This window comes from Hymenobacter sp. R533113 (assembly GCF_056835965.1).
The window spans coordinates 922,747-980,417 of record NZ_JAKWBD010000001.1; the positions used below are offsets into that span (position 1 = coordinate 922,747).

47 protein-coding genes and 4 pseudogenes (1 of these 51 running past the window's edge) are annotated in these 57,671 nt (G+C 55.7%); 22 read left to right on the forward strand and 29 right to left on the reverse strand.

Annotated features, from left to right (window positions below; translation table 11 throughout):
* Positions 1-186: 186 nt before the first annotated feature.
* The 5 genes from murG (at position 187) to ftsZ (ending at position 6,611) form a co-directional block, all read left to right on the forward strand.
* Positions 187-1,227: an undecaprenyldiphospho-muramoylpentapeptide beta-N-acetylglucosaminyltransferase gene (gene murG, locus MKZ35_RS04325; RefSeq protein WP_482511976.1), complete on the forward strand. Its 1,041-nt coding sequence runs from the start codon at positions 187-189 to the stop codon at positions 1,225-1,227.
* Positions 1,224-2,753: a UDP-N-acetylmuramate--L-alanine ligase gene (locus tag MKZ35_RS04330; protein WP_482511977.1), complete on the forward strand. Its 1,530-nt coding sequence runs from the start codon at positions 1,224-1,226 to the stop codon at positions 2,751-2,753. Before murG ends, MKZ35_RS04330 begins: the two co-directional genes overlap by 4 nt.
* Entirely contained in the window at positions 2,737-3,501 is a 765-nt protein-coding gene (locus MKZ35_RS04335) for a cell division protein FtsQ/DivIB (RefSeq protein WP_482511978.1), read from the forward strand. The genes MKZ35_RS04330 and MKZ35_RS04335 overlap by 17 nt, the downstream gene beginning before the upstream one ends.
* Positions 3,502-3,605: 104 nt before the next feature.
* Positions 3,606-4,979: a cell division protein FtsA gene (gene ftsA / locus MKZ35_RS04340; RefSeq protein ID WP_482511979.1), complete on the forward strand. Its 1,374-nt coding sequence runs from the start codon at positions 3,606-3,608 to the stop codon at positions 4,977-4,979.
* Positions 4,980-5,105: 126 nt separating this feature from the next.
* Entirely contained in the window at positions 5,106-6,611 is a 1,506-nt protein-coding gene (gene ftsZ, locus MKZ35_RS04345; RefSeq protein ID WP_482511980.1) for a cell division protein FtsZ, read from the forward strand.
* A gap of 229 nt (positions 6,612-6,840) precedes the next feature.
* Here the strand turns inward: ftsZ and MKZ35_RS04350 are convergent, their stop codons facing one another.
* Together MKZ35_RS04350 and MKZ35_RS04355 are read right to left on the reverse strand one after the other, a co-directional pair.
* Positions 6,841-7,005 (reverse strand): hypothetical protein, encoded by a 165-nt coding sequence (locus MKZ35_RS04350; protein WP_482511981.1) that lies wholly within the window; start codon positions 7,003-7,005, stop codon positions 6,841-6,843.
* 120 nt (positions 7,006-7,125) lie between these two features.
* Positions 7,126-9,684, reverse strand: a complete 2,559-nt coding sequence (locus tag MKZ35_RS04355) for a TonB-dependent receptor (RefSeq protein ID WP_482511982.1) — start codon at positions 9,682-9,684, stop codon at positions 7,126-7,128.
* 384 nt (positions 9,685-10,068) lie between these two features.
* Between MKZ35_RS04355 and MKZ35_RS04360 the strand changes: the two genes are divergently transcribed.
* Positions 10,069-11,343 (forward strand): voltage-gated chloride channel family protein, encoded by a 1,275-nt coding sequence (locus tag MKZ35_RS04360; RefSeq protein ID WP_482511983.1) that lies wholly within the window; start codon positions 10,069-10,071, stop codon positions 11,341-11,343.
* 15 nt (positions 11,344-11,358) lie between these two features.
* Here the strand turns inward: MKZ35_RS04360 and MKZ35_RS04365 are convergent, their stop codons facing one another.
* The 4 genes from MKZ35_RS04365 to MKZ35_RS04380 all read right to left on the reverse strand — a co-directional run bounded on the left by MKZ35_RS04365 (position 11,359) and on the right by MKZ35_RS04380 (position 15,496).
* A complete protein-coding gene (locus tag MKZ35_RS04365; protein ID WP_482511984.1) occupies positions 11,359-11,886 on the reverse strand; it encodes an NADPH-dependent FMN reductase in 528 nt (175 codons plus the stop codon).
* A gap of 91 nt (positions 11,887-11,977) precedes the next feature.
* Complete coding sequence (locus MKZ35_RS04370; RefSeq protein ID WP_482511985.1) at positions 11,978-12,733, reverse strand: succinate dehydrogenase/fumarate reductase iron-sulfur subunit; 756 nt, start codon at positions 12,731-12,733, stop codon at positions 11,978-11,980.
* 138 nt (positions 12,734-12,871) lie between these two features.
* The gene (locus MKZ35_RS04375) at positions 12,872-14,806 is read right to left on the reverse strand and encodes a fumarate reductase/succinate dehydrogenase flavoprotein subunit (RefSeq protein ID WP_482511986.1); all 1,935 of its coding nucleotides are present in this window, start codon (positions 14,804-14,806) and stop codon (positions 12,872-12,874) included.
* 18 nt (positions 14,807-14,824) lie between these two features.
* Entirely contained in the window at positions 14,825-15,496 is a 672-nt protein-coding gene (locus MKZ35_RS04380; RefSeq protein WP_482511987.1) for a succinate dehydrogenase cytochrome b subunit, read from the reverse strand.
* A 233-nt stretch (positions 15,497-15,729) separates the two neighbouring features.
* Here MKZ35_RS04380 and MKZ35_RS04385 point away from each other — a divergent pair, with 233 nt between their 5' ends.
* Positions 15,730-18,600 (forward strand): T9SS type B sorting domain-containing protein, encoded by a 2,871-nt coding sequence (locus MKZ35_RS04385; protein WP_482511988.1) that lies wholly within the window; start codon positions 15,730-15,732, stop codon positions 18,598-18,600.
* Positions 18,601-18,815: 215 nt separating this feature from the next.
* Entirely contained in the window at positions 18,816-19,700 is an 885-nt protein-coding gene (fabD, locus tag MKZ35_RS04390) for an ACP S-malonyltransferase (protein WP_482511989.1), read from the forward strand.
* Between the two features lie 271 nt (positions 19,701-19,971).
* On the opposite strand, the gene folK is transcribed toward fabD, so the two are convergent.
* Both folK and MKZ35_RS04400 read right to left on the reverse strand, forming a co-directional pair.
* Entirely contained in the window at positions 19,972-20,475 is a 504-nt protein-coding gene (gene folK / locus MKZ35_RS04395) for a 2-amino-4-hydroxy-6-hydroxymethyldihydropteridine diphosphokinase (RefSeq protein WP_482511990.1), read from the reverse strand.
* A 13-nt stretch (positions 20,476-20,488) separates the two neighbouring features.
* A complete protein-coding gene (locus MKZ35_RS04400) occupies positions 20,489-21,364 on the reverse strand; it encodes an alpha/beta hydrolase family protein (protein ID WP_482511991.1) in 876 nt (291 codons plus the stop codon).
* 182 nt (positions 21,365-21,546) lie between these two features.
* Between MKZ35_RS04400 and MKZ35_RS04405 the strand changes: the two genes are divergently transcribed.
* The gene (locus MKZ35_RS04405) at positions 21,547-22,527 is read left to right on the forward strand and encodes a polyprenyl synthetase family protein (RefSeq protein ID WP_482511992.1); all 981 of its coding nucleotides are present in this window, start codon (positions 21,547-21,549) and stop codon (positions 22,525-22,527) included.
* Between the two features lie 19 nt (positions 22,528-22,546).
* Here the strand turns inward: MKZ35_RS04405 and MKZ35_RS04410 are convergent.
* Positions 22,547-23,119: pseudogene (locus tag MKZ35_RS04410) on the reverse strand (HAD family hydrolase); the annotation flags it as partial.
* A gap of 46 nt (positions 23,120-23,165) precedes the next feature.
* Between MKZ35_RS04410 and MKZ35_RS04415 the strand changes: the two are divergent.
* Entirely contained in the window at positions 23,166-24,179 is a 1,014-nt protein-coding gene (locus MKZ35_RS04415) for an IS701 family transposase (RefSeq protein WP_482511450.1), read from the forward strand.
* 300 nt (positions 24,180-24,479) lie between these two features.
* On the opposite strand, the gene MKZ35_RS04420 is transcribed toward MKZ35_RS04415, so the two are convergent.
* Positions 24,480-24,791 carry a hypothetical protein gene (locus MKZ35_RS04420; RefSeq protein WP_482511993.1) on the reverse strand — a complete coding sequence of 104 codons (312 nt, stop codon included), beginning with the start codon at positions 24,789-24,791 and terminating at the stop codon, positions 24,480-24,482.
* A gap of 232 nt (positions 24,792-25,023) precedes the next feature.
* Between MKZ35_RS04420 and MKZ35_RS04425 the strand changes: the two genes are divergently transcribed.
* Positions 25,024-26,412, forward strand: a complete 1,389-nt coding sequence (locus MKZ35_RS04425; protein WP_482511994.1) for a cytochrome P450 — start codon at positions 25,024-25,026, stop codon at positions 26,410-26,412.
* A gap of 64 nt (positions 26,413-26,476) precedes the next feature.
* The gene (locus tag MKZ35_RS04430; protein ID WP_482511995.1) at positions 26,477-27,025 is read left to right on the forward strand and encodes a GNAT family N-acetyltransferase; all 549 of its coding nucleotides are present in this window, start codon (positions 26,477-26,479) and stop codon (positions 27,023-27,025) included.
* Between the two features lie 119 nt (positions 27,026-27,144).
* Here MKZ35_RS04430 and MKZ35_RS04435 read toward each other — a convergent pair whose 3' ends face one another.
* A complete protein-coding gene (locus tag MKZ35_RS04435) occupies positions 27,145-28,437 on the reverse strand; it encodes a peroxiredoxin family protein (RefSeq protein ID WP_482511996.1) in 1,293 nt (430 codons plus the stop codon).
* 168 nt (positions 28,438-28,605) lie between these two features.
* Between MKZ35_RS04435 and MKZ35_RS04440 the strand changes: the two genes are divergently transcribed.
* Positions 28,606-30,900 carry an aconitate hydratase gene (locus MKZ35_RS04440; RefSeq protein WP_482511997.1) on the forward strand — a complete coding sequence of 765 codons (2,295 nt, stop codon included), beginning with the start codon at positions 28,606-28,608 and terminating at the stop codon, positions 30,898-30,900.
* An 86-nt stretch (positions 30,901-30,986) separates the two neighbouring features.
* On the opposite strand, the gene MKZ35_RS04445 is transcribed toward MKZ35_RS04440, so the two are convergent.
* The 3 genes and pseudogenes from MKZ35_RS04445 to MKZ35_RS04455 form a co-directional block, all read right to left on the reverse strand.
* Positions 30,987-31,466: a RidA family protein gene (locus MKZ35_RS04445; protein ID WP_482511998.1), complete on the reverse strand. Its 480-nt coding sequence runs from the start codon at positions 31,464-31,466 to the stop codon at positions 30,987-30,989.
* 1 nt (position 31,467) lies between these two features.
* Entirely contained in the window at positions 31,468-31,827 is a 360-nt protein-coding gene (locus MKZ35_RS04450; RefSeq protein WP_482511999.1) for a cupin domain-containing protein, read from the reverse strand.
* Positions 31,828-31,953: 126 nt separating this feature from the next.
* Positions 31,954-32,966, reverse strand: a pseudogene (locus MKZ35_RS04455) (IS701 family transposase).
* Between the two features lie 129 nt (positions 32,967-33,095).
* Here MKZ35_RS04455 and xrtK point away from each other — a divergent pair.
* The 3 genes and pseudogenes from xrtK to MKZ35_RS04470 all read left to right on the forward strand — a co-directional run bounded on the left by xrtK (position 33,096) and on the right by MKZ35_RS04470 (position 36,441).
* A complete protein-coding gene (xrtK, locus tag MKZ35_RS04460) occupies positions 33,096-33,626 on the forward strand; it encodes an exosortase K (RefSeq protein WP_482512000.1) in 531 nt (176 codons plus the stop codon).
* Entirely contained in the window at positions 33,610-34,101 is a 492-nt protein-coding gene (locus MKZ35_RS04465) for a hypothetical protein (protein WP_482512001.1), read from the forward strand. The genes xrtK and MKZ35_RS04465 overlap by 17 nt, the downstream gene beginning before the upstream one ends.
* Before the next feature lie 49 nt (positions 34,102-34,150).
* A pseudogene (locus tag MKZ35_RS04470) lies at positions 34,151-36,441 on the forward strand (MSEP-CTERM sorting domain-containing protein).
* Between the two features lie 57 nt (positions 36,442-36,498).
* Here MKZ35_RS04470 and MKZ35_RS04475 read toward each other — a convergent pair.
* Positions 36,499-36,909: a hypothetical protein gene (locus MKZ35_RS04475; protein WP_482512002.1), complete on the reverse strand. Its 411-nt coding sequence runs from the start codon at positions 36,907-36,909 to the stop codon at positions 36,499-36,501.
* A gap of 263 nt (positions 36,910-37,172) precedes the next feature.
* Entirely contained in the window at positions 37,173-37,421 is a 249-nt protein-coding gene (locus MKZ35_RS04480) for a hypothetical protein (protein ID WP_482512003.1), read from the reverse strand.
* A gap of 235 nt (positions 37,422-37,656) precedes the next feature.
* Between MKZ35_RS04480 and MKZ35_RS04485 the strand changes: the two genes are divergently transcribed.
* Together MKZ35_RS04485 and MKZ35_RS04490 are read left to right on the forward strand one after the other, a co-directional pair.
* Positions 37,657-38,130, forward strand: coding sequence for a LexA family protein (locus MKZ35_RS04485; protein WP_482512004.1), 474 nt, complete (start codon positions 37,657-37,659; stop codon positions 38,128-38,130).
* Positions 38,131-38,284: 154 nt separating this feature from the next.
* Complete coding sequence (locus MKZ35_RS04490) at positions 38,285-38,557, forward strand: hypothetical protein (protein ID WP_482512005.1); 273 nt, start codon at positions 38,285-38,287, stop codon at positions 38,555-38,557.
* Positions 38,558-38,842: 285 nt separating this feature from the next.
* On the opposite strand, the gene MKZ35_RS04495 is transcribed toward MKZ35_RS04490, so the two are convergent.
* On the reverse strand, positions 38,843-41,692 hold the full coding sequence (locus MKZ35_RS04495) for a S8 family serine peptidase (protein ID WP_482512006.1): 2,850 nt from the start codon (positions 41,690-41,692) through the stop codon (positions 38,843-38,845).
* A 150-nt stretch (positions 41,693-41,842) separates the two neighbouring features.
* Here MKZ35_RS04495 and paaN point away from each other — a divergent pair, with 150 nt between their 5' ends.
* Positions 41,843-43,519 (forward strand): phenylacetic acid degradation protein PaaN, encoded by a 1,677-nt coding sequence (paaN, locus tag MKZ35_RS04500; protein WP_482512007.1) that lies wholly within the window; start codon positions 41,843-41,845, stop codon positions 43,517-43,519.
* A 257-nt stretch (positions 43,520-43,776) separates the two neighbouring features.
* On the opposite strand, the pseudogene MKZ35_RS04505 reads toward paaN, so the two are convergent.
* The 9 genes and pseudogenes from MKZ35_RS04505 to MKZ35_RS04545 all read right to left on the reverse strand — a co-directional run bounded on the left by MKZ35_RS04505 (position 43,777) and on the right by MKZ35_RS04545 (position 50,234).
* Positions 43,777-44,504 (reverse strand): annotated as a pseudogene (locus tag MKZ35_RS04505) (LytR/AlgR family response regulator transcription factor).
* Complete coding sequence (locus tag MKZ35_RS04510) at positions 44,501-45,577, reverse strand: sensor histidine kinase (protein ID WP_482512008.1); 1,077 nt, start codon at positions 45,575-45,577, stop codon at positions 44,501-44,503. The pseudogene MKZ35_RS04505 and the gene MKZ35_RS04510 overlap by 4 nt, the downstream one beginning before the upstream one ends.
* 314 nt (positions 45,578-45,891) lie before the next feature.
* Entirely contained in the window at positions 45,892-46,563 is a 672-nt protein-coding gene (locus tag MKZ35_RS04515) for a DUF7010 family protein (RefSeq protein ID WP_482512009.1), read from the reverse strand.
* Between the two features lie 30 nt (positions 46,564-46,593).
* Positions 46,594-47,517, reverse strand: a complete 924-nt coding sequence (locus MKZ35_RS04520) for an alpha/beta fold hydrolase (protein ID WP_482512010.1) — start codon at positions 47,515-47,517, stop codon at positions 46,594-46,596.
* Positions 47,518-47,725: 208 nt separating this feature from the next.
* Positions 47,726-47,971: a T9SS type A sorting domain-containing protein gene (locus tag MKZ35_RS04525; RefSeq protein WP_482512011.1), complete on the reverse strand. Its 246-nt coding sequence runs from the start codon at positions 47,969-47,971 to the stop codon at positions 47,726-47,728.
* Between the two features lie 108 nt (positions 47,972-48,079).
* The gene (locus MKZ35_RS04530; RefSeq protein ID WP_482512012.1) at positions 48,080-48,904 is read right to left on the reverse strand and encodes a matrixin family metalloprotease; all 825 of its coding nucleotides are present in this window, start codon (positions 48,902-48,904) and stop codon (positions 48,080-48,082) included.
* 6 nt (positions 48,905-48,910) lie between these two features.
* The gene (locus MKZ35_RS04535; RefSeq protein WP_482512013.1) at positions 48,911-49,294 is read right to left on the reverse strand and encodes a hypothetical protein; all 384 of its coding nucleotides are present in this window, start codon (positions 49,292-49,294) and stop codon (positions 48,911-48,913) included.
* A 205-nt stretch (positions 49,295-49,499) separates the two neighbouring features.
* Complete coding sequence (locus tag MKZ35_RS04540; protein ID WP_482512014.1) at positions 49,500-49,817, reverse strand: outer membrane protein assembly factor BamE; 318 nt, start codon at positions 49,815-49,817, stop codon at positions 49,500-49,502.
* A 114-nt stretch (positions 49,818-49,931) separates the two neighbouring features.
* Complete coding sequence (locus tag MKZ35_RS04545) at positions 49,932-50,234, reverse strand: sll1863 family stress response protein (RefSeq protein WP_482512015.1); 303 nt, start codon at positions 50,232-50,234, stop codon at positions 49,932-49,934.
* 306 nt (positions 50,235-50,540) lie between these two features.
* On the opposite strand from MKZ35_RS04545, the gene MKZ35_RS04550 reads away from it, so the two are divergent.
* Entirely contained in the window at positions 50,541-50,990 is a 450-nt protein-coding gene (locus MKZ35_RS04550; protein WP_482512016.1) for an energy transducer TonB, read from the forward strand.
* Positions 50,991-51,002: 12 nt separating this feature from the next.
* Here MKZ35_RS04550 and MKZ35_RS04555 read toward each other — a convergent pair whose 3' ends face one another.
* Positions 51,003-51,560: a hypothetical protein gene (locus MKZ35_RS04555; RefSeq protein WP_482512017.1), complete on the reverse strand. Its 558-nt coding sequence runs from the start codon at positions 51,558-51,560 to the stop codon at positions 51,003-51,005.
* Between the two features lie 111 nt (positions 51,561-51,671).
* Here MKZ35_RS04555 and MKZ35_RS04560 point away from each other — a divergent pair, with 111 nt between their 5' ends.
* Positions 51,672-52,481, forward strand: a complete 810-nt coding sequence (locus MKZ35_RS04560) for a hypothetical protein (protein ID WP_482512018.1) — start codon at positions 51,672-51,674, stop codon at positions 52,479-52,481.
* A gap of 231 nt (positions 52,482-52,712) precedes the next feature.
* Here MKZ35_RS04560 and MKZ35_RS04565 read toward each other — a convergent pair whose 3' ends face one another.
* Positions 52,713-53,948, reverse strand: coding sequence for a PQQ-dependent sugar dehydrogenase (locus MKZ35_RS04565; RefSeq protein ID WP_482512019.1), 1,236 nt, complete (start codon positions 53,946-53,948; stop codon positions 52,713-52,715).
* Between the two features lie 922 nt (positions 53,949-54,870).
* Here MKZ35_RS04565 and MKZ35_RS04570 point away from each other — a divergent pair.
* Complete coding sequence (locus MKZ35_RS04570) at positions 54,871-56,988, forward strand: TonB-dependent receptor family protein (RefSeq protein WP_482512020.1); 2,118 nt, start codon at positions 54,871-54,873, stop codon at positions 56,986-56,988.
* A 283-nt stretch (positions 56,989-57,271) separates the two neighbouring features.
* Here the strand turns inward: MKZ35_RS04570 and MKZ35_RS04575 are convergent, their stop codons facing one another.
* Positions 57,272-57,671: the end of a universal stress protein gene (locus MKZ35_RS04575; protein WP_482512021.1), read on the reverse strand. It continues 419 nt past the right edge of the window; only the last 400 of its 819 coding nucleotides appear in the window; the start codon falls outside the window, past its right edge; the stop codon is at positions 57,272-57,274.

Sequence of the window (57,671 nt, forward strand, 5' to 3'; positions counted from 1 at the left end):
ATTTTTTAGAGCTAGTTCCCCTTCTCCCCTAGGACTTCGCGCATGAAGCGAACCGGGGCTAGGGGATGAGGCAACCGTTGAACACTAATCAATGCCCAAGTCGAATCTTCAGTTTATTTCTTCGCATCCCGAGCCCTACCGCATTATTATTAGCGGTGGGGGCACGGGGGGCATATTTTTCCGGCGGTGGCAATTGCCAATGAGCTGCGCCGGCGCCAGCCCGAAGCCGAAATCCTGTTTGTCGGCGCCAACGGTCGCATGGAAATGACCCGTGTGCCCGAGGCCGGCTACGAAATTGTAGGTCTCGATATTAGCGGCTTGCAGCGCCGCCTGACTCCGCAGAATTTGCTATTTCCGCTGAAGGTGATTCGGAGTGTAAAGAAGGCAGGTAAAATCATCGAGAATTTCCGTCCCGAAGCCGTTGTAGGCGTCGGTGGCTACGCTTCGGCTCCTATTTTATTGGCCGCTACTTCGCGAGGAATTCCAGCGCTTATTCAGGAGCAAAATTCCTATGCTGGGTTGGTCAATAAGCTACTGGGTCGGCGCGTGAGCCGCATTTGTGTGGCTTATGACGGCATGGATAAGTTTTTCCCCCAGAATAAAGTTGTACTCACCGGCAACCCCGTCCGCACCGAAATTGCTTCCGGGGACCGCGCCGAAGCATTAAAGTTTTTTGGTCTTTCGCCCAATAAGAAAACCCTGCTCGTAATTGGGGGCAGCCTTGGCGCCCGCACCCTGAACGAAGCTACGGCCGCTGCGCTTCCACGCCTCAAAGCGGCTGGAATTCAGTTGTTGTGGCAAACGGGCAAGCTCTACTATCCGAAAGCGCAGGAGCAAGCTGCGCCATTCATTACCGACGGCATTCAGGCCTTAGAGTTCGTGCAGCGCATGGATCTTGCCTATGCTGCCGCCGATGTTGTTGTTTCGCGTGCTGGTGCTTTGTCGGTTTCGGAGTTGTGCCTCACTGGCAAGCCTAGTTTGCTGGTGCCTTCGCCCAATGTGGCCGAAGACCATCAGACCAAAAATGCCTCGGCTCTGGTTCGCCATCAGGCTGCTATACTCGTCACGGATGCGGAGGCGCCCGCCCGCCTCTACGATGAGACCCTTAACTTACTAGCCGACGAGCCGCGGCAGCGGCAGCTGAGCGCTAATGTGCGCCAGCTTGCTCGCCCCGACGCTACGGCCGCCATTGTAGATGAACTGCTGACTATTATGGACCGCCGATGAATCCTGTAGCCGCATTTCCTTACGTCTATTTTCTGGGCATCGGTGGCATCGGCATGTCGGCGCTGGCGCGCTGGTTCCAGGCTAATGGCCACCAGGTGAGCGGCTACGACCGCACGCCTACGCCCCTGACCGAAGCCTTAGCCGATGAAGGCATTGCCGTGCATTACGCCGATGCAGTGGAGAATATTCCGGTCGAAGTGCGCGAAAATGCCCCCCAGACGCTGGTTGTTCTCACGCCGGCTATTCCCGCTGGCCATCAGGAGTGGGCCTGGCTGCGCGAACAAGGCTATGATATTCGCAAGCGCAGCCAAGTGCTGGGCTTGCTTACTCAAGGTCAGCGCACGGTTGCTGTAGCTGGCACTCACGGCAAAACTACCACCTCGTCTATGGTGGCGCACTTGCTCCATCACGCGGGCGTCGATTGCTCGGCCTTTCTGGGGGGCATTTCCGTGAATCTTGGGTCAAATCTGCTGCTAAATCGTCTGAGTGGTACTACGGCTCAAAGCCTTAGTACCACTATCGTTGAACATTCCGCCACTACATCTTTAGCAGGTATCAGCAACAATAGTGGTACTACGACGGAAAAAGTCGTAGTACCACAGCCACCAGTAGTAGTAGAGGCCGACGAGTACGACCGCAGCTTTCTGACGTTGCACCCCGACGTGGCCATCGTGACCAGTACCGATGCCGACCACCTGGATATTTATGGTACGCAGGACGCATTGATTGAGTCCTTCCGGCAGTTTGCAGGACAAATAAAGCCCGGCGGTACTTTACTGCTCAACCATACTGCCGACGCCAGTGTGGCTGCTGCGGTGCCCGTTGGCGTACAGGTCATTCATTATGGTCTAAAAGCAGGGCAGGGGGCAAATCTGTACGCTGCGAATGTGACGGCCCACGGCCACGAGTTTCGCTTTGATGTACATAGCCCGCTCGGTAACCTAAGTGATTTGCAGCTGACGGTGCCCGGCTTCCACAACGTGGAAAACATGCTGGGGGCTATTTTTGCGGCACAATTAGAAGGCGTAGCGGCCGAAAAGCTGGTGGCGGCTGTGGCGGCTTATCGGGGCGTGAAGCGCCGCTTTGAGTTTGTCGTCACCACAAAAAATAAGGTGTATGTAGACGATTATGCCCACCATCCACGCGAAATCGAGGCTTTTCTTCGTTCCCTACGTGCGTTGTACCCGCAGAAACGTTTGCGCGTCATCTTCCAGCCCCACCTTTTCACCCGTACCCGCGACTTCGCCCCAGGCTTCGCCGAGAGCCTGAGCCTGGCCGACGAGGTGGTGTTGCTTGACATTTATCCTGCTCGTGAGCTACCAATCAGTGGGGTTACATCCGAGCTGATTCTGTCTCAAATAACTGCCCCCCAAAAGTCTTTGCAAACCAAGGAGCAAGTCGTAGCCGCCGCTGCTACCGATGATGACTTTGATGTGTTGGCTACTGTCGGTGCCGGTGATATTGACCAGCTGGTGCCGCAACTACGAACCATTTTAACCAGCCGCTGGCATGAAACTCAAGCCTGACGCCAAGAATTATCTGTTTGCAGCGACATGCCTGCTGCTCCTCATCGGCTTGGCCGTGTTTGCTGGCGTGCGCCAGGCAAATCGGCCTGTGGGCGAAGTTATCGTGACCATCAGCAACGAATTCAATAACTATTTCATCAGCGAACAGGAGGTAACCGCCTTGCTCACGCGCAATGGCTACCAACGCCTGGAAGGTGCCCGGTCTGAAGACCTGAACCTTAAGGCCCTTGAAGCGCGGCTCAAGGCTCACAGCTTTGTGCGCGAAGCCGAGGTGTACCGCGACTTGGCCGGCAATCTGCACGCCGACGTGCGGCAGAATCGCCCCATTGCCCGCCTGATACACGCCGATACCCGCCGCGATAGCTACCTCGACGCCGAGGGCCATGAGTTGCCGCTCTCTCCTCTGTTCACTGCGCGGGTGGTACCGGTCGCTCGCCAGGGCGGTGTTCCGATTCCTGCCGCGTTTTTTCGTGACTCTACGGGTCGTCGCTACCTTGAAGTATTGCGTTACATCGATGAGCACCCCTTTTGGCGGGCCCAGGTGGCGGAAGTATTTATCGGGCCAAATGGCAAGCTTGCTTTCACCCAGCAAATAGGAGATCAACGAGTAGAATTTGGGTTTCCAGAGAATATTTCAGAAAAATTCGCGAAACTAATGGTATTTTACCGGCAAATTCCGCCGGTTTTAGGGTGGGATACCTACCACCGCGTCAACGTCGAGTTTAAAGACCAGATCATTTGCGAATAACTATACACTCTCTGTAACGTCTATAAAGGGCCTTAAATCGTCCGAAATAGCGTTTTTTTAGATACACACTGCAACTTCCCGCAAACCCTGCCAGTACCTACCCCATGCAAAACGATAAAATTGTAGTCGGCCTCGACATCGGCACCACCAAAATCTGCGTCCTGGTAGGGCGCAAAAATGAGTTTGGCAAACTTGAGATCCTTGGCATGGGCAAAGCCGTGTCGGAGGGTGTAGTGCGCGGTATTGTATCCAATATTGACAAAACTGTCGACGCTATTAAGAAGGCTATTCGGCAGGCTGAAGAGCAATCTGGCATCAATATCGGCGTGGTGAACGTCGGGATTGCCGGCCAGCATATTAAGAGCCTGCAGCACAACGGTAGCATCACGCGCGCCTCACAGGATAGCGAGATTACCGTCGATGACGTGAACCGCCTGACTAATGATATGTACCGCCTGGTAACTCCGCCCGGCTCTGAGATCATCCACGTAATGCCCCAAGACTACAAGGTGGATTACGAGGAGGGCATCATGGACCCCGTAGGCATGTCGGGTGTGCGGCTGGAAGGTAATTTCCATATTATCACTGCCCAGAGCACGGCCATCAACAACATCAATAAGTGCGTTACCAAGGCTGGGCTTGAAATCGATAATCTGATTCTGGAGCCGCTGGCATCGAGCATGTCGGTGCTGAGCGACGAGGAAAAGGAGGCTGGTGTAGCCCTGATTGATATCGGCGGCGGCACTACCGACTTAGCGATTTTCAAGGATGGCATTATCCGCCACGCGGCGGTGCTGCCTTTCGGTGGCAACATCGTGACTTCTGATATTAAGCAAGGCTGCCTGGTAATGCAGAACCAAGCTGAGCAGCTGAAAGTGAAGTTCGGGAAGGCCATTGCGGAGGAGGCTTCTGATTATGAAATCGTAAGCATTCCAGGCCTGCGCGACCGTGCTCCCAAGGAGATTTCTCTGAAGAACCTCGCTCACATCATCGAGGCTCGGATGGAGGAAATCGTGGAGCTGGTGTATGCGGAGATTCAGCGTACTGGCCACGCTGATAAGCTTGCCGCTGGTATTGTACTGACTGGTGGAGGCTCACAGCTCCAGAACCTGGTGCAGCTCACCGAATATGTAACTGGGCTGGATACCCGCATCGGTTACCCCAATGAGCACCTGGGCAAGAGCCGCATTGAGGCTGTAAAGTCGCCGATGTACGCCACTACCGTAGGGTTAGTCTTGGCTGGCTATCGTTCTATCGATGAGCGTGTGAGCCGCGGCTACGAGCCCGAAGAGCAAACCTACCGCCCCGCTGCTGCTGAGCCGCGCATGGAAGCGCCTGTTGTTGCTGCCGTTCCACAAAAAGCCCCCCAGGCGCCTGCACCACCCAAAAAGCCTTCCGGTGCCGGCAAGTTCTTTCAGGATATCATCAGCCGCACCAAAGGCCTGTTGATTGACGATTTTGACGATAAGCAGTACTAAGCCATTTAACAACTAGCATTTATCATTTAACACCATGTAGGCGCTGACGAGGCGTGCAGTGGAGGCCCGATGAAGTGTTAGAAAACAGCTGTTAAACGTTAATTGGTAAATGTTAAATGAAATCACATGAATTATAAATTCGATATTCCTTCCACCTCAAAGTCCATCATCAAGGTAATTGGTGTGGGAGGCGGTGGTTCCAATGCTGTGAACCACATGTTCAGCCAGGGCATAAAGGACGTGGAGTTCGTTATCTGCAACACGGATAAGCAAGCGCTCCATAGCAGCACCGTGCCTACCAAACTGCAGATCGGTGTTGACCTTACGGAAGGCCTTGGCGCTGGCGCTAACCCCGAGCGCGGCAAGCAAGCCGCCATCGAGAGCCGCGAGCAAATCCGGGAGCTGCTTAGTAACGGCACGCGCATGGTGTTTATCACGGCCGGTATGGGCGGTGGTACGGGCACTGGAGCGGCGCCCGTTATTGCCAAAGTGGCCAAGGAGCTAGGCATCCTGACGGTAGGCATCGTGACAGCGCCTTTCCTGTTCGAGGGTAAAAAGAAGCGTCAACAAGCCGAGCACGGAATTAAAGAGTTGAGTGAGAACTACGACACCGTGCTCGTGATTCTCAACGATAAGCTGCGCGAGATTTTTGGTAATCTGCCTATCCGGGCGGCGTTCGCGAAAGCGGATAACGTACTGAGCACCGCGGCGAAGAGTATCGCCGAAATCATTACGGTGACCAGCGAAGTAAACGTGGACTTTGAAGACGTGAAAACCGTCATGAAGGACTCGGGTGCGGCCGTGATGGGTAGCAGCATCACCGATGGCGAAAACCGCGCTCAGCGCGCTGCTGAGGAAGCTTTGGCTTCGCCGCTGCTCAACAACACCGACATTCATGGCGCGCAGAAAATTCTGCTCAGCATCATGTCGGGTGACCAGGCTGAGCTGGAAATGGATGAGCTGACCGAAATTACGGAGTACATTCAAAACAAAGCCGGTCAGGACGCCGAAGTTATTTTCGGTCACGGCATCGATTCTACCTTGGGACAGAGCATCCGCGTGACGGTAATTGCAACTGGGTTTGCCCGTGATGCACACACCATTAACACGGGTTTTGTTAATAATAAAGCTGCTGCCGAATCTGAGCCTGATCCGCAGATCAATCTGTTCGATAAGGATCGTCAGGAAACCCCGGCCGCGCCCGTAGTGCCTACGTTTGGTACGCCGACTCCCGCACCTACACCCGCACCTGCGCCAGTAGAGCCGCCTAAGGTGACATTTGATCTGGAAACGTCGGTCTCGAACTATGTGCCTCCCGTGGCAGCACCTTCCTCGCCGGCGCCGGAGTTGGTAGCCGTGCAGCAGCCCGCACCGCAGCCACAACAGCATGCCGCGCCGCGCCCTACGCTGGATGCCCGCGCCGAGGAGCGCCGCCGCCGCCTTCAGGACCTAAGCAACGGGTTGACCAATGACGCCATAAAAGATCAGCTGGAAACACCCGCTTATCTGCGTCGCCATGTAAAGCTGGAAAATGTGACACCATCGAATGAGCGCGACATTTCCCGGTTTAACCTATCGGATGATAATGAGCTGCTGGGCGACAATCGGTTTTTGCATGATAATGTAGACTAGCTTTTTGCTTTGCTAATGTAAAAAGGCAGAAGCCGCTGGAGATTTTCCAGCGGCTTCTGCCTTTTTACATTCAACCCGACGATATCTGAAAGCTTTGAAATTAGTACAGCCTTGAAGGCCAGGCAGACAAGAATATGCTTGAGTGGCTGCTGATGCCGCTTGCCGCTAAGAACCTAAGAAGGTAAGCCTGCTTACCTCTAAGCGGAGGCAAAGTTAGCCAAGACGGGCCTTAATCAGGCTGACTAAGCGTATCGACGACTACGGAGTTTTGCCGAATCGGGTCTGCCTGCTCCCTATCGGGGCTGAGTGTACGCGAGCCAGAGGAAGTGGTAGTGCTGCACGCCCCGAATATGGCTACAGGTAGCAGCGTTACAAGTAAAAGTAGCTTTTTCATAGCTGGGGGGCTTTTTGGAGCGGCAGGCGGTTGCGCTAAGACAAGGCACAATTTCCTTATGCGAAAACAATAACATAAACCAAAAAGAAGCCGGTTGCTTGCAACCGGCTTCTTTTTAATCTATTGCTGCCCTTGGCCCTGCCCGTCGCCGCCCGACTTCTGGTCGTCGTTGCGGATGCTCTTTTTGGGGCGACTACCACGGTTATCCATTTTACCAAACTGATAGTTGAAGCTCACGCGCACCCCGCGGTTGTACACATAATTGGTGCTGCGGGAGCTGAAGCGTGCGGCATCCAGCTCATTGCGGAAGCGGATGGTCCGGTTGAAGGGGTTATCCAAGCCCAGGCTCAAGCTGCCTTTCTTCTTGAATAGCTCCTTTTTGGCGGCAATACTGTAGTACTGATAAGCGGACGTACGACCCTGTAGCTGCACGCGGGGCGAGTTGAGGAAGCCCGAAAACTGAGCGCTAAATCCTTTATCGAACTGATAAGATGACGAGATGTTGGCGTTATACATGAAGCCGTCATTCGTCGTGTTTAAGCTGGAGCTTTTGAGCGTCACATAATATGCATTCACATTACCGTTCACGGTCCACTTGTCCGTCAGCTTCGTGGAGCCGAACACGCTCATGCCGTAGGTGGCGTTGCGGGCTACGTTTTGAAAGGTTGTATAGATAACTTCGGCCTCGGTATCGTCGGTTTCAATCAAGGTATTGAGTGGTACCAAGCGCGAAACGCTTTCAATCGCATTGTTGGTGCGGCGGGAGTAAAGCGAGAAGTTCAGGTTGCTCTTTTTGATATAGGTACTATATCCCAGCTCGTAGGAATCGGTCAGCTCGGCGTCCAGGGTGGGGTTACCGGAGGAGAAGATGCGGGGGTCGCTGGTGTTTAGGTAAGGATTCAGGAAGTAAATGTTGGGGCGCTGCACGCGGCGGGTGTAGCTCACCTTCAGCTTCTGACTCTTGTCTTTGCCAAAGTCGCGGGAGGCCACGACGCTAGGAATAAAGTTGGTGTACTGCTGGCTGATTTCGGTGTCGTTAGAGAAGAAGTCACCGCCAATGCGCGTATGCTCCAGGCGCGTGCCCAGTTTAAACGAATACACTTTGCGCAGGCTAAAAGCGTAGGTGGCGTAGCCCGAATACACGTCCTGGTCGTAGCGGAACTGGTTGGTGCGGTCGGGGAGAGGCACGAAGTCAGCTAGGCTGTTGCGGTCACCGTCAAAATCGGCTTCGATCTGATAATCGGTGTTTACCTGGCGCAAGATGGATTTGGCGCCTAGCTCCAGCGTGCTGGTGCTGTCGATGGGCTGTACGAGGTCGGCTTGGAAAGTAGCCTCGCGGTTGCGGCTGTCGTTGAAGCTTTGCTCGCGGTAATCGGGTCCAATCAGCTCGGGGCGGAACTGGTCGAGGTCATATTCATTCAGACCCTTATTTATGCTGTAAAGAGCCAAAACGCTGAATTCCTGCCGGGGCTTGGCCAGGGTTTTAGTGTAGCCGAAGTTCAGGTCGAGGTTGCGGTTCTGGTTGTCGTACTCAATATCGCGGGAGTAGGCGTCGAGGCCGGCGGCATCGGTGATGTACTCCGAGCGGAGTGTGCGGGGGCCAGTGTAGCGAAACAAATTGCCGCGGGCGCTCAGGTTGAAGGCGTCCTTGGGCGTCAGGTCGTAGTCGCCGCCGATTTGCCCATAAAAGCCACCTCCCAGGTTACGGTTGGTGCTAAACTGGCTGAGCGTAGCCGTGGTCGTGGAGCCCTCAAAGTCGCGCCGGAAAGTTTCGCCCCGGCCTCGGTTGTAGAACCCGAAGGAGCCCAGGTTGGTATTCACGCCCACTTTTCCTTTTCGCGCGTTCAGGCTGGTATTCAGGTTGCTGGAGCGCGTGCCGGCTGATACGTTCACGGAGCCATTCACGCCGGCCATGTCATTCTTCTTCAAAATGATGTTAATAATGCCCCCCGTGCCCTCAGCGTCATACTTGGCCGAAGGAGAGGTAATTACTTCCACCGTTTTGATCTGGTCGGCCGGAATCTGGCGTAGCGCATCCGCCACCGATGAGGCCACAATGGTGCTGGGCTTGTTATTGATAAGCACGCGCACGTTGGACGAACCGCGCAGCTCCACGTTGCCATCTAGGTCAACGGCCAGCAACGGCACCTTCTTTAATACATCAGCCGCCGTGCCGCCGTTGTTCGTGATGTCCTTATCAGCATTATAAACGATGCGGTCGACCTTGTTTTCTACCAGTTCCCGCTCGCCCGTCACCTTTACTTCGCCGAGCTGCTGTGTGGTAGCGGTAAGCGAAATGCCCCCCAGATTCACATCGGCGTCGGTGAGGCGGACATTGTCCAGCACCTTAGTCTGGTAACCCACGAAGCTAATGCTGACTTTGTAGGTGCCGGGGGGCAATTTGCTGAAGGCAAACTTTCCTTTTTCGTCGCAGATTCCACCATCTACGGCCCTATCAGTGGTTTGGTCGAGCAGGGCGACAGTGGCGTACTCTACTGGTTTGCCAGTTTTGCTATCGGTCACGGTGCCGCTGAGGCCGGCAGCGCCCCGCGGTGTGGCCGGTGACGTGACCAGCGCAGGCCGCGACGTAGGAACAGAAGGCGAAGCCGGAGCCGTCTGGGCAAGCGCGTGAAAGGACAGGCCGAGTCCGGCCAGCAACAATGGTAGTGCGTGTTTCATGAAGTAAAAGTAGAAGCGACAAAGGGCGCGTGTCCTGTTGTTTCGACTAATGGAGGCCAGATGGGGCCAAAACCCGGAATTTCCAGGTGGTTAGCATAAGGTACTTTCAGGGTATAAGGTAAAAAGCGGTACAGCGCAGCTTGGAAGGAGTCAGTGGGAAAAGCGCTCAGCTACGGTGTGTAACTATCGAATTCGCCTTACAGACAAATACTCAAGCCTGGAGTTGCTTGTCAGCTTTCAGTTGGGCTGGATTTTATAGAATAAGCGCTTGAAGCCCATAAAAAGCTTCCACCGTTAAGTTCAGGACCCGGTAATGCGTACACGCCTTGCCTTAATGCCGGATATGTATCTTCGCCTGACTTCCTGCTCAGCCATCGCCTATTCATGTATCGCTACTTTTCTGCTCTTCGCGCCGAGTACACGCCCTTGCTGCTATTCGCGGGCCGTTGGCTACTGATTTGTGCAGTGGTTGGCGGATTGGCTGGTACTGCATCAGCCGGCTTTCTGGTGGCACTGGACTATGTCACGAGCTGGCGCGAAGCTCACCGCTGGATTATTGCTCTGTTACCGCTGGGGGGCTTTTTGGTCGGGCTGCTGTATTACTATTTTGGCCGTAGCGTGGAGAGCGGCAACAACCTGCTGCTCGACGAAATCCATTCGCCTCAAGCCACACTGCCGTTGCGGATGGTACCGCTGGTGCTGATTGGTACGCTGCTCACGCATCTGTTTGGCGGCTCGGCCGGCCGCGAGGGCACCGCCGTACAAATGGGCGGCTCCCTGGCCGACCAACTCCGCGGCCCCCTACGCCTGCGCCCCCGCGACCGCACATTATTGCTGATTACAGGCGTCAGCGCTGGCTTTGCCTCCGTGTTCGGAACCCCATTGGCAGGCGCTATTTTTGGGCTGGAAGTATTTCTGATCGGTCGCCTGCGCTACGATGCCATTCTGCCCAGCTTTCTGGGGGCCATTTTCGCCGATTATATCACGCGCTTGTGGGGAGTGGGGCACACCGCTTACCCGCTGCTGGCAGTTCCGGCGCTGTCGCCGCTCGGACTGCTCAGTGCCGCCGCCGCTGGTATCGTCTTTGGGCTGGCTGCCCGAAGCTTTAGCGGCCTTACGCACTTACTGGGGGGCTTTTTTAAAAAGCTGATTGCCTGGCCGCCCCTCCGCCCGGTGGCCGGGGGCGCGCTGGTAGCACTAGCCGTGTGGGCTTTGGGAACCACGCGCTACATCGGCCTGGGCGTTCCTGTCATTGAGGAAGCCCTAAGAGCCCCCGTGCCGGCCTACGATTTTTTGCTGAAACTGGTATTTACAGCCCTCACTTTGAGCGCCAGTTTTAAGGGCGGCGAAGTGACACCTTTATTTTTTGTCGGAGCTACATTGGGTAATGCGTTAGCATCTAGCTTAGCCTTGCCCATGCCCTTGCTGGCTGGCATGGGTTTCGTGGCCGTATTTGCCGGCGCGGCCAACACACCACTAGCCTGTACCCTGATGGCTATGGAGTTATTTGGCCACGAGTGCGGGTTGTACGCGGGTTTGGCGTGCGTAGTCAGCTACCTGTTTTCAGGCCATCGGGGTATTTATGGGGGGCAAATTATCGGGCAATCCAAACACGGCTTGTGGGCTCGCCAGCAAGGCAAGCGCCTGCGCGATTTGTAGCCGTTGCCCGATTACTTAAAACGCCAGCAACTGCGTCACCTGCTCCTCCAGCAACTGCTGATACAGCGGATTATTTAGCTTTCCATCCTCGCTCAGGTACTTATCAATAGCCGGCAAGCGAACCCGCGTTGGCAGCACTGCCGTACCCAGATACATCAAAATATCCGTCAGATGACTAAGAGCCAGAATGCCACCTTGCACTCCAGTTGAAAGGCCGATCAAGGCTGCTTTTTTGCCCCGAATACCACCAGGGTAGGGCAGACCATCAATAAAAGCCTTTAGTACTCCTGGGAAGGAGCCATTGTACTCCGGTACTACGAATACCAGCTTGTCAGCATTATTAGTCAGTTCAAAAAGCTCGTTGAAACCATCATGCTGACCCGTATTCGCATACAAGGCCGAGGTAATAAAGTCGGAAGGCAAATCGGTGAGGTCCAGAAGCTGGCAATCGGCACCCTGGCTTTTGAGCAATTCAGCGTATACAACGGCGACCTTACGGGCCCGGGAGTTCGGACGGTTTGTTCCGATAATGATAGTAATCATGGTGCGTGAGAGCAGAACCGGCTTAAAGTAGGGACAAAAAAGAGGGCGAAACGGAAGCCGTTTCGCCCTCTTTCACTATAACAGCACAACCCTATGCTAGGTTGTTGGAAGTAGCTTTTGCATTGATAAACTCACGGTTCATCAGGGCAATGTTTTCGAGCGAAATACCCACTGGGCACTCTGCTGCGCACTGACCAATATTGGTGCACGCCCCAAAACCTTCCTTATCCATCTGCGCTACCATGTTCTCCACACGAGTTTTGCGCTCCACCTGGCCCTGGGGCAACAAGGCCAGCTGCGAAATCTTAGCCGATACGAACAGCATAGCCGACGCATTTTTGCAAGCTGCCACGCAGGCACCGCACGAAATGCAGGTAGCAGCCTCAAACGCCTGATCCGCAATATTCTTTGGAATCGGAATCTCGTTGCCGTCGGGTACGCCGCCGGTGTTTACGCTTACGTAGCCGCCCGCCTGAATAATCCGGTCGAAGGCTGAGCGGTCTACGCTTAGGTCGCGGTTTACGGGGAAGGCATTAGCACGCCAGGGCTCAATGGTGATGGTGTCGCCGTCGCTGAACTTGCGCATGTGGAGCTGGCACGTAGTGGTGCCCTTCTCCGGACCGTGCGCCCGGCCATTAATAAACAGGTCACAAGAACCACAGATACCTTCGCGGCAGTCGTGGTCGAACGCTACGGGCTCATCGCCTTTGAGCAGCAAGTCCTCGTTAAGAACATCCAGCATTTCCAGAAAAGACATTTCGGGCGAAATATCCTTCACTTGGTACGCTACTATTTTGCCCTCGCTATTACGGTTGCGCTGCCGCCACACCTTAAGCGTAAGGTTCATCGGTTTTGCATTAGGGTTATTACCGGCCATTCTATTTATAGAAATGAGAGTTAAGATGTGAGAAGTGAGATAGAAAATGAAGCTGATAAGTACCTGACAAATGTCTTACTTCTCACTTCTTATCTCTCGCTTCTGGTTTTACTTGTAGCTACGCTGCGTGAGTTTTACGTTTTCGAATTGCAGCTCTTCCTTATGCAGATTTTCCGGCTGATTGTCGCCAGTCCACTCCCAGGCAGCTACGTAAGCAAAGTTTTCGTCGTCGCGCAGGGCTTCATTTTCGGGCGTCTGGTACTCCTCACGGAAGTGACCACCGCAGCTTTCTTCGCGGTTCAGTGCGTCATCTACCATCAGCTCACCGAGCTCCAGGAAGTCGGCCACACGACCGGCAATTTCCAGCATCTGGTTCAATTCTTCGTTGGTGCCCGTCAGCTTCAGGTCAGACCAGAACTCGCGGCGCAGCTTCTGAATTTCCTGCTTGGCAAACTGTAAACCCTCGGCATTACGGCTCATGCCGCAATGATCCCACATAATGTGACCAAGCACTTTATGAAACTCGTTTGGCGTACGGGTACCTTTGATGCTGAGCAGCTTCTGGGTGCGAGCGTGTACTTCTGCTTCCGCTTCCTTAAAGGCTACGTGTTGGGTAGTAACCGGTACTGGAGCCTCCTTAGCCAAGTAATCACCAATGGTATAAGGGATTACAAAGTAACCATCAGCTAAGCCTTGCATCAGGGCCGAAGCTCCCAGGCGGTTAGCACCGTGGTCGGAGAAGTTGCACTCGCCGGTAGCATACAAGCCTGGGATAGAAGTCATCAGGTTGTAATCTACCCATAGCCCACCCATAGTATAGTGTACCGCCGGGTAGATGCGCATCGGCAGCTCATAGGGATTTTCGGCGGTAATTTTCTCGTACATGGCAAACAGGTTGCCGTACTTCTGGCTCACCTTATCTACGCCTTCGCGCTGAATAGCGTCGGCGAAGTCGAGGTACACAGCCAAGCCTGTTGAGCCTACACCACGGCCTTCGTCGCAGGCCTGCTTGGCATTACGCGAGGCTACGTCGCGCGGTACCAGGTTACCGAAGGAAGGATACTTGCGCTCCAGGAAATAGTCACGCTCTTCCTCGGGAATATCTGCCACCCGAATTTGCCCCCCACGCAGGCGCTCAGCCATTTCCTTGGTCTTCGGCACCCACACGCGGCCGTCGTTACGCAGCGACTCCGACATCAGCGTCAGCTTCGACTGATAATCACCGGATACGGGAATACAGGTTGGGTGAATCTGGGTGAAGCAGGGGTTAGCGAAGTAAGCACCTTTCTTGTGGGCACGCCATGGGGCAGTTACGTTGCAGTACTTGGCGTTTGTGCTCAGGTAGAACACGTTGCCATAGCCACCCGTAGCCAGCACTACCGCATGAGCCGCGTGCGTCTCAATCTCACCCGTAATCAGGTTGCGCGTTACGATGCCACGTGCTTTGCCCTCTACTACTACCAGCTCCAGCATCTCGGAGCGGGTGTACATCTTCACTTTGCCGTAGGCAATCTGCCGGCTTAGGGCCGAGTAAGCCCCCAACAGCAGCTGCTGACCAGTTTGGCCCCGAGCGTAGAAGGTTCGGCTTACCTGGGCACCACCGAACGAGCGGTTAGCCAACAAGCCACCATATTCGCGGGCAAAGGGTACACCTTGCGCCACGCACTGGTCAATGATATTAACCGATACCTGAGCCAAGCGATACACATTTGCCTCGCGGGAACGATAGTCACCTCCTTTAATAGTATCGTAGAACAGACGGAATATGGAATCGCCGTCGTTCTGGTAGTTCTTGGCAGCATTGATACCACCCTGCGCCGCAATAGAGTGCGCGCGACGCGGTGAATCGTGATAGGTGAAAGCCTTTACGTTGTAGCCTAACTCAGCCAATGAGGCAGCTGCTGACGCGCCGGCTAAGCCCGTACCCACGATAATAACGTCGTACTTCCGCTTGTTGGCGGGATTCACAAGCTTCACATTGAACTTGTGCTTCTCCCACTTTTCGGCGAGAGGCCCTTCAGGAATTTTGGAATCCAGATTCATCGTAATACGAGGTTAGGACTATTTAAAAAAGTAGAAGTACAGCGGCATCGCGGCAAACCCAGCACACACGACAATGGCGAAAATGTAGCCGATAACGCGGACAATAGGTGTGTATTTGCGGTGGTTCAGGCCCAGAGTCTGAAAGCCGCTACGGAAGCCGTGAATGAGATGATAGCACAAAGCCGCCTGCGCTGTTACGTACAGTAGCACGTACCACCACTGGTGAAATGAAGTGACCACCAGCGTGTATAAGTCGTCATTGTTATTGATATCCGGATCTAAATCCCCAAACCGGGCCCGATAGAAGAAGTTGTACATGTGCACAATCAGGAAAATCAGAATCAGGGTGCCGAGCAGCGCCATGCTACGCGAGTACCAAGGGCTGTTTTCCGAAGGGCGGCTATCTACGTAGCCTACTTTGCGGGCAGCCCGGTTGCGCACGGCCAGCGTGTATGACTCATAAATATGGAAACCAAAGCCCAGTACCAATACCCACTCCAAGGTCCTGATGACAGGATTGGTCCCCATGAAATGAGAGTAGATGTTAAAGGCGGCCCCACCGTCATCCTTAAATAACTGAAGGTTGCCCACCAGGTGCACAACAAGAAAAGAGCAAAGAAAAAGGCCGGTAATGGCCACAATTACCTTGCGGCCGATACTGCTAGTAAACGTCTTCGTAATCCAACTCATAGGAGTTATTGATGATTTTTGAAAGGTCGGTTGTAGTTGACCAAAGGTAAGGGCCGACCAAGTACGAAACAATCGACATCCGACGTTTAGAAAGACGTGAATCAATCTGGCAGCGGGGCCGTTAGAGCTTCATAGCGAATATGTAACACCGCGCGCGTGTTGTTTGTTAGGTAATCAGCGCATTTTTGCTGACCTTCTGCTCTCCGAAAAATTGTCTTTAATCACTCTTTAATATGAAGCTTCCGCTACCTCGACGCGTTAGTTGGTTATTGGTGGGGCTGGTACTTACCATACTAGCTTCTCTAGGTATAACACCTACGGCTCAGGCCTCCCACCTCCGGGCCGGTGACATACAGGCTAAGTCAGATACTACGCTGCCCGTCAGTGCCCGCAACCCGCGGCGTATCTTCTTCAAGATGGTACTCTTCACCGACAACGAAACTTCAAAAGTTGATGAAGATAAAGTAGCTATATTTTTTGGAGATGGAAGCTGCACTGGAGTACGTGAAATACCTCGTACTACGCTGCGCCAAGTAATACCTGGCACCCAGATTAATGTATACTATTTTGAGCATACTTATAATGCTCCTGGTCCCTATTTGGTCAGTTATATTGGGGAATTACGCAATGATGGAGTGCGCAATATGTCTGACTCCAACACCCAGACATTTTATATTTCTACCCGCGTTACTATTGCCCCCGAGCTTAATATAAACAGGTCTCCGGTACTGAACGCACCAGCTTACGATAAGGCCGGCGTCAATCAGGTATGGCTGCACAACCCTGCCGCTTTCGATGCAGATGGCGACTCTTTAGTGTTTGAGCTGCGCTCCAGCCAGCAAGTAGCCAATGGTGTAAAAGGAACTATTGACATAGATAATTGCCGGCCCCGGCCGGTTGTTACCACTAATTACAGGTTCCCTAACCTAACTGAGCCGCGAGGAGTACAGGTGCCCTATCTAAATGACCCTGGGGGCGGACAGTCGACCTTCACGCAGGACCGTAGGACAGGGCAAATTGTATGGAACGCGCCAAACACGGTCGGTCTCTATAATTTTGCTTTTGCGGTTTTGGAGTACCGACGAACTGGTACGGGGCCAGCCCGTCTGATTGGGGAGGTAATCCGCGATATGCAGATTCTGGTGGAGCCCACCAATAATCTGCGGCCTACTATTACCATTCCGCCCGACCTTTGTGTGATAGCCGGTACGCCCATTACCGCAAGCGTTACGGCCACTGACCCAAATAACGATAAGATAACATTAGCGGCTTTCGGGGGCATTTTCCCGCCTGCCACCTTTGTGCAAAACGCGACGGGGCCACCGCAGGCCAGCGGCACTTTTCGCTGGACGCCCCAATGCACGGATGTTGCTTCCGATCCGTACACCGTTGTTTTTAAGGCCGACGACCAGCCACCATTGGGTACGGTATTAATTGACGAAAAGGCGTGGCGCATTACGGTAATCGGGCCGCCGCCGCAAAACTTCGGTGTGCGCGGCGAAGGCAATACCGCCATTCTGACCTGGGACCGGTATACCTGCACCAATGCCAGCCGGATTCTGATTTATCGGAAAGAAGGACCTTCCAACTTTGTTCCTGGGCCTTGCGAAACAGGCATTCCGGCTAGCTCAGGCTTCGTGCAGATTGGTTCAGTGCCGGTCGGGACGGATATCTTCCGCGATGACCGGGGTGGTTTGGGTTTGGAGCGGGGCAAAAACTATTGTTACCGTATTTACGCGGAGTTTCCGCGGCCCAAAGGTGGCGCCAGCATTGCATCCGCAGAGCAATGCCTGAACCTGCAAGGTCGGAGCGCGGTGCTAACCAATGTAACCGTAGATCGGACCGATGCTGCCAACGGCGCTATCACGGTGCGCTGGACCAAGCCTTTCAGCCAAAGCGGGTTTATTCCGCCCGTGGGCTACCGTCTGCTGCGTTCGGCGGGTACGGCCACGCCCACTGTGGTGTTCACTACGAATAATCTGGATGAGCTATCGTTTGTAGATACTGGCCTGAACACGTTGGCTAACACCTTCACCTACCGGCTGGAATTCTTTAGCAACGCCGTAGCCGGACCCGGCTCAGCCGTGCTGACGGAAACCTCGACGGCATCCAGCGTGCGGCTGGAAGGCACGGCGGATGTCAGCAACCCAAACCTGAACCGCATTACGCTGAACTGGACGTATACTGTGCCGTGGAATAATGCGCTCCGGCCCACGACTATTTATCGGCGCGACCCGGCACCCGGCAGCCCGTTTGTGCAAGTAGGCACCGTGACGGGCACTATCACGGGGGGCACATTTGTCGATCAGGGAACTACGGCCGTGCCCTTGCGCAAAGGGCAGGTGTACTGCTATTATGTCGAAACGAATGGCACGTATAGTAACCCTGATATTCCCGATCCTCTGCTGAATAAGAGCCAGGAGAAGTGCATCGCGCTGAACACGGTGCCGTGCCCACCCGTGCTGACGCTGGCGCCTACCAACTGTGACAGCTTGGCGGCGCTGCCAACTTTCCCGGCACCAAATCAAGTGTATAGCAACAAGCTGCGGTGGACCTTGGGCAACACGCCCGCCGATTGCAGCCGCGAGATTGCCTACTACCGGATTCTGTATCGGGAGACACCCGAGGGACCCTTAGTGGCTATCGACTCCGTAACGCAGCAGAGCTATGTTGATCGATTAGATCGGGATAGGGCAAACCGGCCCGGCAAGGCCACCTTTGCGGGCTGCTATGCTGTCCAGGCCGTTGATGCGGTTGGTAACCGGAGTGCGCTGAGCAACATTGAGTGCAAGGACAACTGTCTCTTCTTTGTGTTGCCCAACATCTTCACTCCCAATGCCGACCAGCGCAACGACACGTTCCGCCCAAAAGTGGCCAGTCCGATACGGCGCACCCGCTTCCAGGCCTTCAACCGTTGGGGCGTGAAGGTGTACGAAAGCGACCAGAACCCATTAATTGAATGGGATGGCGCCAGCAACGCGACTGAAGGCAAGGGTGGCGTGAAGGTGACCGAAGGCGTGTATTACTACATTGCCGAGGTCGAATTCGCGGATTTCAGTAGTACGAAGCGCACCTATAAGGGCTGGGTGGAAATCACGCGCTGATTCCACATTCCGTAAGCTGTCCAGCAACAGGGCGAACCAGATGGTTCGCCCTGTTCTTTTTTAGGTAAGCTCTGAAAACATAAGCTGGGGGGCTTTTTTGGGCTTACGATTCAATTTGTGCAGCTTGCGCGACTGTTGTAGCAGGCAACCCCACAAGCAGCCGTCCACAAAATCCGTGTAACCCCAAAAAATCCGCGTACATCCGTGGTTCAGACATGAAAGCAGTACTTTTTCCCGGCCAGGGTAGTCAGTTTAGCGGCATGGGCCGTGACCTTTACGAGCAGCAACCTACTGCCCGCCAGTTGTTTGACCAGGCCAATGATATTCTGGGCTTCCGTCTAACAGATATCATGTTTGCTGGCTCCGACGAAGACCTGCGCCAAACCAATGTCACCCAGCCCGCCATTTTCTTGCATTCCGTGGCCCTAGCTGCCAGCCTCCCAGGGCTGGTTCCCGATATGGTAGCTGGTCATTCATTGGGTGAGTTTTCGGCATTGGTAGCGGCTAAAGTCCTGAAGTTTGAAGACGCGCTTCAACTAGTTGCGCAGCGGGCACAGGCCATGCAGGCTGCCTGTGAAGAGCAACCCGGCACAATGGCCGCTATTCTGGGGCTTGATGACGACATCGTCGTGCGCATCTGCCAGGAAATCAGCCAAGCGGGCGACATAGTGGTAGCGGCCAACTTCAACTGCCCCGGCCAACTCGTTATTTCGGGGAGCCAGCAGGGCATTACCGTTGCCTGTGAGCAAATGAAGGCTGCTGGTGCCAAGCGGGCGCTGCCCCTGAGCGTTGGGGGGGCTTTTCACTCGCCGCTTATGCAATCGGCGGAGGCGGCGCTGGCCCGCGCCATTGAGGCCACGCCTTTCGCGGCCGGTATTTGCCCGGTGTACCAAAACGTAGACGCCGCTCCTCACCGTGACCCCGACGAAATCCGCGAAAACCTTGTGCGCCAGCTCACGGCTCCTGTTCGCTGGACCCAGCTCATACAGCACATGGCCGCCGATGGTGCTACCGAGTTCGTTGAGTGCGGACCCGGTAAGGTGTTGCAAGGCTTGGTAAAGAAAATTGCCCCCCAGACCGCAGCTAGTTCGGCTGTTTAGTTATTAACTCATGTTACGCACGACTTGCTGCTGCGCTTCAAAAAGCGGCTTTTGCTACGCTCAGAAACAGCCTTACCGACTAATGGATGCAGTTGCTGCGTAACATCAGTTATTAATACGCTTTATGAAGCAAATTAGGCTGCTCTATTAGGCGGTCAGGCAGAGCGAAGCATCTCGCGTGTTTAGTGGAATTACTACTCTCACTACCGCTAGCGAGATGCTCCGCTCTGCATGACCGCCTAATAAAAGGCTGAAATAGATGGCTTTTATTTCAGCTGGCTGAAGTTTTCACCCACCGTTTCACCTCTAATTTATCAGGGCAGTATGCCAGTAATTCGGCTACTGTTTGGCCCAACACCGGATGTACTTCCGCCGCCGCAATTTCGGCCAGCGGCACCAAGGCAAAGCGCCGCTCCGGCAGGCGCGGGTGCGGCACCACGAGTCTAGGGGAATCCAGCGCCAGCGCGTCATATAGTAGAATATCTACGTCCAAGGTGCGCGCATCCCAACGTACGCGCCGCTCTCGCCCCGCGAGCTGCTCTACGTGCAAGCAGACATTTAAGAGGGCATCGGGGGGCAAATTTGTGCGCAGCTGCACGGCCTGATTCAGGAAGGCGGGCTGCTGCTCCAAGCCCCAGGCCGCTGTTTCGTAAAGAGATGATGTGTTAACAACAATACACTCCAACTCGCCGAGCTGCTGTATGGCGGTGCGTAGCGTGGCGGCCCGGTCGCCGAGGTTGCTGCCGAGTAGCAGGTAAGCCGTGTGAGTAGGCAAGGTGCTGGCCAAGCTATTTGATGCCTTTGAAGAAGCCTATCGTGCGGTCGGCGACTTCCTGTGCTAATGCTGGCAGCTGTTCTTCTTCCCAGGGGTGCTTGCCACCAAACATATGACCCGCCCCAGGCAGGATAACCAGCTCCGCATCGGGTTTCCAGCTTTTCAGGTCATGGGCCATGCTCACGGGTAGAGTTTCGTCTTCGTCGCCGTGCAGAATGAGCAGGGGCTGACTCAGCTTTTCGCGCACATTCTTTGGAATATCGAGGCGCTCTTTATTGGCCAGAAAATCTTCGACCAGCTGATAATACAGTGGCATCCGCTGACCAGTACGGGTATTATCAATGTACTGCACACCCTCGGCTTGCCAGCGCCGCATTACCTCCGCCGACCAGCGCTGATCGATGTCGCTGATGGGAGCCCAGGCGGCCACGGCCCGTACGCGCGCATCTTCGGCAGCCTTGAGCATAGCCAGCCCACCACCCCGACTGTGGCCTACCAGAAACAGACGATTTAAGGCCAATTCCGCGGACGGAATCGCGGCTTCGCCTAGCCAGTAAAGGCTGTCCAGTAAGGTGCCCAGGTCGTCAAGCTCCAGGCTGAAGTTGTTGTTGCCGAAAGCTTCCATATCCTCCAGGTCGCCGGTGCCGCCGGGCACAATGCCATTGTGTGAGAAGTTCAGCTTAACAAACACGAAGCCCTGACGCGCAAAGTAATCGGCCAACACGCTGAAATGGCCCCAGTCTTTAAAGCCTTTAAAGCCATGTACAAACACAATTACCGGTTTGGGCTGCCCATCGGGCAGAAAGCGGGCATCGGCGGCAAAAGGCCGGGTGTGACGAGAGGAGGTTAATAAAAACTCAACGGCGATAGGGGCGAGGCTGGGGGGCATTTTTGTACCGATTAAGTAAGAAGGTAAAAGTAAGCTACAAAATTTGCCCTCACAGTGCCCAAACCGACCCAAAACCAACCCAAAACCAACCCCAAACCAACAAAGTGCCAGAACAGAGCGGCACAAGCAGGGTTAGGAAACCGGCCTGCTGCCGCGTATCATTGCAGCGCCCAATGCCCCGCATGAAAGGAACGCTCGACGTGATACAGGCCCCGATAGCGGCCGAAATGGAGGAATTTGAACGCAAATTCCGGGCTTCGATGCAGACCAAGGTGCTGCTGCTCGACAAAATCATGGGTTACATCATCAAGCGCAAAGGCAAGCAGCTGCGCCCGATGTTCGTGTTCTTTACGGCCAAAATAAGCGGTGGCGACCCGCTGCCCGAAGCCACGTTTCGTGGCGCGGCCCTCATCGAGCTGCTACACACGGCCACGCTCGTGCACGACGATGTGGTGGACGAGAGCAACTATCGGCGCGGCTTCTTTTCCATTAATGCCCTCTGGAAAAACAAGATTGCCGTGCTTGTGGGCGACTATCTGCTTTCGCGCGGCCTGCAGCTGGCGCTGGAACACGACGATTTTGTGCTACTCAAAATCGTGAATAATGCGGTGCGGGAGCTAAGTGAGGGCGAGCTGCTGCAGATCGAGAAAGCGCGCCGCCTCGACATTACCGAGGACGTGTACTTCGATATTATTCGCCAGAAAACTGCTTCGCTGATTGCTTCCTGCTGCGCTGTGGGGGCCGCCTCAGCCGGCGCTGACAAGGAAACCATTGAGCGGGCCCGGCTTTTCGGCGAAAAAGTAGGCATGGCCTTCCAAATAAAAGACGATCTGTTCGACTTCGGTACCGCCGAAATAGGTAAGCCCGTCGGCATCGATATTAAGGAGAAAAAGATGACGCTGCCGCTCATCTACTCCCTGCAACAGGTTGATTGGCTGACCAAGCGCCGCGTCATTTTCAACGTAAAAAACAACGATGGCCGCAAAGACCGGGTGCAGGCCGTCATTGAGTTCGTGAAGAAAACCGGCGGCCTCGACTACGCCATCCGGGTAATGGAGCGCTACCGCGACGAAGCCCTAACCATCCTGCGCACCTTCCCCGCTTCGCCCTCCCGCGATTCGCTGGAGCAGCTGATCAACTACACGATTGAGCGGGAAAAATAAGCCTGCACGCTAGCTTGGGTTACAGCAGGTTTTTCATGAATGGGTCGCGGAAGTCAGCGGCGAAATGCAGCACGTTATCCAGGGCGTCGAACTCGGACTGCTGGTGCGTGGTGGTGAGCACCACGGTTTGCATGCCGGCGTTGCGGGCGGCTTCCACGCCTTTGGGCACATCTTCGAAGACAAGGCACTCGGTGGGCGCTACGCCTAGCTGCTCGGCGGCTCTCAGAAAGGTTTCGGGGTGAGGTTTGCTCAGCGTCACGTCATCGGCGCTGACGATGGCCGAGAAATAGTGGCGGATATTCAAGTTATCCAGCACGAAGTCGACATTGAACATAATGGCCGCCGAGCCGATGGCCATCAGAATTCCGCGTTGGTGGGCTTCTTCCAGAAACTTCGGTAAGCCGGGCAGCAGTTGCAGGTGCGGCAGAAACTCCTTCTGATAGCGCTCCTCCTTTTTTACGGATAAGCGCTGCATTTCGGCTTCTGTAAACTTATCGGGGCCGAACACGCGCACCAGCAGCTCCTGGTTCTTGCCGTACATCTGGGTTTTGACCTCGTCCCAGGTAAAATTGCCCCCCAGGTCGTTATTTAATTAGGACTTACGCACTTAGTAGTAACTTGAGAAAAAGCCTGGCTTTATGGTGACGCAAGCGACTTACATCGAGTACCTGCTTAGTACGCCCCGCAATTATACGTGTACGCACTTGGCCGAGCACCTGTCGCAGGTGAGCCACGATCAAGTGAACCGATTTCTGCGCCGCAGCTCGTTTTCGCCCACGCAGTTGCGCGAGTTGGTCTTGCCCTTGCTCCACGACTCGCCGGAGGCCTTTTTGCTGGTCGATGATAGCGTGCAGGACAAGCGCTACAGTCGCTTCATTGAAGTAGCCAAACGCCAGTATTCGGGCAACGAACATGGCCTGGTCACCGGCATCTGCCTGGTTAACCTGGTCCACAGCAGCGGACAGGCCGGGGATTTTCTGCCCCTGGACTACCGCGTCTATGCCCCGGAGCTGGATGGCCTGACCAAAAACGAGCATTTCCAGGCCATGTTCGCCCACGTCGTGGCGGAAAATAAAATTCAGGCCCGCACGCTCCTGTTCGATGCCTGGTACAGCGGCAGCGACAACCTGAAGCTGATTCAGCGGGCCGGTTGGACGTTTTTCACGACCCTGAAAAGCAACCGGTTAGTGAGTGCCAGCAAAGAGGGGGGCTACCAGTCCCTGGCCGACGTAGCCCCGCCGCCGGGTGGGTGGAGCACCGGCTTGGAAGTACGCTTGCAGAAGGTGCCGTTTGCGGTGCGCTTGTTCCGGCTGGTCGCCCCAAACGGCGACATTGAATGGGTCGTGACCAACAACTTCGCCTTTACGCTTACCCAACCGCTGGTCGAGGCCACCACCCGCACCCGCTGGCAGGTGGAAGAGTTTCACCGCAGCTTCAAGCAGCTGACCGGGGCCGAGAAATGCCAGTGCCGCCGTGCCCAGGCCCAGCGCAACCATCTGGCCTGCTGCTACCTGGCGTGGGTGTCCCTGCGCGAGTTTGCCCGATCAACGGCCCAAACGATTTATCAGGCCCACCAGCACCAATGGGCTCCCTACTTGAGCCAGCTGCTCGCCAAGCCCCTCATTCCTGCCCTGCTCCCCGCAAGTGCGTAAGTCCTATTAATAAAGATTGCCAAGTCCGGGTGTGATACTCCATGTCATGGATCATCGTGCCGTTCAGATCGAAAATAAAAGCTTTCATGCGGTAGATTTAATAGGGAAAGGGCGCCATAGGGGGGACCTCACCCCCAGCCCCTCTCCTCGGGGAGAGGGGTGCGTTCTGACAGAGGAAACGTCTGGCTTCCCTCTCCCTGAGGAGAGGAGCTAGGGGTGAGGTCGGCCTTCAAACAACAAGCCTGACAACTGCCCTTATCAGCAGCCATCAGGCTTGTCAAGTTATTATTTACTAGTAGCTTACGCTTCGGGCTCCGCTACCTGGTAGCTCACGCTGTCGGGTTTTACCTCCGATACGTCGAACTGCACGCCTTCGAAGGTGCTGCGCACGGTGAGGGAGTGCGTCATGTCGCAGCCGGGGCACTTTATTTCTTCGGTTTCGAACTGGCCGTCGTCTTCCATGGAGTTGGCCAGCAAGTCGGGGGCAGGCACGCCGATCAGGTCAGTGAAAACTTCGGTGTTGCAGTGGTTGCACTCGAACTTCAGGCCCACAGTGCGGCCTTGTAATTCATCGAGAGGAGCGGGGGTGCCTGGTTTTTGCTGAATCCACATAGGGAGAAAGTGTTTGGTTTTGGAGATAATTGGGGAGCGGCAACGGCAGCGCCACTTGGCGGATACCGTTGGGATGGTGTACGCAGGGCACGAGGTTTTGTGTTGCGCTTCGCAAAAAAGCCCCCCAACCAGCAAAAACCAGCGACTTACAGGCCAAGCGCCTCAGCACATTTTTCTGTAAGCATAAAAGCCAAGTCAGACGTAATTTGAGGGCAGCTTAATCCACTCGTATATGCCTGCTGTTTTTCCAACTGTCGTTAAAAAACTGCCCGAAGTGCCCCGCTGGCTGTCGTTGCGCAACTCCGTTAGGCTGGCGTCCAACCCGATTCCGGTGCTCAATAGGTACCTCGACAGCTACGGCGACACGATTGTGGTGTATCTGGGGGGCATTCGGCGTACGGTGCTCACCCGCGACCCTGGCTTGGTGCAGCACATCCTGCAGAAAAACCACCGCAACTATCCCAAGTCGGAGCTGTCGCACGGCGTAGCGCGCTACCTCGGCCACGGCTTGCTCACTAGCGAAGGGAGCTACTGGCTGCAGCAGCGCCGCCTGATTCAGCCCGGCTTTCATCGGCAGCGCATTGCCAGCCTCGTGACCCTGATGCAGGTCGAAATAAACGATTGCCTGCAGCCGCTGGAGCGCCTCCTACCCCAGGAAGGCGGCTTCGCGGAAGTGAAAGTGCACGACCTGATGACCACTACGGCTTTTCGCATCATTGCCCGCTCGGTGTTTAGCACCAGTCTGGCTGAGCCGCAGCTGCTACGCATGGCCGAACTGCTGACCGCTATTCAGGCCTTTTACGTGCGCACCATTCGCCAGCCGTATTTGCGGCCCTGGCAGCATGCCAGGGGGCAATTTCGCCACCACGACCAACTGGCCACCGAGTTGCGCGACATCGTGCGCGGCTACATCCGGCAGCGGAAGCAGGACGGCGGCCCCGCGCCCGACGATCTGCTGCAAATGCTGCTCGATGCCCGCTACGAGGACAACGGCGAGCCCATGACCGAAGAGCAAGTACTCGACGAGGCGGCTATTATGCTGGTCGCCGGTCACGAAACCTCCGCCAACGCCTTGTCCTGGATGTGGTATCTGCTGGCCCAGCACCCGGAAGTAGTGGCTAAGCTGCGCACTGAAATGGCCCAGGCGCTCGGCGACCGGCCCGCCACCTTCGCCGATTTGCCCGGCTTGGGTTATTCGCTGCAAGTCGTTCAGGAAACCATGCGCCTATACCCGCCCGCCTGGATTCTGGACCGCGTAGCTCAAGAAGATGACAGCTACAATGGCCTGGCGCTGCCCAAAGGCACGCTGCTCTCCGGTTACCTTTACGGCATTCATCACTCCGCCAAGCTCTGGGATGAGCCCGAATCCTTCCGCCCCGAGCGTTTCGCCCCCGACCAGATTCGCCAACAGCCGCCCTACGCCTACATACCTTTTGGCGGCGGCCCGCGCCTGTGTATCGGCAATCAGTTTGCCCTTACCGAAATGCAGTTGGTGCTGCTGGAAATGCTACGCCGCTTCGACATAGAAGCCGTAGTCCAGCCGCCTATCGACCTGGTGCCGCTGATTACGCTGCGGCCCCGGCAGGAAATCAAAGTGCGCTTCCAGCGACGCAAGGCGTAGCAGCCTTCACAGTTTCACTTCTAATTCACCTGCCCAATATCGTAACAAGTCCTGCCCACTATCCATGCTAACCTTACGTGATGCGCCCGCTCCGCTGGTGCCCCCACTCGAAACGCCTGACTTACTGCTGCGCGGCCCCTTGCCCACCGACCTGCCGGCAGCCGTGGCCCTGCACCAGCACCCCGATTTCTACCGCTTTCTGGGCGGCAAGCCGCACGCTGAGGAAGACGTGTGGCGGCGGATGCTCGGCCAGTTGGGGCACTGGGCGATGTTCGGGTACGGGAGCTGGGCCATTGAGGAAAAAACCACTGGCCACTTTATCGGCTCCGTAGGCTTCTTTGATTTTCAGCGCGACCTGACGCCCTCCCTCAAAGGCACCCTGGAAGCCGGCTGGACTCTGGACCCCAGCCTACATGGTCGGGGCTACGCCTCCCAGGCCGTGCAGGCCGCCCTGGCCTGGGTTGAGCCGCGCTTCCCCACCGCCCGCCTGACCTGCATCATCGACCCTGATAATGCGGCTTCGCTGGGCGTGGCCCGCAAGTTCGGTTTCCGCGAATTCGCCCGTGCTACCTATCATAACGCGCCTATTGTGCTGCTGGAACGCGCCCGGTAGTGGCTCAGCAACACCAGGTCATTTGTCGGTATGGTCGGAATGGAGTGCTCCTTAAAACCACAAAAAGCTCGTTTTCTAATTAGAAAACGAGCTTTTTGTGGTTAGAATACGACCAGCCCTTACTCTCTCACCAACTGATCAATGGTCTGGTTGAAATCGGCCACAAACTCCTCGTAGTATTTGCCCGTGCCGGGGCCCGAGAAACCAGTGTGAATCTTCCGCACTTCCCCTTTTTTGTCTAGGATGATAGTAGTGGGGAAGGCTAGAACCTTATTGATTTGGGGTAAAGCTTTGCCGGCCGCGTCTTTGTCGGCAATGCCGGCCACGGCCAGGTCGTAGCCTACGTTGAGGCGCTCCTTCATCTTAATGAGGCGCTGGGCAGCCTTTCTCTGGTCGGGGCTGCGCTCAAAGCCGAGGCCGATTACTTCTACGCCGCGGCTTTTGTTTTTCTCGTACCAGGGGGCCAAAAAGTTGGTTTCGTCCATGCAGTTGGGGCACCACGAGCCGAGTAGCTGCACCACTACTACTTTGCCCCGATACTTGGGGTCGGAAGGGGAGATGGAGCCGCCTTCGTAGATGTTGGGAAATTTAAAGTCGAGCTTTTTCTCGCCGGGCTTCAGGAAAGTGAGCGAGTTGGCGTTAGGCAGCTTGGCGTTGGCATCGAGCTTGGCGGTCCAGGTTTCGTGGCCGCTTTTGCCGCTGTAGAAATCACCGTTGATGATGGTGTTGGTGTCGCTGTTGCGCGTGGCGGTAAACAGGTAGCCGTGGTTGCCATCGAAGGTAGAAAGCTTCAGCGTATTGCCATTCACCTGGCCATCCAGATACCGATAGTCACCCGTAGTCGTGAGGAAAGTGCCGGTTACATCGCTGCTATTTTGCTTGAAGACACCCACGGCGGGATATGTCTGACCTTCATCGTCTTTGAATGTTACGCTCCAGGTGCCGTCGAATGACTGCGGCTTGCCAGATGTTGCGGGAAATAATTTTTGCCCCCCAAGTGTCGCCACCAAGGGCACCCGGTATGGCTCCGGCGCGTCGTACTTCACCCACGCGCCTTTCATCTTGCCTTCCCCATCGGGCCGCACCACCAAGGCCGCGTCAAACACGCCCAGCGTAATCGTGGTAGAGTCGCCGGCCGTGGTGATTTCATCGAGCTTCAGGCGCTCCTCGCCGTTGCGCAGGTACACCACCGATTTGCCCCCCACGGCTTCTACATCAAACAAAAACGGGATTTCCTGGCCTTGGGCCGAGAGCACCCCGCGCCAGGTGCCGGGTTTGAGGGCGGTAGCAGCGCTAGATTCGTTTTGCACGGCAGCGGTGTTTTCAGACGACGAATTGGATTGGCAGGCGCCCAGGCTCAACAACAAAGCAGTAGCTAGGGCTGGGGGGCAAATTTTGAGGCGAAGCGACATAAAGCGGAGGAAATGCAGGAGAAATCGAGACGGAAACCGTGGGGGGCAATTTTAGGTTTTGCGCACGTAGGTTCGCAAAGATAAAATGTATGCACCGCAACGCCGGCCGCCTATATTTGCGTACTGCTTCTAAGAAGCCTACCACTTACCCCTTTTTCCCTCCCGACTATGGCGTTTGACTTAGAAATGATTCAGGCCGTGTACGCTGGTATGGGCGAGCGCATCGAAGCCGCCCGCACCGCCGTTGGCCGCCCGCTTACTCTTACCGAGAAAATTCTGTATTCCCACCTCCACGGCGGCAACGTGCAGCAAGCCTACGAGCGTGGCGTTTCCTATGTCGATTTTGCCCCCGACCGCGTGGCCATGCAGGATGCCACCGCCCAGATGGCCCTGCTCCAGTTTATGCAGGCCGGCAAAGACAAAACCGCTGTGCCCAGCACCGTGCACTGCGACCACCTCATTCAGGCCCGCGTAGGTGCCGACTCCGACCTGGCCCAGGCCAACGAAGAGAACCGTGAGGTATATGATTTCCTTGCTTCTGTTTCCAATAAATATGGCATCGGCTTCTGGAAGCCCGGCGCCGGTATTATTCACCAGGTAGTACTCGAAAACTACGCCTTCCCCGGCGGCATGATGATCGGTACTGACTCGCACACGCCGAATGCTGGCGGTCTGGGCATGGTGGCCATCGGGGTTGGCGGTGCCGATGCCGTAGACGTAATGGCTGGCATGGCCTGGGAACTGAAATTCCCGAAAGTGATTGGCGTGAAGCTTACCGGCAAGCTCAGCGGCTGGGCTTCCGCCAAGGACGTAATTTTGAAAGTGGCTGGTATCCTGACCGTAAAAGGCGGTACAGGTGCTATTGTCGAGTATTTCGGCGAAGGAGCCGATAATTTGTCGGCTACCGGCAAAGGTACCATCTGCAACATGGGGGCTGAAATCGGGGCTACCACCTCGGTGTTTAGCTACGATGAGAAGATGGCAGATTATCTGCGCGGCACCAGCCGGGCCGAAATCGCGGACCTCGCCAACGGCGTGGCCGCACACCTGCGCGCCGACGACGAGGTATACGCTAACCCCGAGAACTTTTACGATCAGCTCATTGAAATCGACCTCAACACGCTGGAGCCTTACGTGAACGGCCCCTTCACGCCGGACGCTGCCTGGCCAATCTCTCAGTTTGCTGCCGCTGTCCGTGAGAACGGCTGGCCTGCCAAGCTGGAAGTAGGCTTGATCGGCTCGTGCACCAATTCGTCCTACGAAGACATCACCCGCGCCGCTTCCATCGCTAGTCAGGCTGTGGATAAAGGCTTAACCGTGAATGCTGAGTTCACCGTGACGCCCGGCTCGGAGCTGGTGCGCTACACCGTGGAGCGCGACGGCCTGCTCGATACTTTCGCCCAGATGGGCGGCGTAGTACTGGCCAATGCCTGCGGCCCTTGCATCGGGCAGTGGGCGCGTCACTCCGACGATCCGAAGCGCAAGAACTCTATCATCACGAGCTTCAATCGCAACTTCGCCAAGCGCAACGATGGCAATCCGAACACCCACGCGTTCGTGGCCTCGCCCGAAATCGTAACCGCCTTCGCTATTGCCGGTGACCTGACCTTCAACCCCCTCACCGACACGCTGGCTACCAAAGATGGCCGCCAGGTGAAGCTCGATGAGCCTACGGGTCTGGAAATGCCCCCCCAGGGCTACGACGTAGAGGACGCTGGCTACCAGGCTCCCGCCGAGAACGGCTTGGGCGTACAGGTTATCGTTGATCCAGAGTCAGAGCGCCTGGAGTTGCTGGATCCCTTCAAGCCCTGGGAAGGCACCGACCTGAAAGGCCTACGCCTGCTCATCAAAGCCCAAGGCAAGTGCACCACCGACCATATCTCCATGGCCGGCCCGTGGCTGAAGTACCGGGGCCACTTGGACAACATTTCCAACAACATGCTCATTGGTGCCACGAACGCATTTAATGGCGAGGCAAATGCCGTGAAGGATCAGGTAACCCAGGGCAACCCGTATAGCACGGTGCCACAGGTAGCCCGTACCTATAAGTCGATGGGTATTGGAACAGTAGTAGTAGGTGATGAGAACTACGGCGAAGGGTCTTCGCGTGAGCATGCTGCCATGGAGCCCCGTCATTTGGGCGTTCGGGCCGTAATCGTGAAGTCGTTTGCGCGTATTCACGAAACCAACCTGAAAAAGCAGGGCATGTTGGCCCTCACCTTCGCCAACAAGGTCGACTACGACCTGATCGAAGAGAATGATACCATCGACATTATTGGCTTAACTGGTTTTGCTCCCGGCAGTCAGATTCAGGCCCGCCTGCACCACGCTGACGGCGACACGGACCTGATCAACCTGAACCACACTTACAATCAAGGTCAGATTGAGTGGTTCAAGGCGGGCTCGGCGTTAAACCTGATTCGCTTGAAAGAATCCGGTGCAGCTGAGCTGTCGCAGAAGTAAGCTTATTGTTTACTGAAAAAGGCCGTCTTCCAATTGGGAGGCGGCCTTTTTTGCGTTTATCAGCAAGCTATTGAGTTGGTATTTGTCTAGTCCGTTACTGCTATTGCTTCTACCTCGACCAAAACGCCCTCCTGAAATAACGCCTCTACGCCAGCCAGGGTGCTGGCCGGACGATTCTGCGGCGGAAAGAATTGGTCGCGCACTTCCCGAATCAGCGCAATCTGGCTGGGTTTGTAGCCTGCCACGTAGTAGTTCAGCTTCACAACATCGGCAGTAGTAGCGCCGGCCGCTGTCAGGGCTGTTTTCAGGTTTTGAAAAACCTGTACGAGCTGGGCTCGCAAGTCGCCGGGGCCAACTAGCTCACCTTTAGCATTGAAGGCTACTTGCCCGGCTACGTACACCGTGCGGCCCCCGCGCGCCGTAACCACCTGCGTGTAGCCCGATGATTTGGCAAGCCCTTCGGGGTTAATGAATTCTTTTTGTGCCTTAGGCTTAGCTACCTGCGCCGCCGCGGTCGTGAAGGAGCCAAGTAGGCAGCAGAGGCAGGTGAAGAGTAGTTTCTGCATGCTACAATACTTCTAGCTCCTTGCGGGTCCGCTCATTTTCTACACTGCCGGTGTTGAGCGTGGTTTTTGGCTCAATCATCATTATCCAGGTTTCGCCCTCGGTGCGCGGACGGTGCTCTACGCCTTTCGGTACCACCAGCAGCTCGCCGGGCCGCAGCTCTACGGTCTTATCGCGGAAGTCCATGATAAGCGTGCCCTGCACCACGATGAACAGCTCGTCCTCGTTTGCGTGGCTGTGCCAGATAAACTCACCCTGCACCTTGGCAATCTTGATGTGCTGGTCATTCAGCTCGCCAATAACGCGCGGATTCCAATGGTCGTGAAACTGCGCGAATTTTTGGGAAAGGTTGATCGGTTCCATAAACAGCAGGTTGGGTAGAAGCTGGATGTTGTGGGTCTGAATGGGCGGCTCAGCACAGGCAAGATACTATAACAAGGCTAGCTTATTCAGCTTGAACAGGGCATAGACAACCTTTTAAGATAGGACTTACGCACTTGCGGGGAGCAGGGCAGGAATGAGGGGCTTGGCGAGCAGCTGGCTCAAGTAGGGAGCCCATTGGTGCTGGTGGGCCTGATAAATCGTTTGGGCCGTTGATCGGGCAAACTCGCGCAGGGACACCCACGCCAGGTAGCAGCAGGCCAGATGGTTGCGCTGGGCCTGGGCACGGCGGCACTGGCATTTCTCGGCCCCGGTCAGCTGCTTGAAGCTGCGGTGAAACTCTTCCACCTGCCAGCGGGTGCGGGTGGTGGCCTCGACCAGCGGTTGGGTAAGCGTAAAGGCGAAGTTGTTGGTCACGACCCATTCAATGTCGCCGTTTGGGGCGACCAGCCGGAACAAGCGCACCGCAAACGGCACCTTCTGCAAGCGTACTTCCAAGCCGGTGCTCCACCCACCCGGCGGCGGGGCTACGTCGGCCAGGGACTGGTAGCCCCCTCTTTGCTGGCACTCACTAACCGGTTGCTTTTCAGGGTCGTGAAAAACGTCCAACCGGCCCGCTGAATCAGCTTCAGGTTGTCGCTGCCGCTGTACCAGGCATCGAACAGGAGCGTGCGGGCCTGAATTTTATTTTCCGCCACGACGTGGGCGAACATGGCCTGGAAATGCTCGTTTTTGGTCAGGCCATCCAGCTCCGGGGCATAGACGCGGTAGTCCAGGGGCAGAAAATCCCCGGCCTGTCCGCTGCTGTGGACCAGGTTAACCAGGCAGATGCCGGTGACCAGGCCATGTTCGTTGCCCGAATACTGGCGTTTGGCTACTTCAATGAAGCGACTGTAGCGCTTGTCCTGCACGCTATCATCGACCAGCAAAAAGGCCTCCGGCGAGTCGTGGAGCAAGGGCAAGACCAACTCGCGCAACTGCGTGGGCGAAAACGAGCTGCGGCGCAGAAATCGGTTCACTTGATCGTGGCTCACCTGCGACAGGTGCTCGGCCAAGTGCGTACACGTATAATTGCGGGGCGTACTAAGCAGGTACTCGATGTAAGTCGCTTGCGTCACCATAAAGCCAGGCTTTTTCTCAAGTTACTACTAAGTGCGTAAGTCCTATAAGAATAAAATATATTTATATACTTTGAAACACAAAGTTCTTTGGTATAACTTTGGCAACATATAATCACCTTTTCCTTCCTGATGTCAATTGCTCGCTCTTGGTGGCCGTATGGCTTTGCTACCATCCTGTTTGGGGTGCTAAAGCTAAGCTACACGCAGGCTGGTACCTCTGATTTACTTTGGTTACTGAAGCCCACAAATGCCTTGGTAGCCGTTGCGTTGGGGTCGGCGTCGGAGTTCAGGGTGGGGGAAGGTTTTGTGCATGCCGGGCTGAACATCACCATTGATAAGTCGTGTTCGGGCTTCAATTTCTGGCTGCTGTGTAGCGCAGTGCTGCTGGTAGCCGGCATGCAGACTGGAGGGCAAAATGGCCGCAGATGGTGGCTGCTGAGCTTACCCGTGCTGGCCTACGGGCTAACGGTGCTCGTGAATGCCTCACGCATTATCACGGCGGTAAGTCTACAACGGGCGCTGCCGGAACTGGAGCGGCGCTACGCCTGGCTGCACGAAGCCGAAGGCGCGCTGGTGTACCTGTTCTTCCTGATTCTTATCTACGCTGGCTTCCAGCTGCTTTGCCATCATCTATTCCGGCCTTATGAAGACCCTGCTTAACCCCAAGTGGCTGCTGCTGCTCAATACCATACCAGTAGTCATACTGCTGGTTTTGCTGAGCGGGGAATATAGCATAATACAGTCCTTGCTGCCCGCCGAGAGCCGGCAAGCCTGGCTGAGCTTGGGGGGCATTTTGATTGGTCTGGCGCTTGTACATGCGGCGTACGCGGCGTGGCAACTACGGCTGGGCCGACAATTATCAGTGCTATATGGACTGGTGGCGCTGGGTGTGTACATCATTTTCCTCTACTTCTACGCCAATTTTTTATCGGAGCTATTTCCGGCCGTGGTGCCTCGGTGGATGATGGCCGACGAAATGCCGCTCTATGCCGGCACCTTCCTGATGCCTACGCTGGCGCACGCGGCCCTGGTGCTGCTCATCCGTTTCACCCCCGACGACCGGCCCCATCACGCACTTCCCAGCTTCGGGATTGCGCTTAGCATACCCTTGTCCCTTTTTCTTTTTTCCAACTGATACTGCCCCTGTGGCGGATACCGGGGGCAAATTTGCCAACCATGTACTGGTGATATTACTGGTCGCGGCTACGGTAGTTTTCCTCTTTTTTCTGGCCCGCGGTGCTTATATCGTTATTAGTCATAAATCGGGCAGATGGGTTGAATATCAGCTGGCCTGGAAAATAGCTGTTGCCCTGGTGCTGCCTCTGTTGGGGTTAGCTGTAAATAACGGAGAGATATCTACCCTGATGGGCTCCTCTGAAGCCGGCGTGTTCGGCAACTTCAATGGCCCCTGGTTCTACGGGTTGGCCCTCCTAAACGGGCTGCTGCTGTGTCTGCCGCCGCCAGCCGGCAAGTGGGCGCACTTAGCCTTGTTTGCGGCTCGCAGCTTTACATTGGCTTACACGCTGTATTTCTTCTTAGTATTCCTACCCTTTCTGCCCTTATCGGTGGTGGCGGTACTGGCCGTGGGGCTAGGGTTTCTGATGCTGACGCCGCTGCTGTTGTTGCTGGTGCATCTGCGCGAGCTGGGGCAGGATTTTACGGTGCTGGGGGGCTTTTTTCGCGCCGCACGCTGGTGAGCGTGCTGTTGGCCAGCGTAGCCGTGTTGCCGCTCGGTATTTCAGGTACCTATTGGTATCAGCGCCGGGTACTGCACCAGGCGCTGGCGTATCTCTACTTTCCCGATTATACTCGGCATCAGCAAATTGATGAAACTGCGCTAGCTCCAACATTGAGGGCTGTGCGCAACCATAAAGATGGACAGCAGACGGGAATGTTTGGTAGTAATCTGCCGTATCTCTCCACGTATTTCAACTGGCTCGTGCTCGATAACCTCACCTTGTCGGATGAGAAGCTGAACCGGCTGGAACGCGTATTCCTGAACATTCAGCCGCCCGAAAAACGCCGGTCTGCGCGGCCGGATTTCACAGATGAGGTTCCTCCTAAGCCTGTCCTGACCAACCTTTCCAGCCGTAGCACCTACGACGTCCGCCAGCAGGCCTGGAGTAGCTGGGTTCATCTGGAGCTAACCAATACAGCTGGCTCTGGCACCGCAGAGTACAGTACCACCTTAAAGCTGCCGGTGGGCTGCTGGGTACAGAATTATTATCTGGATATGGAAGGCCGCCGTGAGTACGGAATTCTAGCCGAGAAAAAGGCCGCCAAATGGGTCTACGCTCAAATTCGCGACACGCGCCGCGACCCAGGCATTCTGTATTATCTCGCCGGCAATACCGTAGCGCTCCGGGTATTTCCCTTTGCAGCCGGCGAAATACGGCGGACTGGCTTGCGAGTGGTGCACAAAGAGCCAGTTACGTTGGAAGTGGCCGGTCGGGCTGTGCGGCTGGGCGATACCAGCCGCGCAGCCACCGCCGCGCTCAGGTACACTACTGCCGGAGGAAGCGTAGTGTACCTGAGCGCGGCCGCCAAGCGGGCGCTGCCGTTGGTTCGTCGCAAGCCCTATTATCACTTTCTGCTCGACGCATCAGCGACGGCCAATCATGCCGCATATACGCAGGAAATACAAGCATTTCTGCGGCGGCGACCGGGTGCGGCCGCCACGGCGCGCTATAGCCTCGTGAATGCTACCTCAACCCCCGTGCCTGCCGGCTACGACTGGCAGCCGCAACTAGCTGCGACGAGTAGGGTGGGGGGCTTTTATTTGGAGGGCGCCATTCGGCAGACATTGTTTGAAGCCCAAACAAAGCCTCGTACAGACTACCCTATTTTGGTAGCCGTGACCAATTCACTCGCCAACGCCATTTTGCCCCCCGACTTCGCCGATTTTTTGGGCGCCACTCCCGAGCAGAATACCTTTTACGTGCTGACCGCCGATGCCAGTCCCACGGCTTATGCCTTCCGCCAGGTACCGATGAACTCTCCGGTGCCTACCGATTCTGCGGCTGACAGTGTGGCCGTACGGGCCTGGCCCAGTGCTAGTCAGCCGCGCGCTTATCTGCCCGATACCGATGAGCCCGCCATTGTGTTAGGTGCGACCGACCTGGAAATGCCCCCCACCATCGGTACCAGTCAGAGATGGGAAGCTGGGCTGTGGCTGCAAGGCTACCAGCAATATCAAACCCTGCATCCGGCCGCGGCGGAGGCTAGGCAGTTGGCGGCCATTCGCACCAGTTTCCGTACCGGCATCATGACTCCGCTTACCTCGTATTTGGCGCTGGAAAATGAGGCCCAGAAAGCAGCGCTCCGGCGCAAGCAAGAGCAAGTGCTAGCCGGCAACGCTGCCCTGGACGCGGGCGAGGAAGCTCAGCGCATGTCGGAGCCGGAAGTGTGGGTATTGCTGGCGCTGCTAGGAGCAGGGCGGCTGTTCCGGTACCGCAAGCGGCCGCGTCTGGCATAGCTCAACATAGTCGGTGCCGCCGGCTAAGCACCAGCGCATTATCGCACGAGTAGTCGATTACGCCGTAGCTGCCGCCTCTAGTCGTACCTCGCGGGGCTTTTGTACCAAGTAATAATACAGCAGCGTAAGCAATCCCAGCACAAAAGGGATAAGCGCCATGTGTTTGCCGGTAACATCGCCCCATACCCGCACGGCTTCGAAGTTGAAAAACTCACTAATCATCCAGTACGAGTTGGCACTAATCCAGAACACGATGGCGAGGTTATGAGCTAGCTCCGCCTTGATGGTACGGGTACGCCAGGTGATAATCAGGGCAATGCTCAGCGTTGGGATAATCATGCTGAGCGCTAAGGGTTTCCAGACGATGCACCAGCCAATATCCTTCAGTAGCCAAAAGAGAATGTGCATGTTTTCCATGCGGCGGTAAGGGGCCGGAATGCTATAAATCTGATCGGTAGGCTGTTCCATGAGTTGGTAATTACACCCAAATATATTTCTTAAAAGGCTGCCTGAAATGCTGGTGGGTACCTAGCGGCAAAATACGGTGTGCCAGGAGGCTGAGTAGGAGGAAATGGTATAAGCCAAGATGATTCACTTTATCGGAGGCATAAATGCCCCCCAGCAACAAATCCTGGCACGTTTCGACCATAGTCATAAAAACAAAAACGGCTGCTTCCGGGACGCGGAAACAGCCGAAAGGCTTAAGTAGGTTGACGAGAAATGCTGACCAGTTAATTGAGCCACACTTGCGCCACCATCTCGAAGCGGTGGGGGGCAAATGCACCATAAGGACGCTCGGCGTAGAAGCCGAGAACATGAACCTGGGGCTGCTTCGTACGTGCGTTCGGAAGCACACGTACCGGATACACCTGCTGGGCCGTGGGCCAGTCGCCAATGTAGTCCATTGGGCGGCGACTGTCGTCTACGCACCGGGCATATTGCTGAACAGGAAGCGGGGTAGGGAGCTTTACTTTCGACATATACAAAGATAACAATTCTATCGATAAACTAAAAATATTAGCCTAATTCTGTTGCTTCAAATCAGCTGCATTAGCAGCTATTTATTAGCTACGTAGCTATATTCAAGTTTGTCTAAGTACTAAAGCCTAATGCTAATCAAATTGTTTAATCAAGCGTTTAAACGAAATAGACGGAACTTTTTACTAATTTATTTAGTAAATAGCAGCCGGGCTGGTACAAGCCGCCCCCTAGCTGATGAGTGCTGTTCTGATCTATGATTTTCCGCTGGAGAGCCTGAACCTCGAACTACCATTTTACGCCTGTCCGGTGCCGGCTGGCTTCCCTGCGCCAGCCGATGACCAACAGGAGGCGGCCCTCGACCTAAGCCGGCATTTATTCACCAACCCCGCCGCCACCTTTCTGGCACGCGTTACGGGCGACTCTATGCTTGGGGCGGGCATCTATCCCGGCGACCTGATTGCCGTCGACCGCGCTCTTTCGCCTACCGATGGACATATTGTGGTGGCGGTAGTCGATGGTGAGCATACCCTGAAGCGCTTGCGCCTGCGTGGTGACGGCATCTGGCTCGAGGCTGAAAACGACGCTTATCCGGCGCTGGAGCTTCTGGCTGGGGTCAGGCTTGATGTATGGGGTGTCGTAACGCACGTCATTCATGCGCTTGTCACTAAGAAATCAGCTTTAGTTAGGTCGCTGCCGCCGCGCCCGTAGAGGCAGCTGAAGGGCATAGCGTTGAGCTTATTCTTTGCCTGATCGAATGATTGGGAAAGAAAGCGGACGTGTAGCAGCAGTTGGGTATGCCGGCACAGCCAACACAGGTTTTGTATTGCGTAGGAAAGGCTATACCATCTTATGCTTTACTGCTATGCCTCACAACCAAAACCTGGACGTTCCCTCGGAGTGGACATCTCCGGGCGGCCCGTCGCCTATTCCGCAGGAAGAACTGCACCGTATTCTCGACCAAGAAAATATTCAGCCGGAAAACCTGGAAAAGAAGACGCCTTATCTGGCCAGGAAAAGCAGGAGCATTTATGAAAAGTCATCGGGTGAAAAGCTGCAGGATAATGACTTAGAGGCTTTTCAGGTCTTCACAGGCCGCGAGTCGGCGAATTATCTGGGGTGCCGTCCCCGACCTTAGCTTTTACAGCGGTTTCACGATCCTTGTAAGCAACGAGGAGACGCGACACTTCGCGTCTCCTCGTTGCGACAGTTGTTAGGGCCCATGCTGCTCCGGTCGTTCTGACGCCGAGACGCGAAGTGTCGCATCTCTACAGCTTAGGTACACTGTTCAAGAAACCGCTATAAGCCCACTTAAAGAGAGTTTTTATTGCCTATCTGATGCTGTGAAAGCATCTCTGTATCAGTCCTTGAGTAAAAGCACAATGACAATAGGGCGCTTGTGTGCCTTATGACTAGAAGATCTTTAGCGCTGTACTACTACACGCCGCTGCAAATTGCCCCCCAGCCCACTAATTTGAACTACGTAAAGGCCGGTTGGCAACTCAGTCATATCCAGGTCAGTTACAGCGGTAGTAGGAGCGATGGTTCGGCGTAAAAGCATCTGACCAAGCGCGTTACGTACTATCAGCTCCTTGGCGCCAAAACTGGTGGGCACTTCCACGCGCACCTTGCCGCTGGTCGGGTTTGGAAAGAGCTGCCAGGCCGTGGTTGAGGCCATCGGGCGGGTAGAGAGCACTACCGTCTGGTACCGGGCTTGGGCGGCAGCGGCGGCAGCTTGCATATCCAGCAAAGAATTGCCCCCCAGTAAGGCAAACGTGACTTTAACTGAGTCGCCGGGCGCCAACGAACCCAGGCTGGCACCGGCCACCTGCGATACGTCGCTGCCGGCTGTGGCGCCGGCCGTGCGCTTGGTGGTGCCGCTGCTGAGGGCGGCAAATTTCTCGGCCGTGCTGAAGCCATTTCCCATCGTAACGGCTTCACCTGCTACAACCTGGTTGTCGATGGCATAATACGTCGGCGTGCCGCCCCCCAGATGTTTGACGCCCGTAAATTGAGAAGAAGAACCGAGGGCGCGCACGTAGCCGAAGCTGCCCGCCGCATCCCACTCGGCCAGATTGCTGCTAATGGCGGGCGGCAAATCCCAGTCGAGGTAAAGGCCGGCGTGCAGCGACTTTAGAGTATCCGGCGTGATGTTGGTGAGCTGATATTCCAATAGCACATAGTCGCGGTGCGGCGCATCAGCCCAGGTCGCAGCCCGCTGCCGTACGCGCACCCCGACCGAGGATGCTCCCAACTCGCCGGCAGGCCGCAAATTCTGAAAGTTGGCCTCCGCCTCTTGCGTAGCTCGAACTGGCTGCGCCCGCAAGGCTACTTGGTTAAGCGACTGAAAATCATCATCCATACGCCACCGGCCGCCACTGCTCTGGTCATTGTGCATCCGGTCGGCAACGCGGGTAGGTGATGTGCCCACCAGCAATCCGCCCTCTGCCAATAGTGGGAGACCTTCCCGGTAGGTTACGCCCGCACCCACACTGGAGTACGCGTCGTCGTAGGCCAGATTACCTTTGCTATTCAGCGAAACATGCAGATTGCCCGCGTCGAGCACCACATAATCCGGGTTGAGCACCACCTCCAGGAATTGCTCATCCGTGTAGCCATCGGTGCTTGAAAAGGCATAGCGGAGCTTGGCACGGGTGTTAGCTGGTACCGAGGCGGCTACCGTCAGCAAAAAGGGTGAGGTCGGATTCGTAGCGCGGCCCAGCGTCACCATCGAGCCTGCCGCAAACGTTCCGCTTTGCACACTCAGGTAGGGTGAGAGGGAAGTAAGCGTGACGGTAAGCCCTGATATTGCCTGGAGCTGGTTTTGCAGCTCGATGGTGAGACGTAAGGCTTCGCCGGGGCGAAAAAACGTGCGCTGGGGGGCAAATTGGCTGGCTATTACGCGCACCTGGCGCCGGTCGGTGAGGGCTACGGCGCGGTGCACGTTTAAGCGCCCCGTGCCCAGCTTACCGCGCAGGGCCGCATTGGCCGGCAACTCATAAATATCGTCCGTGGTTTGCCGAAGCTGCGCAGCCACCTGTACCGCTGAGTATTGCGGAAAGCGCGCCCGCACGAGAGCTGCCGCGCCCGCCACGATGGGCGCGGCAAAGGAGGAGCCACGCACGGCCGAATAAGAGTTATTGCCTACATGCCAGGTGGTCAGGATGTCGCGGCCCGGCGCCGAAAGATCAACGCGGGTGCTATACGTGGCATCCTGGGTATCCTGGGCGTTAAGAGCCGCCACCGAGATGACGTTAGCATAGCTGGCTGGGTAATAATCCGACTCACGGCCATCGTTGCCGGCTGCGGCCACAATAACGGCATCGCGGTTGATGGCGGCGTAGGTAATCACGTCCTGTTCGTACTGCGACTGGCCTCCAACCGAACCCCAGGATAGATTGATAATCCGGCAGCCGTGGTCGGCGGCGTATACAATGGCCTCATAGCCGCCACCAAAAGGGCTACCTGGCCGATTTGAGAATATTTTAATCGGCATAAGCTTGCTGCGAAAGCCTACCCCCGCGATGCCTGTCTTGTTGTCGACGCGGGCCGCAGCAGCCCCGGCAACCAGCAGGCCGTGGTCGCGGGTGTCGGCTACTGAAGGATCGTTGTCTTGATCGGCAAAGTCCCAGCCGCGAAAGTTGTCAACGTAGCCATCGCTGTCGTTATCAATGCCATCGATGGGGTCGGCGTAGTTGTACTTTATCTGTCCCTGCATGTCTTCGTGCGTAAAGACAATGCCCGTGTCTAGCACGCCAATAACGACGCTGGTATCGCCCTGCGTCACATCCCAGGCACGATACGCCCGAATATTTTTGAGGTAATACTGGCCATCCGTGCGGGTCGAATCGGCAAAGGGGTCATCGGGCTGACGCAGCAGGCCACGGTCGTAGAGCGGCTCGGCGTACTCCAAGGTGCCCGTCTGAAGCAGGGCAAATCGGGCTTTCTGAAGAGAAGTGGAGGGCGCAAACCAAACCTGATACACGCCTCGCAAGTCCACGGAGCCGGGCTGATAAACGGTGGGCGGAATTGCCCGTGGAAACTTTTGCTCCACTCGTGTAGCACCCAGCACACGCAAGGCGGCTGCGAGCTGGGGGGCAATTTCGGGCGGTTGAGCACTAGAAGCACCGGCTGACTTAAGTTTAAAAACCAGGGTGCCGGGCTGGGTAGCGGGCTCCAGCGTCTGGGCTCCGCTTGGTTGCGCTTTTACCGCCAGCGTTAACCCCAGGCTGGTACTCAGTAAAAAGATAAAAGCAAGTAATCGTGGCTTCATACGCGGGAGGCAATAGGGGCTGTTCGGGGCGGATTACGTAAATTTAGGCTCTGAAAAGTGAAAACACTTTTCATGCCGTGGTTTCACTTTTCAAGGAAAACCCGGCCCCTGGCACCCATCTACAAGCTACGTTACTTTTTTGACTCTCCGATGACTGAAACCACCCAAAAACACCAGTCCACCCTCGACACGGCCATCAAAGCCTTACACGGGCGTACTTTCTTCGCCCATTTTCCCGAAAACCCCTCGCCTGAGATCTACGGAGCCGATGCCGACCGCCTCGGCCGCGAAGCTTTCGAGGCCAGTCGCGATCAGCACTTTACGGAGCTGCTGCAAGGCGAGCCCGAAGCCTGGACCGGCCAGGAGGAATCTCCTTATGAGCAACAGCCACTAGGCATCAAGTATCCCTATTTTGCCCCCCAGACCCTCGTGGAGCGGGCCGAAAAGGCCTTCGATGAGTGGCGCAAAGTAAAGCCTGCCCAGCGGGCCGCTTTGCTTACTGGCGTGCTGGACGGCATGAAAGAGCGGTTTTTCGAAATCGCTTATGCTACCATGCACACCACTGGTCAGGCCTACATGATGTCTTTCCAGGCTTCAGGCCCACACGCCGCCGATCGTGCTTTGGAAGCCATTGCCGCCGGCTACGAGGAGCAGACGCGCTTCCCCGAGGAAACGACCTGGGAAAAGCCGATGGGCAAGTACAATATCACGCTGCAAAAAACCTGGCGCGCCGTGCCCAAGGGCGTAGCCTTGGTTATTGGCTGCGCTACTTTTCCCACCTGGAACACGGTGCCCGGCATGTTTGCCTCGTTGGTAACCGGTAACCCCGTCATTATCAAGCCGCACCCCAAAGCGGTGCTGCCGATTGCCATTGTAATAGCGGAGGTGCAAAAGGTGCTGGTGGAGAATGGCCTCGACCCCAACATCTGCCAGCTGGCCGTCGATGCGGAAGATCATCTCATCACCAAAGACCTCTGCGAAAGCCCCGCCGTGAAGCTCATCGACTACACCGGCGGCACCCAGTTTGGCGACTACGTGGAGAGCCTGAAAGGCAAAACCGTTTTCACCGAAAAAACCGGCGTCAACAGCATCATTCTTGACTCCTGCGACGACCTAGACAAGGTGGCCCAAAACCTGGCCTTCTCGGTAAGCTTGTACTCAGGGCAGATGTGCACGGCCCCGCAGAACTTCTTCATCCCCGAAACCGGCGTGACGGTGAACGGCGAGCAAGTGCCCTACGAAGATGTCGTGCAGAAGCTGGCCGCCGCTGTTACGGGCTTGGCTACCAACCCAAAAGCTGGTCCGCACGTGCTCGGCGCTATTCAGAACCCGGACACGCAGAAGCGGGTAGAGCAAATGGCCCTGAACGGGGGGCGCAGCATCCTGGCCCACGGTACCGTAAACAACCCGACTTTTCAGAACGCCCGCACCTGCTCACCGAGCATCTACGAGGTGCAGTCGAGCCAGGTGGAGCAATATAGCCAGGAGTTGTTTGGGCCGATTATGCTGGTTATCAAGACGAAAGACACCCAGGAAAGCATCCGTTTGGCCGCCCAGCTGGCGCGGGAGCATGGCGCTATCAGCTGCGGCGCCTACACCACCGACCAGGAAATAAAGGAGCAAATCATGGATGAGATGAGCCTGGCCGGCACACCAGTGAGCTTCAACCTCACCGGCGGTATTTATGTGAACCAGAACGCCGGCTTCTCCGACTTCCACGTGACGGGCGGCAATCCGGCTGGTAACGCTTCGTTTACGAACCCTGAGTTTGTAATTAAGCGCTTCACTTGGGTTGGCTTCCGCGAACCGGTGCAAGCGGCGGTTTAATCTGGATTGATAGTTTAGAGCGGTTTCGGAGTCAGTGTACGGCAGGGTTGTAGCGCGGACTTTTAGTCCGCTAGGCAGAGCGCTACCTAACTCGCGGACTAAAAGTCCGCGCTACTGTACAGCCACTCTGAAACCGTTGTAAAAGCGCCTGCTTTCCTGAGATATGGAGGGCAGGCACTTTTGTGAGCAACGAGTGGCCTCACCCCCCGGCCCCCTCTTTTTGGGAGAGGGGGCCGGGGGGTGAGGCCACTCGTTGCTCACAAACTCATTACCTCCCGAAACCGCACCGACTGCTGGCGCGATACTTCCACTTCTGGCCCATCTTTCAGCTTAATCTTGAGCGTATTGCTAAACCAAGGCTCGATGGTGTCAATCCACTTCAGATTGATAATCTGCTGGCGGTTGGCGCGGAAAAAACCTTCGGGTCGAGGCGGGTTTCGAGATGCTGGAGCGTGCGCGGGATAAGGGGGCGGCAGTCGTTGAAATAGATTTGGGTGTAGCTGCCGTTGATTTCGAAAAGGCGAATATCAGCCAGGCGGACAAACCAGCACCGCTCGCCGTCTTTCACAAATACCTGGTCGTGGGCGGTGAGGAGAGTAGGAGTGGGCTCGGTTGGAGGGGAGACGGGCGGAGCAGTACTCTGCGTTCGGGCTTTGTCGAGGGCAGCGGCTAAGCGGTTTTCCTGTACGGGCTTGAGCAGATAATCCAGGGCGTTAACCTCGAAAGCGCGCAGAGCATACTCGTCGTAGGCGGTGGTGAAAATAACCTGGGGGGCAATTTCCAGCGAGGCCAGCAACTCGAAGCCACTGCCGCCGGGCATGTGGATGTCCAGAAACAACAAGTCGGGGCACAGGGCCTGAATTTGGGTGCGGGCTTCGGCGGCGTTTTTGGCTTCGCCCACTACGGCTACGTCGGGGAAGGCTTGCAGGAGATGGCGCAATTCGGTGCGGGCCAGGCGGGAGTCGTCGATGAGCAGGGCGTTCATGCCGGGTGCAGTTGGGCGGTAAGCGGAAGTTGAAGCTGGGCCGTCACCACGTCGGGGGCTGCGGCATCGTTACCAACCGTGAGGGCGGCTTTCTGGCCAAATAAGAGGTGCAGCCGTTCGCGTGCGTTGCGCAGCCCCACGCCCTCGTGGCCGGAAATGGGCAAGTAGTGGCCCGTGTTGCGCACCGTCACCAGTAGCCGCGCGTGAGCGTCGTCGAGGCGGGCGCTAATGGTAATTTGCCCCCCGGCGGGCCGGGGCGCGATGCCGTGCTTAATACTATTCTCCACCAACAGCTGCAAGGTCATGGGCGGAATGAGCACGTCCAGCGCCGCTGGGTCTACGTCGAGCGAGTAGGTCAGGCGCTCTTCCAGCTGCACCGCTTCCAGCTCCAGATAGTGCGCTACAATCTCCAATTCGCGGGCCAGCGTCACCTGCTCGGTGCTGTTGAGCTGAATAGAGTAGCGCAGCAAATCCGACAGGTGCGTAATCATCTCACGGGCGCGCAGCGGGTCCTCGGTCACCAGGGCCCGGATATTGTTCAGGCCATTGAACATAAAGTGCGGATTGATCTGGGCCTTGAGTGTGCGCATCTCAGCTTCGCGCACGGCGGCGGTCAGCTTCCACTTATCAATGTCGGCCTGCTTGTAATTGTCGAGGTAATGAAAGCTGAAGTACAGACCCGACCAAAGCCAGAACACGAAGTTCATATTCAGGGTGTACAGCAGCAGATAGCTTCCCCGGAATTGCTCTAAAGTGAAGACTTTCAGCCCATAAATCATGAGTACACAGACCACACACTGCGTCAGGAAAGCCAGTGTCAGGTTGAGCGGCAGCAGGCGCAGCAGCACCTTAGGAATCGAAAGCTTCAACCAGTTGCCCCGCCGAATAAGCGCCCGCAACCCATGCGTGGTGGCGATATAGAGCCCCATCATAAACGCCTGCGTCGCCAGCATACCGGGCGTAATCTTCTGCCCGGTGAGCACGATAATCAAGGTTCCCAAGGCCCCAAACAGCCCCCAGCACACAACTTGTAAGGTCCAGTAAAGCCGGCGTCGGGAGATGGAAAATGACATAGGAAAGTCGAGCTAAGACAAAGCTGAAGTATCAAGCAATTGCGACTGCTAAGCTAGCATGTTATCTAAAAGAACGTCATGCAGAGCGGAGCATCTCGCGTGCTGATGTTAAGAGTAGTAATTGTCATGCTGAGCGGAGGCGAAGCATCTCTGCCGCTTCGTTGTAATGCTATTGATTACTCCTCAGTAGAGATGCTTCGACAAGCTCAGCATGACGTTCTTATAGATTCACTTGCTACTCCTACATCAGCACGCAAGATGCTTCGCTACCGCTCTGCATGACGTTATGATTTCAACATGACATATAATTTAATTTAAGCTAACTGCTCCTGCGCCACCTGATTTACTGGCGCGGAATGCAGATATATTGCTTTGTTTTTTCGGTAAGAAACAGAAATTATAATACTCAGCACCACAAGTGAAAGGGCGATAAAAAGCGGAATCAAATACAGGTCTTGGTCGGTAACATTCAAGCCGATAAACAGGCAGCCAAAAGCAATGACGCCAGCCATAACCGCGTACGCTTTTACATTATAAAACCAGGCATAAGGGAAAAAATGGGCCCCGGTTATAATGCCATAGGTCATGATAAAATATTGGGGCTGTTTGATATACACAAAAATCAAAAACGGAAAATAAAAGAGCTGGGCAAAATTCAGCCATAACCCCAGCGGCTCCAACGGATTATCTTTAATGGTCCAGGTAGTCCTGAATAATTTGGAAAAAGTAAAGGCCAACGGCAGCATCGCGCCACTAACTATGAACGTGTAAAGGGCATTGAGGCCCGGCGGGTTGGGCTGCAGCCAGATAACGGTAATTGCCGACCACAAGATGCTGGCCGCCACGATAAAATCAATGCCGTTTTTTGCCTTCACCGACAGTTCAAGTCTTAGGGCAGTGAAGTCTTTTTCGAGTAGCATTAGTGGCAGACTTTTAGTGATTTTGTAGATGATGATTTTCCCTTTCACCGGTACCCAGAGCTTCATCTGAATACCGGTGAAGGCGAAGAGAAATGGCTATTTTTTGGCAATACCGTTCTGCTTCAAAAATGCATCGGTTTGGGCGAAAAACCACGCCGTGTCGTCCCACATCAGGAAGTGCTTGCCGGCCTCCGACATTTCGATGCGGTGCTGGGGCAGCTTGGTGTATTGCTGGGCGAAAATGGCGCGGGTGCTCTCCTTGGTCGAGCCGTACGCTTTGTAGGCGGCCCAGGCACCGAGCACCAGCGCGGGCTGCTGAATGCGGCTTAGGTCGGGGCGCAGGTCGGTGGTGTACATATCGTACATGGCCTGAGCCACGGTGCGCACGTCCGAATCCTGGCCCCAGCGCGTGGCCTGGCTGATGCGGGCCGTGTCGGTTATCAGGCCAGCCACCATCTGGCGCTGAGCGGCAAGCGGTAATTTGCCCGTCATCTGCTGGCGCATGCCTTCGGCCATGGGCCTGGCCGCTTCGGCCGTCATAGCGGGGTTTTGGATGGCCGACAGAAAAGGCAGCGAATCCACAATCACCAGCGGGCCAACGGCTTCTGGCGCGGTGGTGCTCATCCAAAGCCCCAAAAAGCCCCCCAGACTGTGCCCAACTACTACTGGCCGGCTCAGCTTCTGGGTTTTGATGTAGGTAAGTAGCTCGTCGCGGACGGTCTGGAGCAGATGCTCCGGCGTGGCTGCCTGGGCCGGCTGACCGCCAAAACCCGCCAACGAGACTACGTGGCACTGGTACTGTTTCTGGTAGCGCGCTACGGTTTCGTCCCACACGGCGCCGGGGCAGGTGAGGCCCGGAATCAGCAGCATCGGGCGACCTTTGCCGGTTACTTTCACCGAAAAAGAAGGGTGGGCGGCGGGGTTGTCGGCGGCAAATAGGAGTGCAGGCAGGCAGAAGCTCAGCAGCAATAGCAGGATGAGCGAGTAGCAATACTGGCGGAAGGAGGAGAACTGGTTCATGGCTGAGGGTTTTGAGGTGGATAACTGACTCAAACCTAGTCGTGAATTTGCCCCCTGGAAACGAAATTTCAGCGAACGGTAACTGCGGCAGGTTAATGGTGAATAAATCGGCTGAATGGAAAAAGCATAGCGCACGAAAAAGCCCCCCAAAGATGCTTCGGGGGGCTTTTTTAGGTAAGTTCGTTGAGCCAGCAACTAATAAAAAGGTTTATTTTTGAATGGAAATCTGTTTGCGCAAGACTGACTTACCTTGCTTTACTTCGAGGAAGTATATTCCTGCTGGTATATCATGCGTGGTAATTTCTATGCGTCCCGTTTGGGTACTTTCCATCTTTTGCGCTCGTGAGTGCTTATCGAACAAGATAGCCTCAAAGGCGCTTGAAACTGGCTTTCCGGTAGTGTCAACAGTTTCAACCGCAAACTGGTCAATTGCTGGGTTTGGATAAACTGACACGGCGGCATTTGCAGTACACTCTGGATAGAAGAGCTGCTCTGCATTGATATTCAGCCCACAAGCATTGATTGCCTCTACTCGAATATTGTAGCTGCGGTCACAAACTCCTCATGTGATTGGAATAGTCACAAATTCTCCATGTTGACTATGCATGACCCCATTTTTGTACCAATTGTAAGAGGTTGCCCCCGGTACGTGGTTGACGGAAGCTTTAATACGCCATAAATATGAATCTACAAATCCCTCAATAGCGACAAAATTACCATTAGAAGGACCATATATGCTTTGAATGCCAGCTATATCGTCTGGGCCAAGAGATCGGTTCGGGCCAGTATAGAAGCGTTCCATTACTGATCCGGAAATAGTGGTGTGGTCTAAGCCGAGAGCATGGCCAATTTCGTGGGCGGCAACGCTTACTAAGTCAATAGATGGGAAGAGTGGAGTGGGTGGTGCTACCCAATTTTCGCTTTCGTCAAAGTGAATATCACCAGGTAGAGGGTTACCACCTGGAGGAGGATAAAATGCATGGGCCAGTACACCATTAGTTCCGTCAAATGGAAATCCATCCCCATGGTCGCCAATTTTCCAGGAAATAACTATATCAGCCTCCGCTTGTGTACAGGCTTCGACGAATGCCAAGTCTGCTTGTAGTGCCCAGAGTACAAATGCATCCCTGATGGCTTGGCGCTCATCATTTCCAGCAATATCATCTGTACCGTTAGTAAAAAAATAGGTTAGAATGCGGCTGTTCCATCTGCTACCCTGCGCTACGAAATTGGTTGTAACGCCATCTTTATCAATAGAGAACTTTCCTCGAGCAGCATTGGAGGTAACCGTAGTTGTCCAATGATCGTATAATAATTTTTTCTTCTGTGCGAAAGAAGTTCCAACCGCTGAGAAAATGAGAAGGATAAGGAGTAGAGTCTTTTTCATAACGCATTACTGAAATTTCTTTGATTCTATTTTGGATATTTCTAAATAGTAATAACTCAAACCGCCGATTTCTGGTCGCTTTTCACATTCGCGGTAAGTTCCGCTGAAGGTTACTTTTAAACCATCCTGTTGTAAGCTAACGGGTAGATCACCACAGATGAATGCTATAGTTTGATTATCAAAAGTTCCAGATGTGCTTGAATGAACAGCATACCTCTGTTCTGCTTTATTAAACCATATCACACCGTTTTCATTAGAAATATCCTTGACCTTCATCCGTTGAGGTTCACACGTTTGTTGTACAGTAGGGTCTGAAGCATCTTCCTTTTGGCAGCTAGGACTGGTTAATACGACTGCGCAGAATAGCCAATAAAGTGATGAAGTTCTCATATGAGAGTAGGATAATGTTAGTGATGACTTTGTGACGAAATATAAAAAAATATTGTTGCATATAACAGCTTAACCCTATTGATAACAATTAGTTAGCATTAATAAAAAAGGCATTAAGAAGTTTAGAGGCTTTTCTATACTAGGCAGACGTCAGGTTCTCGCGGAGGCTTTCTGAGAAATACTACTGCTTGTTAATTGTAAACTCTCAGTTGCCCGTTGGACGCTCGGAGCCGGAGGCTTGGGGGGCGCAGGCTTTGGCTTTGACCTTGCCATCGTTGCCAAACTCGATGCGGATGGGGCTGGTGTCGGTGGCGCTGCCAAAGAGGTAAGACCATGTTTGGCTGGGCGCGGCGGTGGTGTCGCGGCCCGTGGGTTCCCCCATGAGGCGGCGCACCTGGTCTTGGGTCATCCCAATTTCTACTTCGGCGCAGCTGGCGGCGTTTTGGTAGCTTTCCTGAGCCGTGCAGGCCGGCAGCAGCAGCAGGGAGGCAGTCAACGCTGCCAACGGGAAGATGTTTTTCATAGGTTGTAGGGAGTTGGTGGGGTGGTGAAGGGTGAAGGTGCGAGGGATGAAGTAGTGAAAGCTCAGGCGCGCTGGTTTCATCCCTCGCACCTTCACTCTTCACCACCTCACGCTTTAAATCAAGTTGCGCAAATCGTCGCGCAGGGTATCGATGCCGCGCCGAATCTCGTCCCAGGTGCTGGGCGCGCGGTTGGCGCTGTCGGTGTCAGGGCCGAGCATTTCGGCCAACTTGGCGCGCTTTACTTCCAGGGCCGCCACATGCTCGTGGTAGGTGTGGTGGGAGCTGGCGGTGGTGGCGTGGGCGCGGTTTTGCAGCGTTTTGATTTTGCTATCCAGCTCATCCAATGCTTGTTGCAACTCGGCATCGGAGAGGTGGTTAGGCACGCGCATGTTTTCGGGTTTGGGAGTATAGGACATACAGGTTCGGCAAAAGCGGCGGCCCGCACGGGCTCACCAAAAGAAACGGATAGTGGAGCTGTTTCTATGTACTGTTTTTACCCGATAAAGGATACCAGCTGTGTTACTAACTGATGTTACGCGGCATATTAGTCGATTGCTTGGAAAGGATGTTTCCTGAAGCAGCAATAGCTTCTTTCTGAGGCAGAGGTGCAGTTGCCGCGTAACATCAGTTACTAACACAACCACAACACAAGCATAATCCAGCCGTCACTGCCGAGCTTGGTTGGTCCCGTAGCTTTACGGCGTTATTCTACCTGCTGCTTCATGCCGTCGCGCCTTTTTATTCTGCTTTTCTGCTTGCTGCTCAATAGCTGGGCAGCAGCTCAAATACTACCTGTCGTAGCCAGCGCCGATAGCACCGCGCCGTCTGGCTCTGCCGCATCCGATCCAGCCGAAGTCATTCATCTTTTCGCCGATGAGATGCCCACCTTTCCCGGCGGCGACCTAGCTTTTCAGCATTTTATCCGGGCCAAAATAAGCTACCCAGCTGCTGCCCTCAACAAGGGTATTTCGGGGAAAATACACGTGCGCTTCATCGTCGATGCCGATGGTCGCATTCGTGATGCCGAAGTACTAAAGGGTCTCGGATACGGCCTCGACGAAGAGGCGTTGCGCTTGGTTCGCATCATGCCCTGGTGGACGCCCGGCCGCCTCAATGGCCAGCCCGTGCGCGTGTCCTACACGCTGCCCATCGTTTTTCGCGCATCCGAATAACGAAATCAAGCCCTAAAAAGCCCCCCAGTGCGGCGGCAAGCCCAGCTCCCGTGCCAGCGGCGCGGCGCCCGACGCCCACAAGCCGGTCAGCAGCGCATTGATAGCGTCGGCCAGCTCCAGGTGATAGTCGGGGTGGAGCTTCTCGGCTTGTCGCAATGCTTCCTGCGCGCGGCGTGCCAGGTGCTGAAGCAACGGCTGCGTGGGGCCGTGCAGCCGGGCTACGGCGGCCGGTTGGTGTTCCAATACACGGTTGAGCAGGCGTACCGTTAGCTCTACTTCTCCAAACGCGTCGCCCGTGATTTTGGCGTGGTAGCTAATGCGGGCCTGCAATTGGCGCACGATAACCAGTAAGTCGTTGGGCGTTTGGTGGTAACCGCGAATAGGGTCGTCGATCTGGGTGCGCAGAAACGTGCGACGGTCTTCCAGGGCTTCCGGGCCTTCGAGCAGGCGAAAGGCCAGCTGTTCGGTGAGTACGGCATCCTGGCTCACTAGGCGGGCGAGAAGCTGGTCTTTCTCCTTCTGGGGTAGGTTGAGGAGAGCTTTGCGCAGGTCGGGTAGGAGGGCAGCCATAGATGTTTCAAAACTACAAAACTGCCTGCTACTCACCACAAGGCCCGGTTTGGCTGTATCTTGCAATGCAGCCGCTCGCGGCGGCCTCCACTCACCTTACTGCTCTCAGCTATGCGTTCGTTTTCTCAATTTCTGCGCCTGGCCGCAGCTCTCGTTATTAGTGGGTTGTTGCTATCTGGCCCGGCTCAGGCCCAAAAAGCGTCGGCGAAAAAAGGCGCGTACCCGGCCGCCGAAGGGTTCGACCAAGCCGGCTCCGATCCACAGGCTATAGCCATTGCCGACAAAGTGATGAACGCCATGGGCGGCTACGATGCCTGGCGCAATACCCGCTTTCTGGCCTGGAGCTTCTTTGGGGGGCAATATCAGATCTGGGACAAGTACACCGGCGATTTTCATTGGGAAAAAGATACGCTGGTGGCTAACTACAACCTCAACACCAAGAAGGGGGAAGTGTACAGCCGTGGCCAGGATATTTCGGCCACGCCCGCCGGCCAAAAGGTGCTCGACCGCCTCATGCCCATCTGGATTAACAACTCCTACTGGCTCGTGATGCCCTTTAAGCTCAAAGACTCCGGCGTGACGCTGACCTATAAAGGCGAAGGCAAAACCATGGACGGCGCCGCGGCTGACATCCTCCAGATGACCTTTAAAAACGTAGGCGTAACGCCCCAGAACCGCTACGAAGTGCTGGTAAACCGCGCTAACAACCTGGTAGAGGAGTGGGCCTACTTCCCCAAGGCCACCGACGAGCAGCCCGCCTTCCGCCGCCGCTGGAACGACTACGCCAAGTACGGCCAACTCATGCTGGCCGCCGGCCGCTCCGAAGCCACCAAACCCGGTGGTCTTGAGAACATTGCCGCCGCCCAAACAGTACCCGAAGGCATAATGACCAGCAAAACGCCCGTCGCGAAGTTGAAGTAAGTCAAGCAGCTTTAGGTAATGCAAACGCCAGAATAGCCGCAGCGCGGCGGCAGGTTTGTAGATAAAAGCGTCGGAGATAATAAAGCCGCATAGCGGCGACAGATCAGTTAGGGCGGGTATCCTAGCTATTCTGTCGCCGCTATGCGGCTTTGGTCATTCTGGTATTCGTTTTCTACAAACCTGTCGCCGCTACGCGGCTGACTCTTGGAATGGACTGTTGCCAAACTATTCTCAACGGCCCGTCTGTGCTTTCTTCGTGGATTTGTTCCCCGGCGCGGCCCCGGCATATGCCACGCGGTAAATCACTCCGTTCGCGTCGTCCGATACCAGCAGGGAGCCGTCGGCGTGCTGGGCGATGCCACAGACGCGGCCAAACTGCTCCTTGTTGTTATTTACCAGCCAGCCCGTCACGAAATCCTCGAACTTCTCGGGCTGGCCCTGGTCGTTGAAATGCACGCGCACGATTTTGTAGCCGCTGGGTTCGGCGCGGTTCCAGGAGCCGTGCATGGTCACGAAGGCATCGTTCTGATACTCTTTGGGAAATTGCCCCCCGGTATTGAAAATCATGCCCAGCGGGGCCGAATGAGCGGTGTAGAGCAGCTTGGGCTTCTCGGTTTTGGCCGCGTACTGCTCGTGGGTCAGGCCGCCGGGCGGCTCGTCGGCGGGGTTGGCTTTGCCGTCGGCAAACACGAAAGGCCAGCCGTAGTTGGCGCCTTCTTTTATCTCGTTCAGCTCCTCACGCTGATCTTCGTCGCCGAGCCAGTCGATGCCGTGGTCGAAGCCGTAGAGCACTCTCGTAGTGGGATGCCAGCCGAAGCCGATAGTGTTGCGCAGGCCCTTGGCCACCACGCGCCGGCCCGAGCCGTCGGGCTTGATTTCCAGCAGGGTGGCATTTTCCTTATTGGGCTCGTCGCAGGCGTTGCAGGTGCTGCCTACCGAGAGGTAGAGCTTGCCATCGGGTCCGAAATTGAGCGTGCGGTTGGGGTGCTGGCCCGCGTCGGGCAGGTCTTTGTACAGCGTTTTTAGCTCGCTCAGAGTGCCGTCGGCCTGCACGTCGGCGGCGTACACTTCGCGCACGGCGGCTATGTAGAGCTTGCCATCTTTCAGGGCCAGTCCGTGCAGATTATCGCGCTGGGCTACCTGCTTCGTGAGGTCGGCTTTACCGTCTTTGTTGGTGTCGCGCAGCAGCGTGACGGTGCCTTTGTCGCGGTTGCTCACGTACACGTCGCCGTTGGGCGCTACGGCTAGCATCCGGGGCTTTTCGAGCTTGTCGGCAAACTTGGTAACGGCAAAGCCGGCAGGTGCTTTGAGCTGAGCTACGCGGGCGTCGGTGGCTTCTACCTGGCCGGGCTTGAAGATGTTGCCTTTGTAGGAAGCCGTTACGGTTTTCTGATAATCGTTCTGGGCAACAGCAGTAAAGGCCGAGCAGAGCGCCGCGGCCGTGAGCGTATTTCTAAGGATGGTCATAGCTGAATAGATGAGGTCGTTCTATTCAACTGACAATCGGGAGCTTGGGTTTCGAGAGGTTAGAACGGCCTTTAAGTTTTTGCCCTTAAGTCTTCCAGAGCCGATACCTCAACAAAGTTTATATACCTAGTTCTGGTGCAAAGGCTGGTGTGATAGAAGGACTTAACCTTGCTTGCACTAGGAAAGTGACGGTCATTCAAATTCGCATAAACTAGATATGTAGTCCCTGCCTTAAATACTCTGCCACAGGCAGATTCCTCTGCGTCGCTAAATACAGTTGCGAAAGTATTAGTTGTTTTACCTTTTAACAGACGTTAAACAGAAAAGGTATAGCTAATAAGGTTGTCGCGTTGCACATACCGCGTTTTTCCATCCGTCCCATGCACAGTGTCAGTGGTAACTAAAGTCTCCAACTTAATGACTTTGCCAACGAAAACCAGATCAGCTTTCTCATAAGCCTTTGTAATTCTTTTTGCTGTTGATGTCTCGGTTTCCACACATGAGCAAGCCCAACTCCTAGTAATTGGTAACCAGACTAATATCAGCGCCAGCAGGCCCGGCGGAAGCAGCAGTTTGCGACGGTGGCGACGCGGGATGTAGAGCATAGCTGGCGGTGATAAGGGAGGTGATGTAAGGTAAGAATAAGCCAATATTCTTTAGCTGATTTCACTATAGGCGGTCATGCAGAGCGCAGCGAAGCATCTCGCGTGCTGATGTTGCTTTAAAGCAGGCGGTCATGCTGAGCTTGTCGAAGCATCTCTACTGAGTAGCAACTCAACGAAGCGAGCGAGATGCTTCGCTGCGCTCTGCATGACCGCCTAATAGGGAGATGCTTTCAAGGTTTAAATTGACCTGGGGGGCTTTTTTACTAACCTGTTCCGTTGCTTTCCCGTTCGGGCAAAGGTTACGCTACACTTCCCCCATGCTTCTTCGTTACTGCCAGCCGCTGCCGCTGCTTTTGCTGCTTCAGCTTCCTCTGCGCGCCCAAACCCCCGATACTGCCCGCACCGTGCGCTTGCCCGAGGCTACGGTAGTCGGCTACGGCCAGAATTTGCCGCTGCGGCGCACGGCGGCCGGCGTGAGCGTACTCGATGCCACCGTTATCGACCGCTTCAACCAGACTTCGCTTACTCAGGCTGTAAATACGCTGCCGGGCGTGCGGCTAGAGGAGCGCGCCACGGCCAGCTACCGCCTCAGCGTGCGCGGCAGCACGCTCCGTTCGCCGTTTGGGGTGCGCAACGTAAAGCTCTACTATAATGATATTCCCTTCACCGAAGCCAGCGGCAGCAGTCCGCTCAACCTGCTCGATCCGGCTTCTATTGGGAGGATTGAGGTAATAAAAGGTCCGGCGGGCAGCGTGTACGGCGCCGGCACTGGTGGCGCGGTGCTGCTGAGCACCCGGCGGCCAACGCCCGGTGAGGCGCGGGTGCAGGCCGGATTTACGGCCGGAAGCTTCGGGCTGCGCCGTTACTCAGTGACAGCCGAAACGGGCTCAGCCACGGCTAGCCTGCGGGCCCAATACACCCGCCAGACCCTCGACGGCTACCGCCAGAACAGCGCCCTGCGCCGCGACGTGCTGACGTTGGACGGCGAATTTGTTCCTTCCGAGCAGCGCACCATCTCGGTCCATGCCCTCTACACTGATCTGGATTATCAGATTCCGGGCAGCCTCACCAGAGCGCAGTTTGAGCAGAACCCGCGGCAGGCGCGGCCAACCGTAGGTACCCAACTCGGCACTATAGATCAGCGGGCTGGCTACGCCTCGCGGACGGCGCTGCTGGGCGTCACGCACGACTATCGGTTTACCAGCCGTTGGTCGAATAAGACGACGTTGTATACCTCGGCTACTACTATTAAAACCCCATTTTTGGTTGATCTGGAGCGGAATACGGCGCTGGGCTGGGGCGGGCGCTCGGTGTTTGGCTACCGCGCCGCGCTGGCGGGCCGGGTGCTGCGCCTGAGCGCCGGGGGCGAGTTTCAGAACAGCTTCGAGGATGCGCGCAACTACCAGAACCGGCGCGGCACGCCCGGCCCACTGCGCTACGACGACGAAATCAGTACCAGCGTCGGTTTTGGCTTTGCGCAGGCCGATTGGGAGCTGCCCGCCGATTTTCTGCTTACCGCGGGTGCCAGCCTAAACGGTCTGCGCTACCGCATTGCGCGGGTGTCGAATGCGGCCGCACGGCCGGATAGCTTCGCGTTTCGGCGCAACTTCCGGCCCGTAGTGTCGCCGCGTGTGGCGCTGCTCAAGGAAATCACCTCTCAGATATCGGCTTACGCCAGCGTGAGCAACGGATTTTCGCCCCCCAGCGAGGAGGAAATTCGCCCCTCCGATGGCAGCCTCAACCGCGACCTGGAAGCTGAGCGCGGCACCAGTTACGAGGTGGGCACGCGGGGTAATCTGTTCAATAATCGCCTCACCTTCGACGTGGCTCTGTTCGATTTCCGTTTGAAACAAACCATTGTCACGCGCACTACGGAAGCGGGCGTGAATGTGTTTTTTAATTCTGGCTCCACCCGGCAGCGCGGCGTGGAGGCGGCATTGAGTGGCTGGCTGTGGCGGCCCGTTGCTAGCTCCTTAGGGGGCATTTCTGCTGCTGCAAACAGCTTACCAACCGGCCTGCGCGCCTGGGCCAGCTACGCCTACAACCATTTCCGCTTCCGCGACTACCAGCAGGGCGACCAGGACTACAGCGGTAACCGCCTCACCGGCACGGCCCCGCACACGCTCACCGCCGGCCTCGATTTCAGCCAGCAGCACGGTTTTTATCTGCAGCCCACGCTCAGCCATCAGGCTCAGATTCCTCTCAACGACGCGAATACGGTGTATGCCGCTGGCTACTGGACGTTTGCCACGCGCGCCGGCTGGCGGCGGGTGCTGGGGGGCAAATTGGAGACAGACATCTTCGCTGGCCTCGAAAACGCCACCGACCGGCGCTACAGCCTTGGCAACGACTTGAACGCCTTTGGCCAACGGTATTTTCAGCCCGCACCAGGACGAAACTGGTATGGCGGCGTGCAGCTGGGTTGGCGCTGGTAGGCTGCCTGGCTGAGAAGCTATTTAGCTTAGTTTCTCAGCTACCAGATAGGTTTATGGACGCAAAATTTCGCGTCTCCTTGCGGGAGAATCGTTTAACGACGAGCCACAGGTGGGTGGCGGCCTGCGCATCAATCTGGGCTCCTTGCGGGGGAAGCGTTCAACGGCGAGACGCAAAATCTTGCGTCTCTACATCCTTCCGCCAGTTAAGGATTAACGCAAACTGCTTCTGAGAAAACGCAGTCGCACTTCCTAAAGATAAAAAAGCACCCGTTCCGGCCTAATCCTACGGCTGAGCCGGCAATACCAGCACCGGGCCCCGGCTGTGCCGAACCACCCGCGCCGATACACTTTGGTAAAATAGCCGTTGCAGAATGCTGTGCTGCCGGGCAATAAAAATCAGCAAGCCCATGCCATCTTCTTCTACCGCCGTCAAAATGCCTTCTACGGGCCGAAGGTGACGCTGTCCGCGCATCGTGACGCGCTGAAAACCAGCAGTGAGGCCACTTTTTTCAACTTGCTGATAAGCCAGCGACGAGGTGTCGTCGTCTTCGGGCTCCACTACGTGGGTAATGTTTATCGTGGCATTCAAGGCGCTCAGCAGGTGTTGACCAAATTCCATTACCTGCGGGCTCAGCGAAAAGGGCTGATTATCAGCTGCAATAGTTACGCGGCCCAGATTAGGC

Bases quoted from the DNA above. Each gene is read 5' to 3' on its own strand.
- MKZ35_RS04330 (WP_482511977.1), top strand. From the start codon at position 1,224: ATGAATCCTGTAGCCGCATTTCCTTACGTCTATTTTCTGGGCATCGGT.
- MKZ35_RS04335 (WP_482511978.1), top strand. From the start codon at position 2,737: ATGAAACTCAAGCCTGACGCCAAGAATTATCTGTTTGCAGCGACATGC.
- ftsA (WP_482511979.1), top strand. From the start codon at position 3,606: ATGCAAAACGATAAAATTGTAGTCGGCCTCGACATCGGCACCACCAAA.
- ftsZ (WP_482511980.1), top strand. From the start codon at position 5,106: ATGAATTATAAATTCGATATTCCTTCCACCTCAAAGTCCATCATCAAG.
- MKZ35_RS04350 (WP_482511981.1), bottom strand. From the start codon at position 7,005: ATGAAAAAGCTACTTTTACTTGTAACGCTGCTACCTGTAGCCATATTC.
- MKZ35_RS04355 (WP_482511982.1), bottom strand. From the start codon at position 9,684: ATGAAACACGCACTACCATTGTTGCTGGCCGGACTCGGCCTGTCCTTT.
- MKZ35_RS04360 (WP_482511983.1), top strand. From the start codon at position 10,069: ATGTATCGCTACTTTTCTGCTCTTCGCGCCGAGTACACGCCCTTGCTG.
- MKZ35_RS04365 (WP_482511984.1), bottom strand. From the start codon at position 11,886: ATGATTACTATCATTATCGGAACAAACCGTCCGAACTCCCGGGCCCGT.
- MKZ35_RS04370 (WP_482511985.1), bottom strand. From the start codon at position 12,733: ATGAACCTTACGCTTAAGGTGTGGCGGCAGCGCAACCGTAATAGCGAG.
- MKZ35_RS04375 (WP_482511986.1), bottom strand. From the start codon at position 14,806: ATGAATCTGGATTCCAAAATTCCTGAAGGGCCTCTCGCCGAAAAGTGG.
- MKZ35_RS04380 (WP_482511987.1), bottom strand. From the start codon at position 15,496: ATGAGTTGGATTACGAAGACGTTTACTAGCAGTATCGGCCGCAAGGTA.
- MKZ35_RS04385 (WP_482511988.1), top strand. From the start codon at position 15,730: ATGAAGCTTCCGCTACCTCGACGCGTTAGTTGGTTATTGGTGGGGCTG.
- fabD (WP_482511989.1), top strand. From the start codon at position 18,816: ATGAAAGCAGTACTTTTTCCCGGCCAGGGTAGTCAGTTTAGCGGCATG.
- MKZ35_RS04400 (WP_482511991.1), bottom strand. From the start codon at position 21,364: ATGCCCCCCAGCCTCGCCCCTATCGCCGTTGAGTTTTTATTAACCTCC.
- MKZ35_RS04405 (WP_482511992.1), top strand. From the start codon at position 21,547: ATGAAAGGAACGCTCGACGTGATACAGGCCCCGATAGCGGCCGAAATG.
- MKZ35_RS04415 (WP_482511450.1), top strand. From the start codon at position 23,166: ATGGTGACGCAAGCGACTTACATCGAGTACCTGCTTAGTACGCCCCGC.
- MKZ35_RS04420 (WP_482511993.1), bottom strand. From the start codon at position 24,791: ATGTGGATTCAGCAAAAACCAGGCACCCCCGCTCCTCTCGATGAATTA.
- MKZ35_RS04425 (WP_482511994.1), top strand. From the start codon at position 25,024: ATGCCTGCTGTTTTTCCAACTGTCGTTAAAAAACTGCCCGAAGTGCCC.
- MKZ35_RS04430 (WP_482511995.1), top strand. From the start codon at position 26,477: ATGCTAACCTTACGTGATGCGCCCGCTCCGCTGGTGCCCCCACTCGAA.
- MKZ35_RS04435 (WP_482511996.1), bottom strand. From the start codon at position 28,437: ATGTCGCTTCGCCTCAAAATTTGCCCCCCAGCCCTAGCTACTGCTTTG.
- MKZ35_RS04440 (WP_482511997.1), top strand. From the start codon at position 28,606: ATGGCGTTTGACTTAGAAATGATTCAGGCCGTGTACGCTGGTATGGGC.
- MKZ35_RS04445 (WP_482511998.1), bottom strand. From the start codon at position 31,466: ATGCAGAAACTACTCTTCACCTGCCTCTGCTGCCTACTTGGCTCCTTC.
- MKZ35_RS04450 (WP_482511999.1), bottom strand. From the start codon at position 31,827: ATGGAACCGATCAACCTTTCCCAAAAATTCGCGCAGTTTCACGACCAT.
- xrtK (WP_482512000.1), top strand. From the start codon at position 33,096: ATGTCAATTGCTCGCTCTTGGTGGCCGTATGGCTTTGCTACCATCCTG.
- MKZ35_RS04465 (WP_482512001.1), top strand. From the start codon at position 33,610: ATGAAGACCCTGCTTAACCCCAAGTGGCTGCTGCTGCTCAATACCATA.
- MKZ35_RS04475 (WP_482512002.1), bottom strand. From the start codon at position 36,909: ATGGAACAGCCTACCGATCAGATTTATAGCATTCCGGCCCCTTACCGC.
- MKZ35_RS04480 (WP_482512003.1), bottom strand. From the start codon at position 37,421: ATGTCGAAAGTAAAGCTCCCTACCCCGCTTCCTGTTCAGCAATATGCC.
- MKZ35_RS04485 (WP_482512004.1), top strand. From the start codon at position 37,657: ATGAGTGCTGTTCTGATCTATGATTTTCCGCTGGAGAGCCTGAACCTC.
- MKZ35_RS04490 (WP_482512005.1), top strand. From the start codon at position 38,285: ATGCCTCACAACCAAAACCTGGACGTTCCCTCGGAGTGGACATCTCCG.
- MKZ35_RS04495 (WP_482512006.1), bottom strand. From the start codon at position 41,692: ATGAAGCCACGATTACTTGCTTTTATCTTTTTACTGAGTACCAGCCTG.
- paaN (WP_482512007.1), top strand. From the start codon at position 41,843: ATGACTGAAACCACCCAAAAACACCAGTCCACCCTCGACACGGCCATC.
- MKZ35_RS04510 (WP_482512008.1), bottom strand. From the start codon at position 45,577: ATGTCATTTTCCATCTCCCGACGCCGGCTTTACTGGACCTTACAAGTT.
- MKZ35_RS04515 (WP_482512009.1), bottom strand. From the start codon at position 46,563: ATGAAGCTCTGGGTACCGGTGAAAGGGAAAATCATCATCTACAAAATC.
- MKZ35_RS04520 (WP_482512010.1), bottom strand. From the start codon at position 47,517: ATGAACCAGTTCTCCTCCTTCCGCCAGTATTGCTACTCGCTCATCCTG.
- MKZ35_RS04530 (WP_482512012.1), bottom strand. From the start codon at position 48,904: ATGAAAAAGACTCTACTCCTTATCCTTCTCATTTTCTCAGCGGTTGGA.
- MKZ35_RS04535 (WP_482512013.1), bottom strand. From the start codon at position 49,294: ATGAGAACTTCATCACTTTATTGGCTATTCTGCGCAGTCGTATTAACC.
- MKZ35_RS04540 (WP_482512014.1), bottom strand. From the start codon at position 49,817: ATGAAAAACATCTTCCCGTTGGCAGCGTTGACTGCCTCCCTGCTGCTG.
- MKZ35_RS04545 (WP_482512015.1), bottom strand. From the start codon at position 50,234: ATGTCCTATACTCCCAAACCCGAAAACATGCGCGTGCCTAACCACCTC.
- MKZ35_RS04550 (WP_482512016.1), top strand. From the start codon at position 50,541: ATGCCGTCGCGCCTTTTTATTCTGCTTTTCTGCTTGCTGCTCAATAGC.
- MKZ35_RS04555 (WP_482512017.1), bottom strand. From the start codon at position 51,560: ATGGCTGCCCTCCTACCCGACCTGCGCAAAGCTCTCCTCAACCTACCC.
- MKZ35_RS04560 (WP_482512018.1), top strand. From the start codon at position 51,672: ATGCGTTCGTTTTCTCAATTTCTGCGCCTGGCCGCAGCTCTCGTTATT.
- MKZ35_RS04565 (WP_482512019.1), bottom strand. From the start codon at position 53,948: ATGACCATCCTTAGAAATACGCTCACGGCCGCGGCGCTCTGCTCGGCC.
- MKZ35_RS04570 (WP_482512020.1), top strand. From the start codon at position 54,871: ATGCTTCTTCGTTACTGCCAGCCGCTGCCGCTGCTTTTGCTGCTTCAG.